We start from the raw sequence: 57,671 nt of genomic DNA, 5'->3' as shown, positions 1-57,671 counted from the left end.
TGCGGCCCATAGTGTCGTCGTCGACACCCTGCCCGTCAGGTCCTTTGTATGAAAATCCCCTGCCAGTCCTAAAACAGCGGATACCGGGCTCAGCGTCAGTGATGTAGGTGAGTGAGGCTCGATCGGCAGAGGCTTGCGACCCATTTTTCGGCGCCCCGTTCTTTGGTGCAACCTCCCTGGCAGCCGATTGGCCAGACGACGACCCGGATTTGTCCAGCATATCCTCTCCACGGAATTTTTCCCATAGATAAGCGCCGGACCGGCCGCTGGTTCCGCCATGGCTTTCACAAACATGTCAGGCTCACCGCATGAGAACCCGTCTTCCGTCTATGTTCAGCGTTTACAAATCGATGCGGCATCGCCTGCCGTCATGCTTTCTCGAGCACGACCGGAATGACGTCGACCGCTTGCTCGCCGACCTGCCCTCCGGTCGTCTTCAGGATGCCGACGATCGGCGCGACATCCGAGTAGTCGCGGCCGTGGCCGACGGTGATGTGGTCGTTGCTTGCCCGCATGCCGTTGGTCGGATCGAACTCCTGCCATCCGGTGTCGCGCCCGCACCACACCTTCACCCAGGCATGCATGGCGTCGGCCCCTTCCAGCCGCGGTTTTCCGCGCGGCGGAATGGTGCGCAGGAACCCGCTGACATAGCCGGCGGGGACACCCAGGCCGCGCAGGCCGGCGATCATGATATGCGAAAAGTCCTGGCAGACGCCCCGCTTCAGGTCGAAGGCATCGCTTGCCCGGGTCTGCACCGTAGTCGCCTCGCCATCATAGGTGAAATCGCGGTAGATACGGCTGCACAGGTCCATGGCCGTGCTGACAGCGGAGTTGCCGGCACTGCTCCGCGCGTAACCCGTGATATCAGCATCGATGCCGGCATGGTCGCTGGCGGCCAGAAAATGATGCGGTGTATCAGGCGACAGCGACCGCACCGCGTCGAGTTCCTCCCTCAGCCGGCGAATGTCGGGCGACACGTCAAGCCCGGGTTCCGGCCGCGAAACCGCGACGCGCGCGCTCATCCTGATGTCGAGCGCATCGTGAACGTCGCGAAAGGCAATCGACGTGACATTGTTGCCAAAGAAATCAGAAAAATCCGAGCGTTCGCTCGGCGCCGGCACGAAGGACAGCGAAGCGGCGATCACGCGCTGCACGCCCGATATCGTCGGCGGCAGCACACGCACCTGATGGCGGCCGCCGCCGGCTGCAGCATCGTAATCGTAACGCAGATTGAGCCTGATGTCGTAGAGCATGCCCGCCTTATCCGAACCCGTCCCTACCCGAAATAGGCTTTGGCGAGGCTGTTGTAGAGGCCGCCGATCTCGTTGGCGAGATCGGCCAGGGCCTGCGCCGTCATGTCCGACGGCTCCTTGATGGCGATTGCCGTGTTGAGCTGCAGGATCTTTTTCGCCGCCGGCGACATATGCACCTCCCCGCCGACAGCAGGCAACAGCGCGATTTCGGCCTTCAGCCGCTCGAGCTGGAACAGGATGGAGCGCGGGTTGAGCGGATCGAGCACCAGGAGGTCGATCACCGTGCGCCGGCCGGCCTGCACCGGATACTGCCGCCGGTGGGTCATGACGCTGTCGCCGATCTCCAGCATCATGTCGAGCGCGCCGTCCGGCGCCGCAGTCCTGGTCAACCGGGCCAGCGTGCGGGCGATCTGGATGCCGCGTTCCAACCGCCGGCCGATCTCCAGGAAGCGCCAGCCGGTGAAGCGGTACATATTCTCATGCAGCAGGCCGGAAAACCCGGCGAGCTTGCGCAGGATGACCGTCATCGCCCGCGTCGCATCATCGCCCGGCGCCACCGTTGTCGCGAATTGATGAATGGTCTTCGACAGATCCTTCAGCGCCAGCCAGCCATCGGGCGAGAAGCGGTCGCGAATCTGTCCGGCGCTGTAGACGGCGCTGTCCAAGGTGCCGATCAGCCCCGGCGGGATCGCGGTTTCGACGTCTATGCCGAACGGTTCGAGATAGTCTCTGATATCGGCAAGCAGCGGCATATCCGGGTCGGAGGCCTCGGCCAGCCGCACGTGATAGGCGCGCAGGATGCGCACCGTGTCTTCCGATCGCTCGATATAGCGGCCGAGCCATGTCAGGTTTTCCGCCGCGCGGCTAGGCAGGCTGCCCGGTAATGTACGGGTGAAGCTGTCATGCTCTTGCGGCAGCAGCGTCTCGCGCTCCACCGGTCTGTCGCTGACCACCCAAACATCCGCCGCCTGGCCGCCGCGCTGCATGGCGATGGCCGTCGGGTCGAGCGAAAAGCCGACGCGGGCAAAACCGCCGGGCATCACCGTCCAGCCTTCCGGCGTTCGCGCCAGATAGACGCGCAGGGCTGCTGGCCGCGGCTCTAGCCAGCCGCCGACATAGACCGGCGTGGTCGAAAGCGTCACCGCTTCCTGTCCGACAAAGTCGCCGCCGTTCTGTTCGATCAGGGCTATCAGTTCGGCCCGCTCCCCGGCAACCAGCGCCGAGCCAAGCCTCGTGCAATCGTCGTCCTCGAAGGCAAGCCGTGTCGACAGCGCCGGACCGATCACCATGCGGTCGAGATTGGCCAGCACATGGTCGCGTTCCGTGTCCCGCCCGCACCACCACGTCGCGACGCTCGGCAAGAGAAGCTCCTCGTTGCGCAATTCGCGCGAAATCTTCGGCAGGAAGGCGAACATCGCCCGCGTTTCCATCAGCCCGGAGCCGAGCGCGTTGACGGCTGAAACGGCCCCCCGGCGAATCGCCTCGACCAGCCCTGGCGTGCCGATCTGAGAATCCGGCCGCAACTCCAGCGGATCGGCGAAGGCGGCGTCGAGCCGTCGCCAGAGCACGCTGACCGGCATCAACCCTGAAACGGTGCGCACCATAAGCCGGCCGCCGGAGACGGTCAGATCCTCGCCTTCAAGCAGCATGATGCCGAGATAGCGGGCGATATAGGCATGCTCGTAATAGGTTTCGTTGAGCGGCCCCGGCGTCAGGATGGCGACACGGCCGCCTGATACCTTGGCCATGCCGTTCAGCGCGTCGCGAAAGCGACGGAAGAAGCCGGCAAGACGGTGCACATGCATCTCGCCATAGATGTCGGACAGCGCGCGCGTGGTGGCGACGCGGTTTTCCAGCGCAAAGCCGGCACCCGACGGCGCCTGCGTGCGATCACCCAGCACCCACCAGCGGCCGTCCGGTCCACGGCCGAGCTCGAAAGCGCAGAAATGCAGGAAATGGCCGCTGGCCGGTCTGGTGCCGACGACCGGCCGCAAATATTCCGGGCTGGCCGCGATCAGCCCCGCCGGCAGGATGCCATTCTCGACCAGGCGGTTCGGCCCGTAGATATCGGCGATCGTTTCCTCGAACAGCTCGGCCCGCTGAACCAGGCCAGCACTGATCGCGGCCCATTCCTGCTCCTCGATCAGCAGCGGTACATGCGCCAGCGGCCATTCGCGCTCATTGGCGCCAGCCTTGTCGTAGACGCGGTAATAGACGCCGGCGTCGCGCAGATACTGGTCGGCGCGGGCGAAGCGCTGGGCGAGCTTTTCGGGCCCCAGTTCTTCGAGTGCCTCGATGAACTCCTTCCAGACCGGACGGGGATTGCCTGATGCATCGACCATCTCGTCGACGACGCCGTCGATCGGCTGGTAGTGCTCCAACAGGTTGTGCGGCCTGCCGCGTATTTTCTTGTGATTCCCCTTTGCCATGGCTGATCAGAGTCTTGCAGGCCGCCGCAGGTCAAGGGTCATCGGGAAATCCTCAGAGGCTTGTTCGTCGCGCAGCACGTAGCCGGACGGCGTATGGCCGCGCGGCTCGAAGCGGGCGAGCCGTCGCGCCTCCGCTTCGTTGCCGTTGACCGGGAAGGTGTCGTAGCTGCGCCCGCCGGGATGCGCGACATGGTAGATGCAGCCGCCGATGGCCCGGCCCGACCAGCGATCGTAGATGTCGAAGACCAGCGGCGTGTTGACCGGCAGCGCGGGATGCAGCCCCGATGCCGGCTGCCAGGCTTTGAAGCGGACCCCTGCCACCGCGATCTCTCTGGTGTCGGTCACCTTCATCGGCACGATGCGGCCGTTGCAGACGACGGCGTGACGCTCCGGGTTGAGCCCTTCCGTCTTCACCTGCAGCCGCTCGACCGAGGAATCGACGAAGCGCACGGTTCCGCCGATGGCGCCCTGCTCGCCCATGACATGCCACGGCTCCAGCGCCTGCCGCAGTTCCAGCTTGATGCCGGCATGCTGGACCTCGCCGCAGAACGGGAAGCGGAATTCGAGCTGCGCGTCGAACCATTCGGGACGGAATTCAAAGCCGTTCAGCTTGAGGTCGTCCAGCACGTCGAGAAAGTCAGCCCAGACATAGTGCGGCAGCATGAAACGGTCATGCAGCGACGTGCCCCAGCGCACGAAGCGGCCATCGAGCGGGTTCTTCCAGGCGCGGGCGATAATGGCGCGCACCAGCAATTGCTGCGCGAGGCTCATGCGCGCATTGGGCGGCATTTCGAAGCCGCGGAACTCGACCAGCCCCAACCGGCCGGTCGGCCCGTCCGGCGAAAACAGCTTGTCGATGCAGATTTCCGAGCGGTGGGTATTCCCTGTCACGTCGGTCAGAAGATTTCGGAACAGCCGGTCGACCAACCACGGCAGCGGGGCCCGACCCTTGTCCGGATGCGGCACCTGCGCCATGGCGATCTCGAGCTCGTAGAGCGAATCGTGGCGCGCCTCGTCGAACCGCGGCGCCTGGCTGGTCGGGCCGATGAACAGGCCTGAGAACAGATAGGACAGCGACGGACGGCGCTGCCATTGCAGCACCAGGCTCTTCAGCAAGTCGGGGCGGCGCAGGAACGGACTGTCGTTAGGCGTCGCGCCGCCGACGACGACATGGTTGCCGCCACCGGTGCCGGTATGGCGGCCGTCGATCATGAACTTGTCGGCGCCGAGCCGCGTCTGCCGCGCCTCCTCGTAGATCGCTGCGGTCGTCGCCACGCAGTCCTGCCAGTTGGCAGCCGGATGGATGTTCACTTCGATGACGCCGGGATCCGGAGCCACGCGGATGACGTTGAGACGCGGATCATGCGGCGGGCCGTAGCCCTCGATATGCACCGGCAGGCCGATAGCCTTTGCCGCGTTCTCGGCCGCCGCGACCAGTTCGAGATAGTCTTCCAGCGCCTCGACCGGCGGCATGAACACACAAAGCCGTCCATCGCGCGGCTCGACCGACAGCGCGGTGCGCACCGCGCCGCCGATCTCGGTGATCTCCTGTTCGACACGGTCCTGCTGGCCGGTCGCGGCGGTGAAGGACGCCGCCTGCTGGCGGCGCGCCATTTCGTCGGCGCCTTCCAATTCGGCTGCAGTGGCCCCGGGCAAAGGAGCGGCTTCAGGCACAATAGCCTCGCGCGCCGGCAATGGCCCGCGCGGCAGGGAAGGATCGACCGGCACGATGTAGGGGAACTGCGCCGGCGGCACATAGGGAAGCGTGCCCAGCGGCAGTCGGTAGCCGACCGGTGAATCGCCCGGCACCAGAAACAGCCTGCCGCGCCGCGTCTTCCATCTCTCCGAACGCCAGCGCGGTCCCGACGCCTGGCTGTTCCAGCGCTGGACAGGCAGTACATAGCCCGACGGCTTGGTCAGGCCGCGCTCGAACACCCGCGCCATGCGGCTGCGCTCCTCGGGGTCCTCCAGCTTCGAATTGGACGGATCGACATTGTCGGGCAGCTTGCCTTCCTTGAGCAGCCACTCGGCCGGGTCCTCATAGGCTTCGCTGACCATGGTCTTGTCGATGCCGAGTTCAGCGGCAATCGCCGTCAGCAGGCCTTCAGCCTGCTTCGGCCCGACATCTGCTTCGCCTGCTTCATCTGCTTCGCTGTTTTCCCGTGCGATCAGCGACGGGTCGCTCCACACCGGCTCGCCGTCGGCGCGCCAGTACAGCGAGAAGGTCCAGCGCGGCAGGCTTTCGCCCGGATACCACTTGCCCTGCCCGTAGTGCAGGAAGCCGCCGGGCGCGAAACGCTCACGCAGCCGGCGGATCAGCGCATCGGCCTTTTCGCGTTTTGTCGGGCCGACCGCGGCGGTGTTCCACTCCTCCGCCTCGAAATCGTCGATCGACACGAAGGTCGGCTCGCCACCCATGGTCAGCCGCACGTCCCCTGCATCGAGCGCGGCGTCAACCTGGTTGCCCAGCGCGTCAAGCGCCTGCCAGCTTTCGTCGGAGAATGGCTTGGTGATGCGTGGATGCTCGGCGATGCGATCGACCCGCATGTCGAAGCCGAACTCGACATTGGCGAAGCTCGCCATGCCGGAAATAGGCGCGGCGTTGCGGAAATGCGGCGTTGCGGCGAGAGGCACATGGCTTTCGCCGGTGAGCAAGCCGGAGGTTGGGTCGAAGCCGATCCAGCCGGCCCCCGGCAGGTAAACCTCGCACCAGGCATGGAGATCGGTGAAGTCGACGGCAGTGCCGGGCGGTCCGTCAAGCGCGACGAGGTCGGGCTTCAGCTGGATCAGGTAGCCGGAAACGAAGCGCGCGGCGATGCCGAGGTTCCTCAGGATCTGCACCAGCAGCCAGCTCGTATCGCGGCATGAGCCTTTCTTGGCGGCCAGCGTTTCCTCCGGCGAAAAGACGCCGGTTTCCATGCGCACGATATAGGCGATCTCGCGCTGCAGGCGCGCATTGAGGTCGACAACGAAATTGACCGTGTTGGTTGTGTGGCGATCGATGGTTTGCAGGAACGCCGACAGCAGCGGTCCGGCCGGTTCCGGCGTCCGGTAGATGGCGAGATCGGCGCTGATCTCTTCCGGGTACTCGAACGGAAAGATTTCGGCCGACGGCTCGACGAAGAAATCGAACGGATTGTAGACCGTCATATCGGCGACGAGGTCGACCTCGATCTTCAGCTCCGTCACCGGTTCCGGAAACACGAAGCGGGCGAGGAAGTTGCCGTAGGGATCCTGCTGCAGATTGACGAAGTGGTTCGCCGGCTCGACCTTCAGCGAATGGCTGAGCACCTTGGTGCGGGAATGCGGCGCCGGCTGCAGCCTGATGACCTGGGGACCAAGCACCACCGGCCGGTCATATTTGTAATGGGTCAGGTGATAGACGGCTGCCAGAATTGCCATGTGGCCTCGAAAGTCGGCGTTTCAAACGAATTCGCCGAACCCTGACACAAATGCTGGCCATTCTCCAAGCAGAGATGTTGCGCTGCACCTAATTTAAGCAGCGTTGCCGGCCTAGGGGTCGCTTAGAAAAACGCCTGCAATCCCGTCTGCGCCCTCCCGAGGATCAACGCATGCACGTCATGCGTGCCCTCATAAGTGTTGACCGTCTCCAGGTTCTGCGCGTGGCGCATGACATGATAGCCGATCTGGATGCCGTTACCGCCATGCATGTCACGGGCCTGGCGGGCAATGTCGAGCGCCTTGCCGCAATTGTTGCGCTTGACGATCGAGATCATCTCCGGCGCCATCTTGCCCTCATCCATCAGCCGCCCGACCCGCAAGCTGCCCTGCAACCCAAGCGCGATCTCGGTCTGCATGTCGGCGAGCTTCTTCTGGAACAGCTGCGTGCCGGCCAGCGGCTTTCCGAACTGCTTGCGGTCGAGGCCATATTGGCGGGCCCGGTGCCAGCAATCCTCCGCCGCGCCCATTGCCCCCCAGGAAATGCCGTAGCGCGCCCGGTTGAGGCAGCCGAAAGGCCCCCTCAAGCCCGACACATTCGGCAGCAGCGCGTCCTCGCCGACCTCGACGCCTTCCATCACCACTTCGCCGGTGATCGACGCGCGAAGACTGAGTTTTCCGCCGATCTTCGGCGCCGACAGGCCTTTCATGCCTTTTTCCAGCACGAAGCCGCGAATCTCGTTGTCATGCGCGGCCGATTTCGCCCAGACGACAAACACGTCGGCGATCGGCGCATTGGAAATCCACATTTTCGAGCCGGAGATCTTGTAGCCGTTCGCGGTCTTTTCGGCCCGCGTCTTCATGCCGCCGGGGTCGGAACCGGCATCCGGCTCGGTCAGGCCGAAGCAGCCGATCCATTCGCCTGACGCCAGCTTCGGCAGGTATTTTTTGCGCTGCGCGTCCGAGCCATAGGCATGGATCGGATACATCACCAGCGACGACTGCACGCTCATCATCGAGCGATAGCCCGAGTCGATGCGCTCGACTTCCCGCGCCACCAGCCCATAGGTGACGTAGTTGGCGCCGAGCCCGCCATATTCTTCCGGGATGGTGAGGCCAAGCAGACCCGCCTCGCCCATCTCGCGAAAGATCCCAGCATCGGTCTTTTCCTCGAGATAGGCTTCCTCGATTCTGGGGGCGAGCTTGTCGGCGGCGAATGCCGCTGCACCGTCGCGCACCATCCGTTCGTCTTCCGAAAGCTGGTCCTCGATCAGGAAAGGATCATCCCAGACGAATGCATTCTTGTCGGCGGCCATAGCCTCGGTCTCCCAAACTCTTGCATGTCGCCCAAAAGCCTGCACTCGGGCCTGACCCGAGGGCGTTCGGCGGATTTGAGATAATGACATGCATAAACAAAAATCATGAAGTGCGCGGCTTATCGGCTTCCAGCTCGAAAAAATCAAACGAAATTGCTTCGGCGATCAATGAGCGATAGTAATGGATCATGAACGTGCAGCGCCGCCTCTTGCCCGGTATCAGCGCCCTTGCCGCCTTCGAGGCGGTGGCCCGGTTGGGCAGCTTCACCGCCGCCGCGCAGGAGCTCGATCTGACCCAGGGCGCCGTCAGCCGGCAGATCAAGCTTCTGGAGGCCCAGTTCGGCCGCCGGCTGTTCGATCGCGACAGCCGCAATGTCAGACTGTCCGTGGCAGGTGAGATCTATGCCGAAGCGGTGCGCGCCGCCCTTGGGCAGCTGCGCGATGCAGCCCTGGGATTGATGAGCAATCGGCATAGTGGCATCTTGAACCTTGCCATCCTGCCGACCTTCGGCACGCGCTGGCTGATGCCGCTCATCCCGGATTTCGTCGAAAACAACCCCGACATCACAATCAATTTCGTCACTCGCATCGGCCGCTTCGACTTCGCCCGCGAGAGGCTCGACGCCGCTATCCATTTCGGCCTGCCCGACTGGCCGGACGCCGACTCGACGCTGCTGGTGCGCGAGACGGTGGTGCCTGTCGTGTCGCCCGAATTTCTGGCCGGCCGCGCCATTGCCACGCCTGCCGATATCGGCCGTCTGCCGCTGCTGCACATGGCGACGCGGCCCGGCGCATGGATCGAGTGGTTCGAGCATCAGGGTTTGAGCGCACCGACCGGACCGGGCATGCAGTTCGAGCAATTCGGCACCGCCGCCCAAGCCTGCATGGCCGGGCTCGGCGTGGCGCTGCTGCCGCAGGTGCTCATCTCAGGCGAATTGCAGCGCGGACAGCTTGTGCCGGCTCCGGGCCGGCCGATGCAAAGCCGCAGCGCCTATTACCTCGTCGTGCCGCACGACAAACGCGGCAATCCGCCGGTCGCCAGTTTTCGCGACTGGCTGCTGGGCCATGTGCCGCCGGAGAAATAGCTACTTACGCTTCAACGCATCGGCCAACGCGGCGCCGAATGCGCCCTGCCCTGCCGGCCGCTCCGGCTGGCGCTGCGGCGCCGGCGCGCGCGGCACCGGTCTGTTGCCATTGTCGCGCGGCTTCGGTGTACCGCCGTCACCATCCCTACGCATCGAAAGGCCGATGCGCTTGCGCTTGATGTCGACCTCGATGACGCGCACCTTGACCACGTCGCCGGCTTTCACCACCTCATGCGCGTCCTTGACGAAACGGTCGGCCAGTTGCGACACGTGCACAAGTCCATCCTGGTGCACGCCGATATCGACGAAGGCGCCGAACGCGGCGACATTGGTGACGGTGCCTTCCAGCAGCATCCCCGCTTTCAAATCCTTGATGTCTTCGACGCCGTCGGCAAAGGTCGCGGTCTTGAATCCGGGGCGCGGGTCGCGGCCGGGCTTTTCCAGTTCCGCCAGGATATCGCGCACCGTCGGCAGGCCGAATCGCTCGTCGACGAAGACGCGCGGATCAAGCGCCTTGAGAGCGGCACTGTCGCCCATCAGCGAGCGGAGGTCACGTCCGCAGGCCGAAACAATCTTTTTCGCCACGCCATAGGCTTCCGGATGCACGGCCGAGGCATCGAGCGGTTCGGTGCCGTTGGGAATGCGCAGGAAGCCGGCGCATTGCTCGAACGCGCGGGGTCCAAGGCGAGAGACCTTCAACAGGTCACGGCGGCTGGCGAAGGGGCCCGCCGCGTCACGGTGCGCAATGATCGCCTCGGCCAGCGATGCGCCAAGACCCGAAACCCGCGCCAGAAGCGGCGCCGAGGCGGTGTTGAGGTCGACGCCGACGGCATTGACCGCGTCCTCGACCACCGCTTCCAGCGAGCGGCCGAGCCGATACTGGTCGACGTCATGCTGATACTGGCCGACGCCAATCGACTTCGGCTCGATCTTGACCAGTTCGGCGAGCGGATCCTGCAGCCGCCGCGCGATCGACACCGCGCCGCGCAGCGACACGTCGAGGCCGGGAAATTCCGCCGCTGCCGTTGCCGAGGCGGAATAGACCGAAGCACCCGCCTCGCTGACGATCACCTTGAGCGGCTTCGGCCCAGAATCCGACGGCATGTCCGACAGCATGTCGGTCACCAGCCTTTCCGTCTCGCGGCTGCCGGTGCCGTTGCCGATGGAAATCAACTCGACCTTGTGCAGGCGGATGAGCTTTGCGAGTTCGGCTTGCGTGCCGCGCACATCGTTCCTCGGCGGAAACGGATAGACCGTCGTCGTCGCCAGCAGCTTGCCGGTGCCGTCCACAACCGCCACCTTGACGCCGGTGCGGATGCCGGGGTCGAGCCCCATCGTGGCGCGCGAGCCGGCCGGGGCAGCGAGCAGCAAATCCTTCAGATTGCGGGCGAAGACATGGATCGCCTCTTCTTCGGCTCGCTCGCGCAGATCGCGCATCAGATCGAGTGTCAGATGCAGCGACAGCTTTATGCGCCAGGTCCAGCCCGCCACCTCCATCAGCCAGCGATCGCCCGGCACCTGGCGGCCGATGGCGTAGGCGTCGGCAATCATCCGTTCGACCGGCTTCACCGGAGACGCGTCGTCGGCATCGACCTCGATGTCGAGCGACAGCACCTCTTCGTTGCGGCCGCGCAGCATCGCCAGCGCGCGATGGCTGGGCACATTGGCCCAGCGCTCGACATGGTCGAAATAGTCGGAAAACTTCGCGCCGGCTTCCTGCTTGCCCTCGACGACGCGTGACCGCATGAAGGCGCGTTCCTTCATGTAGCTCCGCAGTCTGCCGACCAGATCGGCATTCTCGGCGAACTGCTCGGACAGGATGTCGCGCGCGCCCTCGAGCGCCGCCTTGGCATCGGCCACCTCTTCGCTGATGTAGGCCAGCGCCAGTTCGGCGGGCACCGCCGCGCGGTCGGCGAGGATAGCCTCGGCCAGCGGTCCCAAGCCACGCTCTCGCGCGATCTCGGCCTTAGTCCGGCGCTTCGGCTTGTAGGGCAAATAGATGTCTTTGAGTTCCGCCTTGGTGGCGGCGCCCGCGATCTTGGTTTCAAGCTCTTCGGTCAGCTTGCCCTGCTCGCGGATCGAACCGAGAATGGTGCCGCGGCGCGCGTCGAGCTCGCGCAGATAGGCGAGCCGCTCGGCAAGCAGGCGCAGCTGCGTGTCGTCCAGGCCGCCGGTGACTTCCTTGCGGTAGCGCGCCACGAACGGCACCGTCGCACCTTCGTCCAGCAGCCCGATCGCCGCCGCGGCCTGTTCGGGCCGGGCAGCGATCTCGGCTGCGATGATTGCTGCGATGAGCTTGATGTCGGATGCCATGTCGTTCCTGCTGTCCTGTCGAAAAGAGCGGCGACCATAAGCTCGGAGCGTCGCCCCGCCAACCGCGGCGTCTTCAACCGCCCAATAGCTCCACAGGAAAGCTGCCATCGCGGTCGGCCTGGATCGGCTCAGACCATCCGGGTCAATGCCTCGAAGAAAGCAATCATGTCGAGATCGAGCGGCTCGTCGACCGGCCCCGGCTGCGACGACATCTTGGCGATGACGACCTCCGCCTTGGGATCGACGTAGAGCCACTGGCCGTGGATGCCGATGCCGCAGAAGGCGCCGCTTGCCGCGCCGGTCTGGTACCATTTGTTGCGGTAGCGGCCTTGTGGAAAAAGGAACGCCATCGCGCCACGCTGCCAGGCCTCGCTGTCTCCGCCTGTGCTGACAGTGTCGCGCACCCAGGCTTCCGGCACGATGCGGCGGCCATTGGCCGCGCCGCCCTGCCGCATCATCTCACCGACCCGCGCCAGGTCGCGCGGCGTCACCGAAATGCCGCCGGCCGTGCGCGCAGTGCCGGCCATGTCGACTGTCACCGTGGCTTCGCTCATTGCACCAAGCGGCAGCCACAATTTCTCGCGCATCAGTTCGGCGAAGCGCTGGCCGGACGCTCGTTCGAGCAGGATGCCGAGCAGGTCGGAATTGGGCGAGCGGTAGCGGAACGTCCGGCCATGCGGCTCGGCAAGGCGCTGCAGCGTCAGGATGAAGTCGGTCAGGCTTTCCGTGCCGCCCGGATTCCACAGCGTCGCGCGACGATAGCGGGCAAAGGCGCTCTCCGGATCGAGATAGGCTTCTTCGAAGTCAAGACTGACGGTCATGTCGAGCACATGCCGCACACTGGCATCGCCATAGGCCGAGTCGGCAGCTTCCGGCAGATAGCGGGTCACCGGAGCCTGTGGATCAAAAATCCCCTCGCCTTCCAATATGCCGGCCAGAATGGCGGTCAGCGACTTGCTGATCGAGAAGATGATGTGGCGGGCGCCGAACTCCATATGCGGTGCAAACCAGTCGCCGACGATATTGCCGGCTTTCATGATCGTCAGCGCGTCGGCATCGGAACGCGTGAGAAAGGCCGCAACGGTCTCCGGGCCGCCGGCCAGAGCGACCTTTTCGTCAAGCAGCCCACCGAAATCCTGAACCGGTATTTCGGCATTGCCCGGCACAGCTGCGACGCGTGCGCTCGGCACCAACTCGCCGACATTCTGGAACGACCACCGGCTGAACGGGCTTTCGCGCCAGTTGCCGAGCAGCACTTGATTGCGGGCAAAGCCATATCTGGTTTCGAACGCGGTCTTGCCGGTCATGGTGTTTCCTCTCGATTTTTTTAGGAAGTTAGAGACTGTTTCGAAATTCGCTCTGGCGAGTCATATGGTGGTGGTTTCGAGAACCGGCGCGCAGCGGACATTTGGGTCCGTGAGCACCGGAAGCGCAGAAAACGCCATCAGATGGCCGCCAGAGTAGAGTTTCCAAACGGTCTCTTAGGCCAGCGCGGCAGCGATCGCGTGGACGGCTTTCATCGTCGCCACCGAATAGGCGATGTTGGTGAAATCCGGGTAGCTCGAAAGCTTCACCACGACCATTCTCGTGTTCCAGTCGATATGGATCAGCTGCCCGAACACGCCCCGGCACATCAGCGCGCGTGAGCGCGGATCCTCGATCCAGAACTGGTTGCGGTAGCTGCCTTCCGGCAGGCTGGGATTGAAGTCGGGGCCATGCCTGCCGGTGCGCGTTGCCTCGATCCAGTCGGCCGGCACGACGCCGCCGCCATTGTCGAGGATCAGCTGGCCTAAGCGGCCATAGTCGCGCAGCGTGGCGTTGAAACCGCCATCGGCGATGGCGTAGCCGGCGCTGTCGACGGTGAAACAAGCACTTTCATCCGCCCCAAGCTTTTGCCAAAGTTCCTCCGAAACCAGCTGCGCCAGCCGCTTGCCGGTTACCCGTTCCAGGATGAAGGCGAGCACGTCGGTCTCGATCGAACGGTATTCGAACGCAGCGCCATGCGGCCGGCTTGTCTCCGTGAGCCGCAGGATCAATTCGAACATATGCGACGGCCACTCGAAGGCCGGATCGCTGGCCGGCGGCACCGGTTTCCAGCCGCTGGCGACATCGACCTGGCCGATGTCGGAATAGCGGTCGGTGTATTCCTCGGAAAAGCGCACGCCGGTCGTCATGTCGAGCACATGCTGCACGCTGGCGCCCGCCCAACCGGTAGCTTCCAGCTCCGGCAGATAGGTCGTCACCGGCATGGCGGGATCGATCAGACCGCGCCCGGCCAGTATGCCGAATACCGAGCCCGTGACCGATTTCGCCATCGACTGCGACAAATGCAGCGTGCGGTCGGTCATGCCGTTGAAATAGCGCTCATAGGCGATCTTGCCGTCCTTGAGCACCAGAAACCCGTCCGCATAGGTTTCGTCCAGCAGCCCGGCCAGCGTCGTCGGCTGACCCGTGCTGTCGCTCACCGGCAGCGCGTCGAGATCGACCTCGGTCCGCTCGAACCGGCGGCGATGGCCGTTGCCGCGCCAGACTTCGACGGTCGGCAGAATTTCGCGGATATGCTGGAACGCCCAGCGATTCCAGGGTCCCCGGTCCCAGTCGAGCTTCGGCGTCACCATCCTGGGCGGCGAGCCCCGCATGATCGGCGGCGCCGGTTCACTGTTGCGATAGGAGGTCATGAGATGCGTCCCGGCAATATGAAAACGGACCCGGCGGCGCGCGCCGCCGGGTCCGTCAACGATGCGATCACTTCTGCAGTTCGGTCCAGATCCTGGTGTAGAGTGCCTGCACGTCGGGCGCGCAGGTCAGCATGAACGTGCCCTTGCTGGCGAACTCGGCGGGGATGTTGACCTCCGGCGCCGTTTTCATGTCCTTAGGCATGAAGGCCTCCGATCCCTTGATGCCGTTGGCGTAGCGCGCGAAAGACGAGATCATCGCGGCGTTTTCGGGGTCCATGACGAAGTTCTGGAACAGCTTGGCGTTTTCAACGTTCTTGGCGTCCTTCAGCACCGCAAGATTGTCCATAAAGATTGGATAGCCCTCCTTCGGATAGCCATAGACGATATCCTTGTTCTGCAGGCGGGAGCGGAACGACGCGCCGTTCCAGTCGACGCTGGCGGCAAAGTCGCCCTTGGCGAACTTCTCGACCGTGCCGTAGTCCATGGAGATCCATTTCGGCTTGGCCGCCACCAGCACATCGCGCACCTTCTTCAGCACCTCCTTGTCGCCGGTGCACGGCTCGCCGCCGACATATCTGATGGCGAGATGCATGACGTCGGCCATTTCGGGAACGACGTTGATCTTGCCGACCAGTTCCGGCGGCGGATCCAAGAAGATGGCCGAGGTGTTGGGATCGCCCTTGTAGACCGAGGTGTTGACCGTGACGCCGGTCGTGCCCCACTGCCACGGCACGGTGTATTTGCGGCCCGGATCGAAGGGAACATCGACCCATTTCGGATCCATGTTCTTGAAGTTCTCCATCTTGTTCGGCTCTGTCTCCAGGAGCAGCCCTTCCTGGATCCAGATCGGCACGAAGCTCGCCGAGGGCACCACGACATCGAAGCCGCTGCCGCCCTGCCTGATCTTGGCCAGCGCCGTGTCGTTGGAATCGTAGTCGGTGACTGTCACCTTGACCTTGTATGTCTCCTCGAATTTCTTGACGAGCTCGGGGCTGGTGTAGTTGCCCCAATTGTAGATGTTGAGTTCGCCGTCGGCGCGGGCGAGACCCACCGAGGCGAACAGCGCGGCGCTGAGTGCCGTCGCAGTCAGTTTCCACTTCATCGTATCTCTCCTGTCACTCGTGATCCTTTTTCCTGCTGATGAAAAAGAAGACGGTGACGATCAATATCGAGATCAGCAGGAACACCGTCGAAATTGCGTTGATTTCCGGCGTGATAAAGCGCCGGAACTGGCCGAGCATGTAGGTCGGCAACGTGTCCTGGCCGCCGGACTTGACGAACTCGGTGATGACGACGTCGTCCAGCGAGATGACGAAGGCCAGCATCAGCCCGGCAAGGATGCCTGGCCACAGCAGCGGAAAGGTGACGCGCCGGAAAGCGTTCCAGGGTGTCGCGTAGAGGTCGGCCGCCGCGGTCTCCAACGACAGATCCATGTTTTCGAGCCGCGCCCGGATCGGCAGATAGGCAAAGGGAATACAAAAGGCGGTGTGCGCCGCCATCAGGTAGCCCAGCCCCGAATAGCCGGTCCAGATCTTGATGCGCGAGAAGAAGATTAGCAGCGCCACCGCGGTGACGATCTCCGGCACCATCAGCGGCTGGTTGATGAAGGCATATTTGAAGCCGAGGCCGGGATAGGGTTTGGTTCGGGTCGTGGCGAGTGCAGCCATGGTGGCGACGATGGTGGCAACAGTCGCGGCAACCAAAGCGATCTGCAGCGACCGGATGGCGGCATCGACGACCTGATCGTTGTTCCAGGCCTGGTAGAACCAGCGCAGCGACACGCCTTCCCAGATCGCGATCGAATTGCCGGCGTTGAAGGCATAGACGACAAGCGTGACGATCGGCAGGTACAGCGCGACGAAGCAGATCATTGCGATGGTCGTGAAGCCGGTCTGCCGGCGGATGTCGAAGCGGCTAGCCATGCGCGCCACCCCGGCGCCCGACGGAGCGGACATATAGGAGCAGCGCGACCATCACGATCGCCATCAGCGACAGCGACAGCGCCGAGCCGAGCGGCCAGTTACGGCCTTGCCCGAACTGCAGCTCGATCACATTGCCGAGCATCATATTCTTCGACCCGCCGAGCACGCGCGGGGTGACATAGGCGCCCAGCGCCGGGATGAAGACCAGGATCGAGCCGGCGACGATGCCGGGCTTGACCAGCGGGATGATGACCCGCCTCAGCACCTGGAACCGGTTGGCGTAGAGGTCGTAACCCGCCTCGACCAGCCGGAAGTCGATCTTTTCCATACTGGCATAGAGCGGCAGCACCATCAGCGGCAGATAGACATAGGTCATGCCGACCATCAGCGCGAAATCGGTGAACATCATCTGGATCGGCTGGCTGATGATGCCGAGCTTGATCAGCGCCGTGTTGACGAGGCCCTCGTTGCGGATCACCTCCTGGATGGCGAAGGTGCGGATCAAGAGATTGGTCCAGAACGGGATGGTGATCAGGAACAACCAGATATCGCGCTGGCGCGCCGGCCGTGTGGCGATGAAATAGGCGGTCGGGAAGCCAAACAGCAGCGTCAGGATCGTTGTCAAAAACGACAGCTTGGCCGAGCGCCAGAAGATCGACAGATGCGCGTCGGCGAAGGCCAGCGTATCGTCGAAGATGTCACGCTGCATCAGCACCGACAGCCAACCGTCGGTTGAGAATTTCCACACCACGTCGCCATACGGCCCAGGCGTCAGGAAGGAATAGATCACGACGATCAGCAGCGGGCCGGACGCCGCGAGAAAGATGATGATCAGTGCCGGCGCCGACAGCAGCCAGCGATCGCGGATTTCACGGCGTTCGGCGTCCTCGGCGCCTTGTTCCGCGCTCGCCATCAATCCCTCAGCACTTGCGCGGCGTCGTTGCCGATCGAAATGCCGACCTTGTCGCCCCGCTCGAAACCGCAGCCGGCGCTGCGCGTGTTCTGCTGGCGCACGGTGAAGGCTTCGCTGCTGTCCAGGCGAACATGTATATGCGTGTCGGTGCCGAAATAGACGATGTTTTCGACCGTGCCTGACAGGTCGCCCTTACCGCTGGTCAGCTTGGCATGTTCCGGCCTGACCACCACGGTGGCATTGTCCTTCGGCTGAAAGCCCTCAGCCACGGTCGCGTCGATCGTCGCGCCGGATTTGAGCGTTGCGCGTGCCTTGCCGTTGCCCATTCCGGTGATCGCCGCGGTGAGGAAATTGGTTTCGCCGATGAAGTCGGCGACGAAGCGCTCCGCTGGCTTGTCATAGATATCCCAAGGCGTTCCGACCTGCAGGATCTTGCCCGATGACATCACCGCGATGCGGTCCGACATGGTCAGCGCTTCTTCCTGGTCGTGGGTGACGAAGATGAAGGTGATGCCGGTCTCGTGCTGCAGCCGCTTCAGCTCGATCTGCATCTCCTTGCGCAGCTTGAAGTCGAGCGCCGACAGCGGCTCGTCGAGCAGCAGCACTTTTGGCTGCGGCGCCAGAGCACGCGCCAGCGCCACGCGCTGTTGCTGGCCGCCGGAAATCTGGCTGGTGCGGCGGTTGCTGAGCGCCTCCATCTTGACCAGCTTCAGCATCTCGGCGACCCGCGCCTTCACTTCGGTCTCGGGCTTGCCGAGCATTTCGAGGCCGAAGCCGATGTTCTCGGCCACCGTCATATGCGGGAACAGCGCATAGTTCTGGAACACGGTATTGACCGGCCGCCTGAACGGCGGCAGCGGCGCGATGTCCTGGCCATGCAGCAGGATCTCGCCGGCGCTCGGGAAATCGAAGCCGGCGATCAGCCGCAAAAGCGTCGTCTTCCCGCAGCCGGACGGACCAAGCAGCGTGAAGAACTCATTTTCGCGGATCGACACCGAAACCGTGTCGAGGGCGGCGACCTGTGACTCCCCGGTACCGAATACCTTGCGGACGCCACGAACTTCAATTGCACTTTTACCCGGTTGTTCCGGCACGATTACCCCATTCTTGTGTCCGCTCTTCAGGGCGAATCCAGTTCCCACTCGATTGTCAGCACACGGCGTGTGGCTTGGCAACCACACATCTGAATGTCGATCCAGAACGCAATTCCCGTGCCACCGTCAGGCCTGAAAGGTGATCTTGCCGCCGCAGATCGTCGTCGCCGGCCGCACCGTATGCAGCGCTTCCGGCGCGGTCGCCTCGATGTCGCCTGAGAGCACCACAAGATCGGCCATAAAGCCTGGCTTGAGGCGGCCCTTGCGGTGCTCCATGAACTCGGCATAGGCGCCTTCCACCGTATAGCCCGCAAGCGATTCATGCAGCGAGAAGCTCTGGTCGGGATCGCTGTCTGCCCATGGTTTGCGCAGCACTGCCGCCTGAATGCCCCGGATCGGATCGATCGGCGACACCGGCCAATCGGAGGCGAAGACGACGCGCGAGCCGGCATTCTTCAGCGTCCGCCACGCATAGCTCAGCGGCCAGCGGGCGGGCCCGATGCGCGACACCGTTGGTTCCAGCGGCAAGCCCATGCTGCCCGGCGGATGCGGCGGCTGCATCGAGGCAATGACGCCAAGCTTCGCGAAACGCGGTATGTCGGCGGCGGTGACCACCTCGATATGCTCGACCCGATGCCGGCTGTCGCGCCTGCCATTCGCCTTTTGCGCTTCGTCGTAGCCGTCGAGCACGGCGCGCACGGCGCCGTCGCCAATCGAGTGCACCGCCATCTGCAGCCCGCGCCTGTCGACGGCCACGGCAAGATCGATGAATTGCTGCGGCGTGAACAGCGGCTCGCCCAGCCAATCCGGACGATCCGCATAGGGCTCGACCATCACCGCCGTCCATGAATCGAGCACGCCGTCGTAGAACACCTTGACCATGCCCGACGACAGCCATTCGCCATCGTAGCGCTCAGCCATCACTGAGGCTTTGTCGAGCATGTCGAGCGTCATGAAGTTCTTGTAGTGGAACGGCACCTGCACCCGGCACAGCAAGCCGCCCTCGGCCTCGATCTCGGACAGGAGTTCGAGCTGGTGCAAATTGCCGTCCATGTTCTGGATCGACGTGATGCCGTGCCTGGCACACCATTCCAAACCGCGGCGCATGATCGCCCGGTCGGAGGCCTGCTCCGCCGGCGTCGGCTTCGGGTCCGGCTCGCCGCCGGTGGCCAGGCCGAGCCGCACGCGATCCTCGCCGGCCAGCGCCATCAGCGGCCCAAAGGCCTCGCCCTCGCGCAATTCGCCACTGGCCAGCCCGTCGTCGCCCATGACGATCTCGTTGCCGGGACCAAGCCGCTTGCCTCTCAGCAGGCCGGCCAGCTCCAACGCCTTGGTGTTCGCCCACATTGTGTGGTGGTCTGGCGCCGCCATGACGAAGGGCCGGTCCGGCAGGATCCGGTCGAGGTGATGGCGGCTGACCCGCTCCGTCGCCGACAGGATGGTATAGTCGGCGCCTTGCGCCTGCAGAATGGGCAGGTCCGGCCGCTTTGTGGCATAGTTGCGCACAGCGTCGCAGAGCGCATCGAAACCGTGGACGCCCATCAGTTGGAGGTGATCGAGTTCGGCCGCGCCGGCGAAAAGATGCATATGCGCTTCGATGAAGCCGGGGACCACGGAACCGCGCTCGGCGTCGATGACGCGCGTGCCGGGTCCCTTGTGCTCCAGAACGGTCGCGTGATCTGCGATCGCAATGATTTCGCCGCCCTTGATGGCTATGGCTTCGGCGCGGGGTGTATCGGGATCCATCGTCAATATGCTGGCGTTCTCGACGATCAGATCGGCCGATGGCGGCATAAGTTTCTCCCGTTTGAGCTAAGGCTAGCAGAGTCTTGGCGTCTGGCAAGCCGTCCGCTGCCACTCGCAAAGACGGTCTGGAATGCCTCTTGGCGGCGCTGGAACTCTCTGCCACAAAGCTGTCCGTCAATGACAGATGCGCAACTCGAAGAGCGAGCCGGCCGCCCAAATGAAGACTGTTTTCTCCCCTCTCCACGCCGGTCATGCCGGCAATTTCGAACTGATTTCAGGCGCCATTGTGCCGGCCTTCGAGAAGCCCTCGCGCGCCGAGTTCATCAAGGCGAGGGTGGAGGGCGAAAAGCTCGGCCCGATCCTGCCACCCGAAACCCACGACCTCGCAGCCGCCAGGAAGGTGCATAACAGCGACTACATCGATTTCCTGCCGACCGTATGGCCGCTCTGGGAAGCGTCGGGCCGAACAGGTTCGGCCATCCCCTTCACCTGGCCGACGCGCGCCTTGCGCGGCGATGTGCGCCCCCAAACCATCGACGCGCTGCTTGGCTTTTACTCCTTCGACGGCGGCGCCAGCTTCGTCAAAGGCACCTGGGAGGCGATCAAGTCATCCTATGACGTGGCGCTGACTGCGGCCGCTCTGGTCAAGGGCGGCGAGACGTCAGCCTTCGCGCTCTGCCGCCCGCCCGGACATCATGCCGGTGCTGCGTTCATGGGCGGCTATTGCTACATCAACAACGCCGCCGTTGCCGCGCAATGGTTCCGCGACCACGGCGCCAGGCACGTCTCGATCCTCGATGTCGACTACCATCACGGCAACGGCACGCAGGAGATCTTCTACAGCCGCAGCGACGTGCAAGTGCTGAACCTGCATGGCGACCCGATGACCGAATATCCGTTCTTCCTTGGCCATGCCGACGAGCGCGGCTCCGGGCCTGGCGAAGGCTTCAATGTCAACTATCCCCTGCCGTTCGGCACCGCATGGGATGCCTGGAATGCTTCACTGGAAGACGCCTGCGCGAAACTTGCGGCTTACGCTCCCGATGTCGTTGTCGTCTCGCTCGGCGTCGACACGTTCGAGAGGGACCCGATCAGCAAGTTCAAGCTGAAAAGCGCCGACTATCCCAGGATTGGCCGTCGCATCGCCAAGCTCGGCCTGCCGACACTGTTCGTCATGGAAGGCGGTTATGCCGTCGAGGAAATCGGCATCAACGCCGTCGGCGTGCTGACCGGATTCGAAGATCGGTAATGCACGTCGCCCAAAGGGCTGCCCCGGGCGTTCGACCCGAGAGAGCGCAGCGGTTTTGGGCAACGACACTTGTAGAAATCCAGGCTGTAGACTCATAGCGCGGAGCCAAAGCCGCATTGAGTTCTCGCCGTCGTGCGCAGCCGTGATACTCTCCATCAGTCGGCCCCACACGCCTGCCTTCCGCCATCGCACGAAGCGGCTGTAGAGGTGGTGCGCGGGCCATAACGCTCAGGTCGCGCCAAGGCGCACCCAGATCGCAGCACCCAGAATATGCCGTTCAGCACGCGCCGCAATGCGCGTGGTCGGGCTGTTGGCAGCCTATGACCGAGGAAGCACATCCTGCCATTCCGGATGACGGTCGATCTGCGCTTTTGCGAACGGACAAAGCGGAATGATATTGACCCCTTCGCGTCGTGCATCCTCGACCGCCTGGCGCACCATTTGCTCGCCGACCTTGCGGCCCCGCAAGGCTGCTGGAACTTCTGTATGGTCGATGATGATCAGTCCCTCGCCGGCGCGGCTATAAGTCATCTCGGCTTCGACGCCATCGATGACCATCCGGTAGCGTCCTTTGGATGCGCCATCCTCCCGTTCAACCTTTTCGTCGGTCGATAATGTGGCCTTCTTCGGCAGCTCGGCGTGTGGCGGCCGCACCTGACCCGGCCGCCCTTGCATGCACTCCAGCAGATCGCGGTCCCATCCCCCGAGATCGGCAGCGGCCTCGTAGGTCGAGACGAGAAACGCCAATAGGGTCTCGTCGCCATCGGCCGCCGACTGCACGGCATCGTAGGGCAGAATGAATTCCGACAGGCCATCGTGCCAAAACGCGGCATCCGGCCTGACCGATGCGCCTCGAAAGCCGTTCGGCGTGGGATAGGCGTAAGCGTAGAAGGCGGGATAATCGATGCCACCGCCGCCCGGCCAGAAGCCTGCCGAGGAGACCTCGCGGTCGTAGGCCTCCTGCGTCACTTCGTCCGGCAATGCCGGAATGCCGCCCGGATGGAGAGGAGCACGCCTCCCTGAGAAGCGCGTGACGGCCAGATCGAGAGCGCCCCAGAACAGGTGAACGGGGCTGGATTTGCCGAGAAAGGAGGTCCGGAACGTTTTGAAGACCCTGTCCACCGCAATCGACGCGTGATGGAAGCGTTGAACGGCGTCGCGATCATAGGGCCGGTCGCGATGATCTTCGGCGAAGGGTACCGGGTTCGGCACTTCGTTCGGTTGGCCGTTGAAGGTCGGTGTGCCGCCGAGTTCGGAAACCAGCCGGACGAAACTGGCGTGGAACGCTGCGACCGTAGTCGGCCCGAGCGCAAAGGACGCCTTGCGGCCGTCGCCGCTCGCGCCCATCACCATGTGGTCTCGAAGGTCGAACAGGATATCGATGCCAGGGCCGTCGGGGATCGGCGAGGATGTCAGGCCACGAGGCGTGACGTAGAAAGTCGCGTTCCAGGAATGGTTGAGCCACGGGGTATGAGCCAGCCGATACTTGCCGGCGATCTGCAAGTATAGATGCAGTGCGGAACACGTCTCGCGCCAACTGAGGTAGTCGAGGTGGGGCCACTTGTTGCTCATTTTCGCTGTCTCCATCCTGCATTCAATCGGCACGCGAGATCGTTCTTGTCGTCCTCGACCGCCCGAGCAGCGTCCGCGCGATCACCTTATCAGCGCCGGTCAGTCCCGAAGAGAAATATGCGGTCATCGATCGGGAGATCGAAGCGTCCCATGCCCCAGTTCTCAGCGCGCCATTCGACCTTGGCCTCTTCGATTCGCTCCCGGGACGAGGCGACGAAGTTCCACCAGATATAGCGCGGTCCGCTGAGCGTTGCGCCGAGGATTATCAGTTGCGCGCCTTGGCGGCCGGCCGCGACCGTGATCCTGTCGCCCGGGCGAAGACCATCATCTGAGGTGCCTCGTAATCCTGGCCGGCGATCGGTATCGAGCCTTCGACGATGTAGATGCCTCGCCGAACCTCGAAACCGCCAAGGTCGCGGAAACGCGGAACGATGAGGGTTTCGATTCGCGTCGAGGCCAACCTCATCGGGGCAGCCCGGTTCGATTGCTGGGTTCCAACTCATGCGCGTCATCCTCCTGGGCTTCCGGGCGGCCTCGCCCCTCGCCGATGAGAAGGCGCATGCCCGGTCTCCGTCAATCTGCACAGCGTGAGCGGGTCGAGTGCTGCCCGCCCGACGACGGCCCGAACTAGCGAGCGGCCGTCTCCGCAGCTAGCCACGCAATGCGCCAAGCTGTGTCCCGGAAAGTGGAACGTGCAGGCAAAAATGTCGCCGAGGCCGGTGGCCCGCAGGCGAGCGCATCGTCTGCCAAGGATTCGCGGATGTCAGTGTTTTACCGGTCGAGACCCCAGAGGTGGGGATTTCGTTCGAAATGCTCGATCAGCATTTCGGTGACTGTGCGTATCTTGCGTGCCGGGTGCTGCCCCGGCGGTCGGATGACATATGCACCCGCCGGCGGTGGCGGATAGCGTGACATGATCGGAACGAGCGCGCCGGAGGCCACATAGTCATAGGTGATGCAATCGGGGAGCCAAGCGATGCCGAGTCCTGCTGCTGCGGCGGCGGCGAGCGCCGTAGCGTTGTCGGCCTTGAACCTGCCCTGCGGCTGAACCGTGACGATCTTGTCGCCATCCATGAGTTGCCAGGCTTCCGTTCCCTGCATGAGGGCCTGATGGGTAACCAGCTGCTCCGGTGTCTCGGGGGCGCCATGCAGTTTGATATAATCCGGGCTTGCGACGAGCTTTCCATAGATTGGTCCGATGCGCTTCGCGATCAGGTTGGAGTCCTGAAGGTAGCCGACCCGGATCGCGCAGTCGAAACCCTCTGCGATGAGATCGACGAAGCGATCGCTGTAGGAGGTATGAATGTGGAGCTGCGGGTGCTGGCGCGCCATGTCGGCGAGCACCGGGGCGAAGTGGGTTGGGCCGAAAGTAAGCGGCATGGCAACCCTCAGGCGGCCGCGCAGCTCACCTGTCGGGAGGATCGTTTCCCAGGCTGTGTCGATCTCGGCGCTGGCTCGGGCCGCATGGTCCCTGAACGTGATCCCCGCTTCCGTAAGCGCTGCCCCGCGTGTCGTTCGTGCAAGCAGTTGGACGCCAAGCTCCGCTTCGACCCGAAAGAGTCGCCGGCTGACGATTGACTTGGAGACGCCGAGCCGGCGCGCGGCGGCCGATACGCCCCCTGCATCGGCCACTGCGACGAATGTTTGTAGATCTTCGATGTCCAATTCGGCGTTCCTCGTCTCGCGACACAGCTTGCCCGACTATGGCACTACCGCATCGCCAAAAGGAACAGCAAATTGCGTCCAGGCAACGTCGCCCGCTGGCGCATGTCTCCCGTGAACCCATTGCCGTCCATAGCGGCAGAGAAAGGAAGTTTTGATGACCCCTCGTAACGGCCTCGATTCGCTTCTTCGTCCCGAAGATTCGGTCCTCGTTCTGATCGATCACCAACCTTATCAACTCGCGAACCTGAACAGCCACGATCCGCATATGGTGGTCAACAACACGACCGCGCTGGCGAAGCTAGCAAAAGCCTTCAATGTTCCGACCATTCTCACCAGCGTGATCGCGGCGCGCGGTGGACTTCTCTTTAAGCAGATCACCGACGTATTTCCGGACCAGGAAGTCATCGATCGCACCTGGGTGAACACCTGGCAGGACGAGAATGTGGTGAACGTCGTCAAGGCGACCGGCCGCAAGCAACTGATCATCGCCGGCCTGTGGACCGAGGTCTGCGTCGCAATGCCTGTCATCCAGGCCGCCGGCGAAGGCTGGGACGTGACCGTGATCACCGACGCGTCGGGCGGGATTTCGAAGGAGTCTCACGAAGTTGCCATCCAGCGCATGGCCGCGGCCGGCGCGAACGTGATGACCGTGATGGCGCTCGCTGGCGAATGGCAACGCGACTGGGCGCGCACCGAGCATGTCGAGGAGCTGACCGAGATTCTCATCCAGCACTTCGGCGGCAGCGGCATCGCGTATCTTTGGGAGCAGCAGCTTCTCAACACGCCGGTGCCGAGCGCCGCGAGCTAATCTGAATAGGGATGAAGAGCATTCAGAACGATGCGTCGCAAGGAAGTTGAACACGCATCGTGCCTCGTCATCCCACGGCACTTGCCATTCAGATATAGAAGCGATGAACGGAAAAGCTGCACCCGCTGGGCCCGGCTGGCCTGAAATCATCGTTTGCCCCGTCTGCCTGACCGTACTGGCTATCGGCGGGGGTGACGGCCTGGTTCGGCTGGATCTTGACCCGGTGGTGCTCGGCTTGATTCTGACGGCGCTTTCAGGCGTTGGCGGCATGGCTGGTTTTTTTCGCGGCCTTCCTGCTGCGCATCCGGTCCTGGACGGCCTTCGGCGTGCGTCGCACGACCTAGCGCTGGATCGTGATCGGTGCCGGGGTCGGCGTCGTCGCCTTCTTCGCGAAACTGGCTCTCATGGTCCTTACAAGTGCGGCCACATGATCAAGTTCAGGATCATGGCGGAAAGTGCCTATCGGTTTGTTGAGTAGCAACGGCTGGATCACGCGCCATTCGAAGTCTGTCAGGTAATATCGGCTCATGGTGAGCCCTGAATCAGAATCCGGCGCGATGTGAAAGCAGCCAGTCGGCAACGCCCCCAATTCAGCTGTTCCGGGCTGGCCGCGCCAAACCCATAAGCGGTCAATCACAATTTAAGGTGATGGCAGCTACGCCCCTTGGCCGTCGATCGTCTGGAGCGCGCCGCTTCCCAGGACCTCCCATTTCGACAAGCCTAGTTGACGGGAAAGAGCGGATCGATCGTCATTGTCTGCTCTCCGGCGCGTAATGGAGGATGACAACACCTGACTTGAGCGTCTTCGTCTCCAGATGCTTCAGGGGTATCCGGTTCGGGCCGCCCTTGAAGAGCGGCGTGCCTCTCCCGAGAATGACGGGGTTGATCCCGAGGTGATACTCGTCGATCAGGCCGTGCTCCATCAGGGTCGCCGTGAGGTCGGCGCTGCCGAACACGAAGATGTCTCCGCCGTCCCTGGTCTTCAGCTTGGAGACTTCTTCCGCGACATTGCCGTTGAAGAGCTTCGTGTTGTTCCAGTCGGCGCTTTTCAGCGTGCGCGAGAAGACCACCTTCTCGATCTTGTTCATGAAGTCCGCGATCCAGCCTTGCTCGGACGGCCAATAGGCTGCCATGAGCTCGTAGGTCACGCGGCCGAAGATCAGCGTGTCGGCCTTTTCCTGGGTCTCACGAATGTAGTTCTCGAGTTCTTCTTCGAAGACGAACCAGCTGATGTCCCTGTCCGGACCTTCGAAGAAGCCGTCGACGGTCACCATGTCCCATATGATCAGTTTTCTCATAGAACCCTCCTCTTCGTGTATCCCTTTGTGAATTCTCGGCCCCATCCCGCCAAGCGGAAGCGCATGTTGGTGATCGGCCCCGCTTCCGAGACCTGGGTCTTCTCCAGCCTGACCGGCTCCATGCCGTTCTGACTGAAGAGGCGGATGCCGACGCCGATGAAGACGAGCGCGACATGGACGAGGACCTCGTCCACCCTAATTCGGGCCGACGGGAGACCGCAGCATTTCAGCGGGATTCGACGAAGCGTTCCAGTTTGCCCAGAGTTTGCAGTCCCAGTTCCACGGCACCGAAGCCCTTCGCCTCCTGGAACTCGGCAGTCGTGCTGAACACCATGCCCAGCGTTACCTTCGTTGCCCCGTCCTGATCCTCGAACGAGGCCCAGGCGTCGGCATGTTTCGGCCCGTTCTCGCCCCAATGCAGCGTATAGCCGATCCTCTCCTCGGGCCGGACCTCGTTATAGAGATGGTGGTTCGGCAAGACCGTGCCATCAGGCGCGATCATGTCGAATACCCATTCCCCGCCCGTGCGCAGATCGATCCTTTTCGTGCGACAGGAGAAGCCTTCCGGCCCCCACCATTGCGGCAGCGTTTCAGAGTTCATCCAGGCGCCCCACACAATGGATCGCGGCGCCTGAATCACCCGCTGCAACACCATGGTTCGTTCAGCCGCGCCCGCGAGGTTGTCCAGCCCGGCACCGAAGCCTGCCCGGTAGCCTGCCTCCATGTCCTCCGCCAGCGAGGAAAGTTGCACCGTCACGACCAACCGGCTGCGCTCGTGCGTTCCCGAGATATCCGCCGTCACCAGCGCGACCGATTGCGTCACGCCTTCGGATGAGATCACCTCGTAGTTCACGCTGCACAGCGCCGGCTGCAACGCCAGCCAGCCGCACTCGCAGCGGATGTCCGGATGGCCCTCTACCTTGCAGAGCGAGATCTCGCGTCCACCCACCCTGGTGTCGGCCTCCAAGAACTCCACGGTGACCGAGGGTGATGGCGCAGCCCAGATCGCCCGCGCGGCCGGCGCCGTCCATGCCTCCCACAGCACGGCCAATGGCGCGGCCACATCCCGTTCGAAGGTGAGCGTCGCAAAGCGGCCTTTCCTATCATCAGGCGCAGCACTGATCGTGCTGTCTGTAGCCAGGTTCTGAGTCATTCTTCGCGTTCCTTCATCACATTCATCACAAATGCATCCAACCGGTCGAGCCGAGCCTCCCAGATGGCGCGCTGTTCATCGAGCCATGTCCGCACCGGATCCAGAGCCTCGGGTACGATGGCGCAGGTGCGTATCCGCCCGTCCTTGGACGTGGTGATCAACCCTGCCTCCTCCAGCACGGAAAGGTGCCGCATCACCGTGGGCAGCCGTAGTCCCGTGGGGCCAGCCAAATCCGTCACCCGCGCAGGTGTTTCGGCGAGCCGGGTCAGGATCGACCGGCGGGTCGGATCAGCGAGCGCATGGAAGAGCAGCGAGAGAGCAGGATCATGCTTAGCCATGTCGCTAACTATCGCCCAATTTGCCGATAGCGCAAGCGAAAACTTCGTCAAGTCGCTAAGTATTTTTTGCCCAACGCGCCGAGTTCTTGGAGCAGGCGGATTCCGTTGCCGAGTCCGCTGAGAAGTTGCTCGCAGCGATGCGAGCGCAGGCCGATGCCTGCAATCGAAGACAAATTCCCTGAAGCCGCCAGTCCGCTCCCACCAATCTCAGCCGTTCGCGTTTTATGGGCTCACGGCAGAAGGCAGCGGGCGCGGCGGGCAGAAAGTCGGCCACCTCACCGAAGCGCTTCACGCGGCCTGCAAGAATGGCCGCTGACCTGTTCCAGCCACCGCTATCTTATTGTTGGACCATGATCTTCTTTGAAAAGGCGTTCGCCCTTTGCGAAGTCATGCTCTACTTTGAAGGGACGGCATGAGGGCACCGATTCTGGAAGAACGCAGCATTTGAAGTCGGGGAAGCATCTATGATCGACGACGAGCCGGACGGCGAACGCGTCTCGGCGCTGGCGCCGTTCCGGCACGGCATTTTCCGCGCCGTATGGTCCGCCAGTCTGGTTTCGAATTTCGGTGGCTTGATCCAGGGCGTCGGCGCCGCCTGGATGATGACCACGATCGCCACCTCGTCCTATCAGGTTGCGCTGGTCCAGGCCTCAACCACCTTGCCGATCATGCTGTTTGCGCTCGTTGCCGGTGCCATCGCCGACAGCTTCAACCGGCGCAAGGTCATGCTGATTGCCCAGATCTTCATGCTGGTCGTCTCGGTTCTGCTGACCGTGTTCACCTATCTTGGATTGATGACGCCGTGGACGCTTCTCGCCTTCGCCTTCCTGATCAACAGCGGCACGGCCCTTTACAACCCGTCATGGCAGGCTTCTGTCGGCGACATGGTGCCGCGCGCCAAGCTGCCTGCGGCCGTCGCGCTCAACTCCTTGGGCTTCAACCTGACGCGCAGCGTCGGCCCGGCGATCGGCGGCATCATCGTTGCCGCCGCAGGTGCTGCAGCGGCTTTTGCCGCCAACGCTTTGAGTTATGTCGGGCTCCTCATCGTGCTTGCCCGCTGGAAGCCGGACCTGCCGGCCTCGACACTGCCGCGCGAGACGCTGGGGGCGGCGATGGGCGCCGGCCTGCGCTACGTCGCCATGTCGCCCAATATCGGCAAGGTGCTGGTCAGGGGTGCGGCTTTCGGCTTCAGCGCCGGCGCGGTTCTGGCGCTGCTGCCGCTGGTGGCGCGCGATGTCGTCAAGGGCGATGCCTTGACCTACGGCATCATGCTCGGTGCTTTCGGTATCGGCGCCGTCGGCGGCGCGCTGATCAGCGTCCGGCTGAGGCAGATCCTGTCCAGCGAGGCGATGGTGCGCATGGCATTCGCCGGCTTCGCGCTCTGCGCCTTCAATGCCGCCGTCAGCGACCACGCCTGGCAGACGTCGCTCGGGCTGTTCATCGGCGGCGCCTGCTGGGTGATCGCGCTGTCGCATTTCAACGTCACCGTGCAGATGTCGACGCCGCGCTGGGTGGTCGGCCGGGTGCTCTCGGTCTATCAGACCGCGACATTCGGCGGCATCGCGCTCGGCAGCTGGATTTGGGGTGTCATCGCCGATGCGCATGGCGCCGAATTCGCGCTGGTCGCGGCGGCGGTTGCGATGCTGGCGGGCGGCGCGATCGGCCTCTTGTTGCCGTTGCCGCAGCAGGCGGTGCTCAACCTCGATCCCACCAACCGTTTCAAGGAGCCGCATCTTGCGCTCGACCTAAAACTGCGCAGCGGCCCCATCGCCATCATGATCGAGTACATCATCCGCGAGGAGGACGTGCCGGAATTCCTAGCCACCATGGCCGAACGCGGCCGCATTCGCCGCCGTGACGGCGCCCGCAACTGGACGCTGGCGCGCGATCTCGAAAATCCCGCAATATGGATCGAGCACTATCACACGCCGACATGGCTCGAGTACATCCGACACAACAAGCGGGCCACCCATGCCGACGCTGTTGTCGGCGAGCGCGTACGGGCGCTGCACAGCGGCGACGAGCCGCCGCGCGTCCGCCGCATGATCGAGCGTCCGACAACCGCCGGCACCACGATCGTCATGCCGAAAGGACCGATCGAGCATTAGGCCGTGCCGGTGTTTTCAGCTGGATGAGCACATGACACTCCAATCCATGCGCCAAGCTGATGGGTAACACCGTACACTAGTCGGCGCAGCCCCCACCCGCGCCTTAGGATGCAGCGCGCAGGCTCGTACGGACGCGCCGCCTGCTTGTGGCGCGGGCCTTCTCCGCCACGACACCGGTGATCTCGACCACGCCGTTCTCATGCGGTTTGGCGTTTGTGACCTTGTGGAGACGCTCATAGGGCAACAGTTCCTTGACCCGAGCATCGAGCAACGCGACTTCGGCTCGCAGATCCTCGCATTCCTGCCTCTGGACATCGAGCTGTATCTGTTCGGATGCCTGCTGCAGGGAAAGCTGCGAAAAATTCGCGCTCACCGTCGAGAGGTGCATCTTGTCGTTTTCGTTCTCCTTTCTGAGAGCGGACAACCTTTCCTCCGCAATTTGCTTTTCGGCCACAGCGTCGCTCCATTGAGCCTTGAGATTGGCGATCTCGCTGGCGGCTTGACTGTTCTCGTTCGAGGCAACTTCCAATCGTGACTGGAGGTTGCGAATTTCAGAGCGCAGGCCGCCGATCTCCGTGAGACTACGCGCACGCTCGGCTTCCCTGTCACCTTCCATGATACGGGCCGCTTCCGTCATTTCCGACAGCTTCGCTTGCGCGATATCGAGCGATTTCTGCAGCCGCATCTCCTCTTTCTCGCTCTTGCCAAGCGCAGCCAGCAGTTCCGAAAGTCGCGTCGCATCACTGGCATGAACCGTCGAGAGTTCATCCAGCCTGTGCCGCGCCTCAGCTTCCCGTTTCAGCGCCTTGTCGAGGTCGATCGACAGGCTGACATGTTTTTCCCTTAGTATGTCGTTCTCGCGTGCGCATCTATTGGCCTCGGCCGTTCTGGCCGAAAGCGTTTTGACGAGGTCGCCGAACTCCGCTTCGCGTTCTGCGCTCGCATTGCCTGCCATGACGAGTTCCAGCCTTGCTGCAGCCAGCGCACCGCGAAGTGCCTCCTTGTCCTCGACCAGGCTTATCTCGCGCTGCTGCAGGGCTTCGACAGCGCTTTCACCTTCGCGCTGCTTTCTGGTCGCGTCGTGGAGCTGCTCCGACAGCACTCTTTGCTGTGTGGTCAGGCTGACATTTGCCAGTTCCAGCTCGTTGGCGCGAAGAATGTCCCCGTGAAGCAGCTTCAGGAATTCGCCTGTCAGATGATGCGAGGTCGCGATCTCCGACAGTTTCGTGTTGATCTCCTCCAGATACTCCCGTGCATCGTCAAAGAGCCCATCAACGGCATTTAACGCAGCCAGTCGGGTTTGTGTATGGGAAGTCAGCCGTAATGCGATCTCGGGAGTGTCCGCATCGTCCTCAGGCTGAGAGTTGTCATTCCTTGCCGCGAGATTCTCATCCGGGACGTCATTCAACGGCGATTGGTAGTCTAGGTTGAGACACTCATCGAATGCATCCGCCCTTGCCGCGAGATTCTCATCCGGGACGTCATTCAACGACGATTGGTAGTCTAGGTTGAGACACTCATCGAATGCATCCGCCAAATCGGCTTCGAGCTCCTTGAATGCTCTGTCCACCTTCTCGGCACGCTTGATCAGACTTTTGATTCTCATGACTGAACGTCCCCCCCTTCTAGCGCCACCACGGAGTCTTGATCCTCGCCTGCCGGATACGGGTTCATCCTACCTCCCCTGACACGGTCGCCGCGTGAGACGGCCGCTCTTGAACCTGCTGTCATGGTCCCGTTTTACGCCACCCTGAGCGCAAGAGGCCGAGTCCACGCTAGGGACAGGCTTGGCCACTGTCCTCGTCTGTTTGAATGATGCAAACTGTAACTGCCCTGATTGCCGCCGGCTTTCGGGCAAACAACCACCGTCGGAACGTCCGCCGGAGTTCAAGACCTTAGGTACCGACAGCTACTGACCGCACATCCGCGATCATCGTCGTGCCGCTATCGGGAGAGGACGCGAATGCGGCTCTGAAACTCACCCCGATCGACGTAGCATCCCCGCAGATATCTCAGCCCCGTGTTTGGGTTGAACGATTGGCGGCCGTGAAGCACCCGGCGATTGTCGAAGACCGCCATTTCGCCGGCCATGAGGCGGTAGGCTATTTGAAAACGCGAGCTGCGGATCATCATCATCAGCTTGCGATAAGCCGCATAGAAGGGAGTGCATATCTCGGAGGGAAGGTCGATGACATCGACAAGATGGGCGTTGAACCGCAACTCTGTCACGTCTCCATTGCGTCGAGTTACGATCACAGGAAACCGACCGCGCAGATCGTAGTTTTCGTCGTGAAAACGATAGGGGATATCGACCTCGCACAAGAGACGGTAGGCTTCCGGATCTTCCGCCTGTAATGCGGCCACGACCGCAAACCCGTCGGCAAAGACCGATCCACCGCCTTCAGCTTCATTGGCGATACAATGCAGGAATTGATAGCCGGGCGGCACCTCCTGGTTGGCGAGATCGGTATGTAACGGCAGGGCGACCGGGGTGTAGGCCAAGTTGTTCGGGTTCGGCATCGACACGACTTCGAACATAGTGCCGAAATTTGTCTGGCGCAGGAAACCTATCCGCTCGGCCGCACGCCGCCCGGCGTCTGGATCATCGCCAAGCCCCTCGACGATGGACAGCCCGTATGCAGCCGTCGCCTTCAGCCAGGCAAGCAGACCGGCATCGCTTTGAAAGAAGTCCCGGGCTGAGTAACGCGGTATGGTTTCAAGATCGATCGAGCCGTCCCAGAGTTTCGGAGCGATCTCAGCCGGATCGTCCCGCCTTCTGCCTGGGCGGTTGGAGTCAAAGAAATGGCCCGGGATTTCCTCCTCAGCCTGGTCGTTCGGCCAGACAATGCTCACAGCGCCACGTCTGCCCTGCACGTTGAGGGGTCTGAGCGAGGCGTCTACGCTGGTCAGGTCGAATATTCGCTCTTCGGTCTGTGGGTGAAACGCCGATGGTGCATTATCCTTTAGCCAAAGCCAGGGATAGCAGACTGTTTCGCCTGACGAGAAAGTCACGGCAAGCGCGGTCTCCCGGGCTTCCACGGAAAGCATGGTATTCATGATTATGTCTCTCTGAACACGAAATTAAATTTTCAGCTTGGATCAGGCCCGCAGGCCATCAACCCAGCGGTGGTGGCCACCACAAGCTCGGCTTCCCATAACGATGGGATCCGGGATTTCTGTTCGGTTCTTCGAGCATTCGATCTCCAGGTGAAACCTGATTCAAGCGACATGGCGATGGTAGCGGTCATTTGCCGGCAGTGTCCAGCTAAATGCAATGGACCGCCATCCCCCTCTCGGCTGCCTCTCGTGACCAACTCAGCTTCGCTGCGGCGATAAAACCCATCTCATCTCGGGGAACCGCGTTGACGTAAACGTCAACCCAAAGCTATATGCCGCCAGCGATCGTGATCGCGAAATGCGCAAGACGGCGACTTCGGCCGGATCGAAGTGCCCAGACCGAAGTGCCAATGGGTGCGACAAACGCAACGAGACGAGGAGAACGGCCATGGGCGTTCAGGAAATTGCCGACAAGATCAGCGCGCGCGTGGCGAGTGCCGGGTTCGATCGTTCGGTGAAATTCGATACCGGCGGCGACGGTGTCATTGTCATCGACGGCGCTGATATCTCGACCACCGACGCGCCGGCCGACTGCACCATAAAGCTTTCGCTCGACGACCTGGAGTCGCTGATATCAGGCGATCTCAACCCGACCATGGCGTTCATGTCCGGCAAGATAAAGGTCGAAGGCGACATGAGCGTCGCCATGGCGCTGAGCCAGTTGATCGGCTGATCCAACCAATCGGGATGAAAACAAGCCGCCGCCCGATGGGCGGCGGCTTGTTTCCGATCTGTCAGGCCGCGAGCGGCAGTCGCTGTGACTTCAGCTTGCGCCCTGCCGCCTTCAGCGTGCCCTGCGCGCCGGCGAGTACGCCTTCCACCAGCTCCAGCGCCAGCAGGCGGTGCCGCTCATAAGGGCCTGGCATGGCAAGCGAGCCGGTCTTTTCCGCCGAGAACCCGAAGCGTTCGTAATAGGGCGCGTCGCCGACCAAAAGGATCGCGGCGTGACCGAGACGCGCGGCTTCAGTGATCGCATGGCGCATCAGCGCCGAGCCGATGCCGGCATTCTTGATTGTGGGATCGACGGCGAGCGGGCCGAGCAGAAGGGCTGCCCGACCGCCCTCGCCCAGCACGACATCCCAGAGCCGCACGGTGCCGGCGACGGCGCCTGACGCGTCGCGCGCGACAAAGGCCAGGCCTTCCGAAGGCCGGCGGCCGCGCCGCAACTTTTCCGACGATTTTTTCCGGCGCTTCGGCCCCATGGCGCGATCGAGCAAAGCCTCGCGCGCCGGGTCATCGGCAGCGGTTTCGGCGGCGATGACGAAGGCGCCGGCAATCTCCCCCCTCGAGGGGGAGATGTCGCCGAAGGCGACAGAGGGGGTCGCCGCGCGTGAAGCGCCGGCCCCACGCAGTCCGAGAGAGGTCGCGGCAGCCGAACCGACCCCCTCTGGCCGCTTTGCGGTCATCTCCCCCTCAAGGGGGGAGATTTGCCAGCCCACGGCGCCTTCAACGATGAAATCCACAATTTCCATTTCCGCGATCCTTCACGAGCGGATTGTTCCACAGGCGAACCGAGGCGGGCGATCTCGTCGTCCGCACCGGGTGATCTGACCGGCTCTTGCGAGCCGTCAGATCACGTAGGATCGGAGAGGCTCGAAGCCGTTGAAGGCGACCGAGGCGTAGGTCGTCGTGTAGGCGCCGGTGCCCTCGATCAGCACCTCGTCGCCGATGGTCAGCGACAGGGGCAGCGGATACGGCGTCTTCTCGTACATCACGTCGGCCGAATCGCAGGTCGGGCCGGCGAGCACGCACGGAGCGGTCTCGGTGCCGTCATGCGCGGTCACGATCGGATAGCGGATCGCCTCGTCCATCGTCTCGGCGAGACCGCCGAACTTGCCGATGTCGAGGAAGACCCAGCGCACATTGTCGTTGTCGGCCTTCTTCGAGATCAGCACGACTTCCGATTTGATGACGCCGGCATTGCCGACCATGCCACGGCCCGGTTCGATGATGGTTTCCGGGATGGCGTTGCCGAAATGCTTGCGCAGCGCCGAGAAGATCGCCTGGCCATAGGCCTGTGCCACCGGCACATCCCTGAGGTAACGGGTCGGAAAACCGCCGCCCATATTGACCATCTTGAGCACAATGCCTTCCTCGGCGAGCGTGACGGACACCTTTTTGGCGTCACCGAGGGCGCGGTCCCAAGCGGTCAGGTCGGTCTGCTGCGAGCCGACGTGGAACGACACGCCATAGGCGTCGAGACCAAGCGTCCTCGCATGGCGCAGCACGTCGACCGCCATCGCCGGCACGCAGCCGAACTTGCGCGACAGCGGCCATTCGGCGCCTTCGCCGTCGGTCAGCACGCGGCAGAACACACGGGCGCCGGGTGCAACGCGGGCGATCTTCTCGACCTCCTCGACGCAGTCCACCGCGAACAGCCGGATGCCGAGCTGATAGGCGCGCTGGATATCGCGCTCCTTCTTGATGGTGTTGCCGAAGGAGATGCGGTCCGCCGGCGCACCGGCGTCCATCGCCATCTCGACTTCGGCAACCGAAGCGGTGTCGAAGGACGAGCCCATCGCAGCAAGCAGGCGCAGGATTTCCGGCGCCGGATTTGCTTTCACCGCATAATAGATTTTCGAGTCAGGAAGCGCCTTCTCGAAGGCGCGGAAATTGTCGCGCACGACATCGAGGTCGACGACGAGGCATGGGCCGTTCGGACGTCGGGTGGCGAGGAAGTCAAGGATGCGCTGGGTAGCCATCGGGGTCTCTCCATCAGCGCCTTTCGGCGCGCACAAAGGCTGCAGGACGCGGGTCATCGACCTCGCGAACACGCGGTGGACAAAGGCGGGACGTCAAATCCATGGAACCAGCCGGTGGAGACCCCGGAACCATGAAGCGCCGTCTCGCGGCGGTGAACCTTGGCCTTGCCCGGCCTCGGTTCGCTTTGTCTGCCTTGGCTTGGATGGGAGACCCGTCCGCACTGCCGGCAATGAAGGTGTGCCTCTTCAGTAACCCCGGTCTTTGGACGACCGGCAGAACACCAGAAAGGCCCGCACCGTCGTTGCTTCAAGGTGTCCTCGGTTCGGCGGTTGGCCGCTAAACCGACTGGAGGGGTTAGCTCCAGTTACCTTACCGATATCCCTCACCATTTTGAGGATCGGCGGACACCCACAGGCACGTGCGACTTTGGGCAAGCGCGATATAAGAGCGAAGGGTTTCACAATCAATAAAAATCGTATGGCAGGTTGTAAAATTTCCGGCAGCGCACAATGTTGCACAGACTGTATCCGGATATCGAACGCATGACAGGCACACGCGGCCCGCTGAACGCTTTTCTCGACCTCGACGATATCCCGGTATCCAATGCGCAATCCGGCCTGCTTGCCGGTCTGCGGCTGGCCGTCAAGGATATTTACGACGTGGCCGGCTACCGCACCGGCTGCGGCAATCCGCAGAAATACCAGGAGGCTTCCCCCGCCTTGGCGACAGCGCCGGCCGTCCAGGCGCTGCTTGATTCGGGCGCGCGCTTCGTCGGCAAGACCCAGACCGACGAGCTGGCCTTCTCCCTGATGGGGCTGAACGCGCATTTTCCGTCGCCGGTCAATCCGGCAGCGCCGGACCGCATCACCGGCGGCTCGTCCTCCGGTTCCGCCGCCGCGGTCGCCGGCGGGCTGGCCGACATCGCTATCGGATCCGACACCGGCGGCTCGATCCGCGCGCCGGCAAGCTTCTGCGGCCTGATCGGCCTCAGGGTCACGCATGGCCGCATCTCGCTCGATGGCACCATGCCGCTGGCTCCCTCCCTCGATGCGTTCGGGTGGTTTGCCAAGGATATGGCGACCTATGACAAGGTCGGCGCGGTGCTGCTCGGCGACGATCTCCATCGCCACGAATTGCAGCGTCCGCTCGCCCTGGATGTGCTGGACGGGCTCGTGCTCGGCCCGCGGGAAGCCGATGAATACCGCGGCATGGTCCGCCATGTCTCTTCGGTAATGGGCGCGCCGCGGGTCATTGCGCCGCTCTCGCATTCCACCGACGATCTCTACTGGTGCTTCCGGACGCTGCAGGGGTACGAGGCGTGGCAAAATCATGGTGCCTGGATCTCGCAGGGTGACCGGATGCTCGGCCCCGGCGTCAAGGAGCGTTTCGAGCATGGGGCGACCATCGACGCGGCAGCCGCACAGCGTGAAACGGAACGTCGCGTTTCGTTTCGTCTTAAACTTGCCGAGCGTCTTGGCGAGGACGGCGTCCTTGTGCTGCCGACCGTTCCGGGTGCCGCCCCGCTCAAGGCTGATTCCTTCGACGATTTGCAGACCTATCGCGAACGCGCGCTGAGACTGCTGTGTCTTTCCGGCCTGTCGGGCTTTCCGCAGATCACCCTGCCGCTGGGCCATCTCGACGGCGCCCCTTTCGGCCTCTCGCTGCTCGGACCTGAGAACAGCGACCGGCAGTTGATGGCGCTTGCCGCGCGCATCCTTTCAGCCCACCAAAGGAGCGCATGACATGGATACGCTGACCCGCATGCGCGCCTTCATCGACGTGGTCGAGGCCGAAGGTTTTTCGGCAGCAGCGCGCAAGATCGGCCGCTCCAAGGCGCTGCTGTCGAAATATGTGCGCGAGTTGGAGGACGAGCTTGGCGCGCTACTGCTCAACCGTACCACCAGGCAGTTCTCGCTGACCGAGGCCGGCCACACCTATTACCGCCGCGCCTCGGAAATCGTCCGCGAGGTCGACAGCCTGGCCGATGCGGTCCGCGAATCCTCCGGCGACGTTCGCGGCAGGATCAAGCTGTCGGCGCCACGCACGTTTGCTGACGCACCGATCGGCCAATCGCTGATCGACTTCGCCAAGCAGCATCCCGACATCGTGCTCGACATTCATCTCGACGACCGCTTCGTCGATCTGGTCGAGGAAGGTTTCGATCTCGCTGTGCGCATTTCGCGGCTGGAAAGCTCCTCGCTGATCGCCAGGCGTCTGGCGCCGTTTTCGGTGCGGCTCTGCGCATCGCCCGAACTGATCGCAAAGCACGGCATGCCGGTACGGCCGCAGGACCTTGGCCGCGTGCCCTGCATCATCGACACCAATGGCCGCTGGCTGACCAACTGGCCGTTCAAGGGCGACAGCGGCGACACGGTAACCGTTTCGGTCTCCGGTCCGATTGAGGTCAACAGCCCGATGGCGGCAAGGGCCGCCGCCGTGGCGGGATTGGGATTTTCCATCCTGCCGGATTTCATCGCCGCGCCCGATATCGAAAGTGGCCGGCTGGTGCCCGCGCTGGATGACCGCATCCTGCCGGGTGGCGGCATCTTTGCGGTCTATCCGCACCGACGCTATTTGCCTGCGAAAGTTCGCGTCTTTGTCGATTTCCTGGTGCAGTGGTTCAAGACGATTGACAATGCATGAGCTTTTAGCCGCCGGGGGGTCCCATTTTCGCCCCCTTTCTGGTAACTCTCGGCGGTCTCCGAAGTTGATGGAATCACCACCCAGAATGCACCTGAAACGGCAAGCAATCATGATGGCTTCGGCCATGGCGGCGACATTTGCCACGGTCGGGCCAGCAAATGTGCATCCCCACGTCTTCGCCGAGGCTCGCCTCGAAGTGATCCTCAGCCCGGATCACCAAAGTGTGAAGGCCTTGCGCCATGTCTGGCGCTTCGACGATTTGTTTTCGAGTACGGTGATGATGGAATTCGACAAGAATTCCGATCTGAAGCTCGACGACAAGGAGCTGAAGGAAGTCGCCGACACCGTCCACGCTTCGCTGGCGGAGTTCAATTACTTCCAGCTCGTCACCGTCGACGGCAAGGACGAGGCGATGAACCCGCCGCCGCAGCTGATGGCAAATTTCGACAACGACCAGCTCATCATCCTGTTCGAATCCGAACCGAAGGCGCCGACCAGGCTGGCCGGCAAGATCGATATCGGTGTCTATGACCCGACCTTCTACACGGCGATCGATTTCACCGAGGACGCCAATCTGCAGGTCGCCGGCTTGCCGTCGACATGCACGAGCAAGGTCGTTCGTCCCAACCCCGACGAGGCGCTCGCCGAGAACCAGAAGACCCTGACGGACGCCTTCTTCAACGATCCGACAGGCACCGATATGAGCAAGATCTTTGCGACCAAGCTTGAACTGAACTGTCGGCCAGAAGGATAATCCGGTGACGAAACCGTCCCTGCGTTTGGCTTTCGGCCTTTTGGCCGCCGCCCTTGTGATGACGCACCTCCTCGGCTCCGCCCACGCACAGAGCTCGCTCGGCATCGGCACCAATGACGGGATAGCTCCCACCACCGGCCCGTTCGCCCAAATCCTGATGTGGATCAATCTGCGTCAGCAGGAATTCTACCGCGCGCTTGCCGGCGCGATGAAGGCAATGCGCGAGGATGGCAGCAAGCTGTGGTTGCTGATCGGCCTGTCCTTCGCCTACGGCATTTTCCATGCCGCCGGCCCCGGTCACGGCAAGGCGGTGATCTCGTCCTACATGGTGGCGAACGAAGTCGCGCTCAAGCGCGGCATCATGCTGTCCTTCGTCTCGGCCCTGCTGCAGGCGCTGACGGCGATCCTCGTGATGATGCTCGCCTACTTCGTCCTGCGCGGCACCACCATATCGATGACCGACGCGGCTTGGTTCCTCGAAGTCATGAGTTTTGTCTTCGTCACCCTGTTCGGCGCCTGGCTTTTGTGGCGCAAGGCCGGCCCCGCTATCCTTCGCCTGTTCGGCGCGAACCCTGCCTACAGCCTGTCGGCGGCCCATGCCGGCCATTCGCATTCCGCACATGCTCCGGCACATTCCCATGCGCTTCACGCACACGGCCATGATGGCCACGACCATGATCATGGCGCACACGACCATCACCATGACCATGGCGGGCACGATCATCATCATCACCATGCGGCGGGGGAGGTCTGCGAGACGTGCGGACATTCACACGCGCCCGACCCGGCGCTGCTTTCCGGTGACCGCTTCGACTGGCGCACCGCCTGGTCGGCGGTGGCGGCGGTCGGTATCCGCCCCTGCTCGGGCGCGCTGATCGTGCTGAGCTTTGCCATGCTCAACGGGCTGTGGTTCGGCGGCATCCTGTCGGTGCTGGCGATGGCGCTCGGCACCGCGATCACGGTCTCGATCTTGGCGACGCTGGCGGTGACGGCCAAGAACTGGGCGGTCTATTTCGCCGGTGACGGCCGCATGGGCAACCGCATCCATTCGATCGTCGAGATCGGCGGCGCAGCCTTCGTCTTCCTGTTCGGGCTGCTGCTGCTTTCGGCGAGCCTGACTGGCGGATGACGTCTTGATTGGACGCGCAGCCTCCAAGTAATGACCCAGGAATTGTCGACCTCGCCCCTCATCGCCCTGCCGGGCACTTCTCCCGTACAGTGACGGGGAGAGAAGGGGCTGACCGCAACGACGGCGCTGTTTCTGCAGCGCTGGTGATTGGCGAAACCGTCGATGAGAGCGCCCCTCGCCCGTTTACGGGGAGAGGATGCCGGCAGGCAGGTGAGGGGCAGCGCCGAGGTCGACAATTGGCGTAGTACCGGAAAGCGGCAGCCCACCGTGACCTGAATATCAACGCAAGTTAGAGCTTCCCATCCAGCTCGTCCTCGATATGGGCGCGGATGATGTCGTCGAAGCTGGTTTCGGCGGCAAAGCCAAGCTCCCTCGACCGCCGCGCCTCAAACCGTGTCGGCCAGCCCTTGACGATCGCCCAGATCGTATCGTCGGGCTCCTCGCGGATCAGGTTCACCGCCTTGGAGCCGGCAATGCGTTCCAGGGCCTCGATCTGCTCGCCGACCGTGACGGCGACCCCGGGCATCGTCAGATTGCGGCGCGGCCCGACGGCACTGCCGTCGATCCCTGCTGCGTGGATCAAAAAATTCACCGCCGAGCGTGGACTGGCGTGGGTGTGCACGACAGAGCGCGGCACCGGCAATATTGCTTCCTGGCCGCTCAACGGCTCGCGGATGATGCCAGAGAAAAAGCCCGAAGCCGCCTTATTGGGCTTGCCCGGCCTGACGCAGATGGTCGGCAGCCTGATGCCGATGCCGTCGAAGAAGCCGCGCCGCGTATAATCGGCGAGCAATGCTTCGCCCATTAGCTTCTGCGTGCCGTAGGAGGTCAACGGCGTCGGGTGGAATTCGTCGGGGATGATGTCGGGAAACGGTGCGCCGAACACGGCGATCGACGAGGTGAAGACGACGCGCGGCGCAAATCCCGCCAGCCTTATGGCATCGAACAGCGCCCTTGTGCCGTCGAGGTTGACGCGATAGCCGAGATCGAAATTGGCTTCCGCCTCGCCCGACACGACGCCGGCGAGATGGAAGATTACGTCGGGGCGCGACGCGACCAGCCGTTCCATCGCGCTCGCCGCGGCGAGATCGCCTGTATGGATGGTGACGCCGACCCCTTCCAGTGTCGGCGCCTGCGGCGGCACGATATCATGAAGGTCGAGCGCGGCGATCTTCCGGCCGCTGAGCGTTCCGTCCTTCGCCAGCCGGGCGATGAGCTTGCGGCCGACCATGCCTGCGGCGCCGGTAATCAAAACACGCATATCAATGATCCTTTTTGCGCTGGCTGCGGCCACGCAGCCAAAACACGACGAAAATGGCCACCATGAAGACAGCGGCAATAACAGCGGCAAGAATGGTCGAGACACGGCCGACCGCCAGCATCACGGTTGGCAAATAGTAGGCGGCGATGCCGAACAGCAGCAGCACCCAGAGGGCGCCTATCGCCGCGTTGCGCGTGTCGCGATCCATCACGCGGCCCTGACGCGGCAGGAATTCATCAAGTTCGTTACCAATGCCATGGAACTCCCGGAGTCAGTGATAGTGGCCATGATGCGGAGCCGCATCGTGCGCATGGTCGTGCTCGCCATCGTGGCCGTCATGGCTGTCGGCGCAATGGCCGAATTCCGGTTCTACGGTGGCGTGGGCAATGCCATGCTCGGCGGCAAGCCGCTTCTTGATGGCGCTGACCGCCTTGTGGGCATCGACGCCATCGTTGAGGCAAGCATGCAAGGTCGCCATGTTGCTTGACCCGTCGAGCGACCAGACATGCATGTGATGCACCTCGCGCACGCCGCTGACTGTGCCCTCTATGTCCCTGGCGATCAGGTCGCGATCAAGGCTCGCCGGCACGCCTTCGAGCAGGACATGGGCTGCTTCGCGCATCAGCGACCAGGCCGTGGACAGGATCAGCAGCGAGACGAGGACGGACAGGATCGGATCGATAGGCGTCCAGCCCGTTGCCAGGATGACCAGCGCAGCTATGATCGCCGCCGCCGAGCCAAGCAGGTCGCCGAGCACGTGCAGGATGGCACCGCGCATGTTCAGGCTGTCGCGGTCGCCGCCATGCAGCACGAAGAACGAGCCGATATTGACCAGCAGACCGGCGATCGCGACGACCAGCATCGGCCCGCCGAGCACGGGCGCAGGCGTCATCAGGCGTTCCCAAGCCTCATAGATGATCCACAGCGCAATGGCGAAGATGGCGATGCCGTTGGTATAGGCGACCAGCGTTTTGACCCGGCCGAAACCATAGGTGAGGCTAACGGTGGCCGGCCGGCCGGCCAGATGAAAAGCATACCAGGCAAGGCCGAGCGCGATACAGTCGGCGAGCATGTGGCCGGCATCCGCCAGCAGCGCCAGCGATCCGGTGAAGAGACCGCCAAGCGCTTCCACGACCATGAAGCCGGCGGTCAGGCAGGCTGCGACCAACACCCGTTTCTTGTCGGTCGAGCCGTGCACATGACCGGCGCCGTGGCTGTGCTCATGCCCTTGCGAACCATGCGCCATCTGCAAACTCCTGCTAGAGCCTGATCCATCCCGGCAGAATCGGGATGGAGGCTCAATCTCGTTTGACCATGATCTTGCCCGAAAACCGGATTCCACTTTTCGGGATCATGGTCCTTCTCGTTTGACCGTGATCTTGCCCGAAAACCGGCCTCCATTTTTCGGGATCATGGTCAGGCGCCGAACTCGGCGCGGAAATCCTCGAGCCGTCGCTTCTGGCGACCGTCGCCATCGAAATTGGCCGGATCGAGCCATGCCTCATAGGCTCTGCGCAGTGCCGGCCACTCCTTGTCGATGATCGCGTACCACGCGGTATCGCGGTTTTCGCCCTTGACCACAAGATGCTGGCGGAAAATGCCCTCGAACTTGAAGCCGAAACGCTCCGCCGCGCGCTTCGACGGCTCGTTGCGGTTGTTGCATTTCCATTCGTAGCGGCGATAGCCAAGCTCATCGAAGATGTATTTCATGAACAGGAACTGCGCTTCCGTCGCCGCCGGCTTGCGCGAGATCAGCGGCCCCCAATAGATGTTGCCGATCTCGATCACGCCATGGGCCGGATCGATTCGCATCAGCGTCTGGCGTCCGGCGACCTTGCCGCTGGCCTTGTCGATGACCGCGAAGAACAGCGGGTCCTCGCTGGCTTCGGCCTTGTCCAGCCATGGCTGGAAGGCGGCGCGGGTCTGCGGTGGATAGTCGAACAGCCAGACGAAGCGGCCATCGACGTCAGGCACCGACGACGCCTCGAACAGGCCGTCGCCGTGCTTTTCGGCGTCGAGCGGTTCCAGCCTGGCATAGCGCCCCTCCAGGACTTTGCGTTCTGGCCGCGGGCGCGGTTGCCAATTCTTGAGGTTTTCCGACACGCAAAGCTCCAATCCGTTTGACTTTTGCGAAAGGACGCTCACAAAAACGCTCGCTCGGTGAAAGAACCACACGGACAGGAAAAATGCTCCACACGATTTCGGCCTTCGATCGTCTCGGCGAGGAAAACGCCTTCGCGGTGCTGGCTCGTGCCACCGCGCTCGCCCATCAGGGCCGCGATATCGTCAATCTCGGCATCGGCCAGCCCGACTTCAAGACGCCGCAGCACATCGTCGAGGCGGCGATCAAGGCGCTGCGCGACGGCCACCACGGCTACACGCCGGCCAACGGCCTGCTGGCGACACGCGAAGCGGTGGTGCGCCGCACGCTGACCACCACCGGCGTCGAGGTTTCGCCCGAGGCCGTGATGATCCTGCCCGGCGGCAAGCCGACCATGTTTGCCGCGATCCTGATGTTCGGTGAACCGGGCGCCGAGATCCTCTATCCCGATCCCGGCTTTCCCATCTATCGCTCAATGATCGAGTTCACCGGTGCTGCTCCGGTACCGGTGCCGATGCGCGAGGAGAACGGCTTTGCCTTCTCGGCGCAGGAGACGCTGGCGCTGATCACGCCGAAGACCAGGCTGCTGATCCTCAACTCGCCGGCTAACCCGACCGGCGGGGTCACCCCCCGCGCCGAGATTGAGAAGCTGGTCAAAGGGCTGGAAGCGCACCCTGACGTCGCCATCCTCTCCGACGAGATCTACGACGTGATGACCTACGACGGCGAGACCCATTGCTCGCTGCTGAGTTTCCCTGAGATCCGCGACAGGCTGATCGTACTCAACGGCTGGTCGAAGACCTGGGCGATGACCGGCTGGCGCATGGGGTGGTCGATCTGGCCGAACGGCGACAAGGGCGCCCACCTCTACGACAAGGTGCGCAAGCTGGCGGTCAATTGCTGGTCCTGCGTCAACGCGCCGAGCCAGTATGCCGGTATCGCGGCCATCGATGGTCCGCAGGACGACGTCGACAAGATGATGCGCGCCTTCGACCGCCGCAGGAAAGTCGTGGTCGAAGGGCTGAACGCCTTGCCGGGCGTTTCCTGCATCACACCGAAGGGCGCGTTCTATGCCTTCCCCAATGTCTCAAAAACCGGCTGGAAGGCCAAGAAGCTGGCGTCTGCCCTGCTTGAGGATGCCGGCGTGGCGCTGATCGGCGGACCCGATTTCGGCATTCTGGGCGAAGGCTATATCAGGCTGTCCTACGCCAATTCCGAAGAGAACATCCTGCGCGCGCTGGAGCGGATCGAGGCGTTTCTGGGCAAGTGAGAACAAGCGCATGACCCGAAATCGGAATCGATTTTCGCGGAGGCGCAAATCAAAGTGCTACGGCGTCCTTTGCGCCCGATAGGACGCGCGGCACTGTCTCAACAAGGAGATCGCTGTCGTCGGCGATAGAATTCACGACCGAAGAAAGGTGACGTCAGATGTTTTATGCCATCCTCGCCTATCACGTTGAGGAAGTGATCACTGCGCTGACTCCGGACGAGGATGCGGCGCTGATGACCGACCTGCTCCAGATAAACGAACGGCTATACCGCGAAGGCACCCTTGGCCCGGCGGCGCGGCTCGGGGCGACCCAAGACGCCTGTACCTTGCGCGGGCCGGGCGCCGGAATGGTCATTGACGGACCCTTCGCCGAGACCAAGGAACAATTGTTGGGGCTCTACGTCGTCGACTGCGCCACGCGCGATGCCGCGATCGCGATTGCGCGCGACCTTCGCCGCGTCAATCCGACCGCCGTCTACGAAATCCGCCCCATTTCGCTGTATCTTCCCGGCGTGCCGCTTTCGGTTATGCAGTCCTAGCCAAAATTGATCGCGGCCCGGCCGGGTCCCCGCTGCTGCGCAGCGTCCAGGCGTTCGCCGGCCTTCATCGTGCCACTGGCACGATGAATTCGCTTACGCGAACCAACCGCTCACCCTCGCCCGACATACGGCATCTTCGTCGCCATCACTGTCATGAACAGCACATTGGCGTCGAGCGGCAGGCTGGCCATATGGACGACGGCATCGGCGACCTGCTGGACATCCATCACCGCTTCGGCGGCGATAGAGCCATTGGCTTGAGGTACCCCGACCGTCATCGCCTGCGCCATGTCGGTCAAGGCGTTGCCGATGTCGATCTGGCCGCAGGCGATGTCATAAGGCCGGCCGTCCAGCGCCAGCGTCTTGGTCAGCCCGGTAATAGCGTGCTTGGTCGCGGTATAGGGCACCGAGCCCGGACGCGGCGCGTAGGCAGACACCGAGCCGTTGTTGATGATGCGGCCACCCATCGGCTGTTGCCTGCGCATAGCGCCGAAGGCGGCGCGGGCGCACAGGAACGAGCCGGTGAGATTGACCCCGACAACTTCGTTCCACACCTCGACGGGGATTTCGTCGATCAATGTCGACTTGTAGCTTGTGCCGGCATTGTTGAAGAGCAGGTCGACACGGCCGAAGGCCGCCGCCACCGTCTCGAACATCTCGTCGACCTGATCGGCCTTGCTGATGTCGCAGGCGACCGCCAGCGCCTTGGCTTGTGTAGATCCGGCATCAGCGATCGCCTTGTTCAGCACCGGCTTGCGGCGTCCGCAGAACACCGTATTCCAGCCGGCCATGAGCAGCGCCGTAGCGACGGCTTTGCCGATGCCGGTGCCGGCGCCGGTGACGATGGCTGTTTTGTAGTCTGTCATAACTGTCCTCCTACAGCGCCGCGTGTCCGCAAAGGACGCCATAGCACCTTGATATCGAGCAATTTGATTTGTGCATGATCGCTTCCAAAAATCGATTCCGATTTCGGCTCATGCGCTAACTGGCTTTGACAAAAGGGCGGCCATTGGCGGCCGCCCTGATCTGAACCGGCTTGGGAGGAGGAAAGCCGATCCGACTAGCTAAAATCATGCGCTTCCTAGGTAAACGAGACATTAACGCGAGAGGGCGCCCGGATTCCCGCTCTCCGCGGCCCGGAACCCTACCAGCGCGAACCGGCGGTTGCCTTGCCCGACGTCGGCACCCCTGACTCCGGCACCTCTGGCGCCGGTACCTTTGCCGCCGACACCGTCGCCTCGACATGGTCGACCAGTGCGTCCGGCAGCCCGAGGCGGCCGGCGAGCAGATCGAGATAGCCGCGTTCGGCACGCGTATCCGGATCGATGGTGAGGCGCGAGGCGGTGTAGAGTTCGAGCTTCTGCGCGTCGGTTTGGGCGCCGGCGACCAGCGTATCCAGGTCGAGCGGCGTTTCCAGCTCAGACATCAGGAATTTCTCAGCGTCGGAGCCGATGCCCGCGAGGCTGAGCTTGCCGGCGATCTTTTGCCGTTCGTCGTCGTCGATATGGCCGTCGGCCTTCGCCGCCGAAATCATCGCCCGCACCAGCGTCAGCGTGAATTCGTCCTCGCCTTGCGGCGCTTGCGAGGGATGGAAGCTGGTGTCGGCGGGCGGCGGCAGCAATTCCGGCGAGCCGGCTGCGGCCGTCTCCGCAGGCGCCTTGCCGTTCTTGTAGTTCTGGTAGGCCTTGTAGGCGAGGCCGCCGATCACGGCCAGGCCGCCGAGCTTCACCGCAGTGCCGGTGACCTGACGGCCAGCGCCGGTTCCGAGCAGCACCGCGGCCAGCGCGCCGGCCGCCAGCGGATTGTCCTTGGCCATCTGCATCGCCTGACCCCCTTTGTCGCGGACGGTCGACCCCGTTCCGGGAATTTGCGAGCCGAGCAGATCGTCGAGGAGCTTCTTGGGATCGAACATCAATGCCTCCAGAATTGGCCCGGCCGAACGTGGACGGGCAGGTTTTCGGACGTTGAAGAGGTAGGCCCCGCATATTGGCATTACAATGACGGATGAGCGCTTTGCCAATGATGGCGAAAACAAGATGATGTCAGGATCTGCAGTGTCGGCCCGAAAATCGGAATCCATTTTCGGAAAGCACGATGCGTAGATTCAAAGTGTTAGAGCGTACTTTGTGCGTCCAAGTGCGTCCAAGCGGACGCACGTCGTTCTAACGTCCGACGTGCGGAGCCCTGCCTTGCGCTTCTGCAAGCTCAACCTGGCGCTGACGCTCGGCGTAGCGCGCGCGATCCTCGTCGGAACGGGCATCGAAGCAATGCGGACATGAGATGCCGGCGGCGTATTTCGGCGATAACAGGTCCTGCCCGATCAGCGGATGCCGGCAGGCGCGGCACAGTTCCGCCTCACCCTCGACCAGCCCGTGCGACACCGAGACGCGCTCGTCGAAGACGAAGCACTCGCCCTGCCAGAGGCTCTGTTCGGCGGGCACCTCTTCGAGATATTTCAGGATACCGCCCTTGAGATGGAACACATCCTCGAAGCCGAGCGACTTCACATAGGCCGTTGCCTTCTCGCAGCGTATGCCGCCGGTGCAGAACATGGCCACCTTCCGGCCGACGAGCTCGGCTTGGTGCTGCTCGACCCAGGCCGGGAATTCGCGAAAGCTCGCCGTAGCGGGATCGACCGCGCCCTTGAAGGTGCCGATCGATACCTCGTAGGCATTGCGCGTGTCGATGACGATCGTGTCCGCATCCGAGATCAACGCGTTCCAGTCGGCCGGTGCGACATAGGTGCCGGCGCTTGCCGTCGGATCGATATCCCTAACGCCCATGGTGACGATCTCGCGCTTCAGCCGCACCTTCATGCGGTGGAACGGCATCTGCGTGGCGCTGCTGTACTTGACCTCGAGACCGGCGAGACCTTCGATGGATTCGAGATGATCGATGAGCGCGGCGATGTCAGCTTCGCTGCCGGCGACCGTGCCGTTGATGCCCTCATGCGCCAGAAGCAGCGTGCCCTTGATACCGCGTCCGCAGCAGAAGGCGGCGAGCGGCGCGCGCAATGCCTCGAAGTCGTCGAGACGGGCAAACCTATAGAGCGCGGCAACGCGGAAAGGTTGATTGGGCAGTGTCATCGCCGAAGCCACTAAACGCTCATGAACGCCGATTCAAGGCTGACGCGTGGAACCGCCTCTTCTTGTTGCTTTGACGGCCGGGCTGTCGGAATTGCCGGCAGTGCGTGACATCGCGACACGCTTCGTTTCGTGGACAGAAAAACGGCCTTCTGCTAACCGGTTGAACGGATCAATACCGGAGAGACGACAAATGCCCAGCAAGACCGAAAAGCTCCTGTCGCTCCTCAACGGCCAACCGGTTATCCCGGTGCTGAAGATCGCCAACGTTGCCGATGCCGTGCCGCTGGCGCGTGCCCTGGCACGCGGCGGCCTGCCGGCGATCGAGATCACGCTGCGGACAGCTGACGCGCTGGAGGCGATCCGGCTTGTGGCAAGCGAGGTCGAGGACGCCATCGTCGGCGCCGGCACCATTCTGGACGCCCGCCAGTTCGGCGAGGCGGCAGCAGCCGGCTCCAAGTTCATCGTCAGCCCCGGCATCACCCGCGAGCTTTTGGCGGCGGCGAAGGACAGCGACGTTCCGTTGCTGCCCGGCGCCATCACGCCGGGTGAGATCATGGCCGCCCGCGAGGCAGGCTTGCGTTTCCTGAAATTCTTCCCGGCGGAACAGTCGGGCGGCATCGCCTCGCTCAAGGCATTCGCCTCGCCGCTCGCCGATGTCAAATTCTGCCCGACCGGCGGCATCACCGACAGGAACGCCGGCGACTATCTGAGCCTGCCCAACGTCATCTGCGTCGGCGGCTCCTGGGTGGCGCCGGACGATTTGGTCAAGGCCGGCAGGTGGGACGAAATCGAGGCTTTGGCGCGCGCGGCGAGCAAGCTCGGGCGGTAGAGAAACTCTCACCCCCAAGTGGACTGGCAGCATCGCGGCGTTTTTGTTTGCGAACAGCAAAAAGCCGCGCGGGTTGCCCGGCGCGGCTTGTATTGCTGGTCGATCCGCTACTTGGTCTGGAAGCGGGCGACCGACAGGAACTTGACGGCATTGCCGGTGAACCGGTTGGCGTCGGCCAGTTGATCGTTCGACTGGAAGCCGGCGGTGTAGACCTCGGTCGGCGGCGTGTGCACGATATTGTAGGCATAGCGCGGTGCCGTCGTCGCGCTGGAGACGGTGGCGACATTCTCGCCGCTGTTCAATGCCCAGCGCGCGGCCTTCGGCTCGGCGGCGACCACCACTGACTTGGGACCAGGCTTCAGGTCACGGGCGGTTGCCCTGGCTGCCTTGCGGGTGGTCTTTACACCCGCACCGATCGCCGCGGCCGGATCCGAGCCGGCCGGACGGGCAAAGACAGCCTCGCGCGGCGATGCGGCATTGACGCTCGCCGGATTGCTGAGAACCGAGCTCGGCTGGGAGAGCGAAGCGACCTGGTATTCGTCGGTTGCGCTGACCCGCTCCAGGACGGCCTTGACCGCGTCGGATTGGACGTGGTCCGTCTGGGCCAAGTCGGGCCGCTCCAAGTCGGGCTGAGCTAAGTCGGGCCGAGCCGACGGCAGCACCGAGAACGCATCGGTAGCGGTCTTGCCGTGTCCGGCCGTATCCGCGAGCGCCAAAAGCACATCCTTGTCCTGCGGCGCAAGGTCGGCCGCTGCAAGGTCGGCCGGCAGCGAGTGATCGGGACGCCAGGTCGGCAACGGAATGTTGTTGGCTGCAACCTGCGCCGCATCGGCGACAGCAGACGGCTCGGCCATGCCGAAGGGAGCGCTTGCCGGCGCTTGCGCGCTCGCCACCGCTTGTTCGGTGGTGGCGGTGGCATCCGCCACGCCGAACGGAACGTTTTCGGGCGGCTGAGCGCCGACATCGGTCTTCGGACGCGGGGCGAAATCAGGCAGCGGCACGCTGCGCGCCGGCAGCGCCGCAATGATCGTTTCCGGCGCGTCCTCCTCCGGTTCCGGAGCAGGCGCATCGGCGATTTGCGGAATCTCGGCGCGTTTCGCATCCTGAGGCGACACGATGGCAATGCCCGGAAGCTTGCTGCTCTTGGCGGCCGGCGCCGGCTTCGCGTTCGCCAGCTTCACGTTCGCCGGCTTCACGTTGGTTGACTTCGGCGTTGGCGCGGCTGCGACATCGGCGCTGTCATCCGCCTCGTCCTCACCGCCGCCGAAGAAAGCCGCCAGCAGACCACCGGATCTTTTGGAACCGCCACCTGCGCTGGCCAGTTCGATGGCGGGAGCGCCGGCGCCCTTGCGCGCCTTGTAGGAGGCGAGCGCCTGTGAATAGCCGGGCAGCGGCTTGCCGTCGCTCGGCACGTGCAGCGTCTTGCCATTGGGGAACACACGCGCCAATTCGTGGCGGCTGATGCCCGGCCAGTGGCGCACATTGCCGACATCCATGTGGACAAAGGGCGAGCCGGATCTCGGATAATAGCCGACGCCGCCGCCCTGCATCCGCAGACCGATGTCGCGAAGTTTCTTCAGCGGCACGCCGGGAATGTAGAAGTCCATGGCCTTGCCGAGCATATGCTGGCTTTTCTTGGCGACGCCCCTGCTGCGGCTGCGCAGCATCGAGTTGGTGGACGACGAGCGATACCCACACACGACCTGGATATAGTCGGTGGCGCCGCTCTGCCGGTAAGCCTCCCAGACCAGGTCCAGCAAGCGCGGATCCATCTTGGTCGGCTCGTTGCGGCGCCAGTCGCGCAGGATGACGTTGATCTTTTTCAGACCCGCCTGGTCGTAGCGGCCGCCGCGCTTGAAGACGATCTCCGCCTTCTCTTTGGTGTGGAGGTTATAGAGTTTCAGCGAACGCGTCTGGGCGCTGGCGCCGGTCGCAGCCGCTGTAAGGAAGCCAAAGGCGAGGATCACCGCTGCCAGCCATCTCGGCCAGACGCTCATGTGATAATGCCGCCCGTTTGTGTGTCGTTCGACTTTGTTCAAATCAAAAGGCCTTGCAGGCTGCCGTTTGTCCCCGGATTTGACCAACGGATGCGGTGGTGCTCGCATCCGAATATCGATCCTAATGGTTAATCATCGCTTATTGAAGCCGAAATGCGGTAACACCGTGGCGATATCCCGTCAAAAATATGCGCAGGGTTTCTTGGTAAACTGCTGGTTTAGATCATGTTTCGGCCTTTGCCATGAACACGATCTGTTACCGGCCGCCTCAATGCGTGAACACCGCCGCAAGCGCGTCGCCCGACGCTCGTCACGCCCGATCGATGACTGTCGATTTGTCCTGATGCCAGGCTGACAAGCTGGTCCGCACTTGCTTTGTCAGGAAGCAAGCCGGTCGATACGGCCTGTTTCCGGATCGATGCCGTATTCCTTGAGCTTCCTGTAGAGCGTGGAGCGGCCGATGCCGAGGCGGCGGGCAACTTCGCTCATCTGGCCGTTGTAATGGTCGATGGCGAGCTTGATCATTTCGAGTTCGACATCGGCCAGCGCCCGCACATTGCCGCGTTCGTCGAGCGCCCGCAGCGTGCCGAAGCGGGGCTGCGGCCAGGCCGGCGGATCGCGCTCGGTCGCAGCGATGCCGTTATCGGCCGGGGCGTTCTCGCCAGGCGGCTCGATGACCAAGGGCGAGGCGGGCAACGAGCCATCCGCATCGAGGTTGACGGTGCCCTCGACCTGCGCCCGGATCTGCGGAAACTCCTCTTCGGTCAGCACATCGCCTTCACAAAGCACTGAGGCCCGGAAGACGGCGTTTTCCAGCTGCCGGATGTTTCCCGGCCAGTCGTAGGCCTGCAGCATGGCGAGCGCCGCAGCCGAAATGCCGTGCAGGCGGTGACGTGGATCGGTGGGCGCAACCTTCTCCAGGAAGTGCTCGACCAAATACGGGATGTCGTCGCGACGATCGCGCAGCGGCGGCACGAAGATCGGATAGACATTCAAGCGATAGAACAGATCCTCGCGGAACTTGCCGTCCTTGACCTGCTGCAAAAGATTGCGGTGTGTCGCCGAGATCAGCCTGATGTCGACCCTGACGGTCGAACGTCCGCCGACCGGATCGACCTCACCGTCCTGAACGGCGCGCAGCAGCTTGACCTGCACGTCGAGCGGCAGGTCGCCGATCTCGTCGAGGAAGAGCGTGCCCGAATGCGCCTCGACGAACTTGCCAGTGTGTTTTTCGGTGGCGCCGGTGAACGAGCCCTTCTCGTGACCGAACAGGATCGATTCGACCAGATTGTCGGGGATGGCGCCGCAATTGACGGTAACGAAGGGCTTTGAGCGGCGATCGCCGCTGCCCTGGATGGCGCGCGCCACCAGCTCCTTGCCGACACCGGATTCGCCCTCGATAAGGATCGGGATGTTGGACGCGGCCGCCTTCTGGCCGAGACGGATCACCCGATCCATCGCCGGGCTGTGCGTGATCATGTCCTTGAAGGTCAGATGGCCGCCGCGCCGCCGCGACGTGCGCTTCACTTCACCCTCGACCGCTTCGACCTTGAGCGCATTGCCGATCGATGCCTGCAGCCTGTCGGGAGAGGCCGGCTTGACGACGAAATCGAAAGCACCATGACGCATGGCCGAAACGACGGTCTCGATGCCGCCCTGGGCGGTTTGTACGATGACCGGAACTTGGATGCCGCGCTCACGCATCGCCTTCAGCACGCCGATGCCGTCGAGGCCCGGCATGACGAGGTCGAGGATGACCACCGACACGTCGCGCGAATTGGGCCCGTCGAGGGCGTCGAGACCGGCCTCGCCGCCATCCGTGATGATCGCGCTGTGGCCGAATTTCGTCACGGCCGCCTCGAGCAGCCTGCGCTGCACGGGATCGTCATCGACTATGAGTATGGAACCTGTCATGACTGGTTCAACGATGCTCGCCCAATATGCCCACCCAAGGGCAATCCACCCTATGGATCATCTTGGCACAGGGTTCTAAATAAGGTTTCAAAAAACCCGGTGAACGAATTCCTTAGGATTTGACCGGCTTTCTAATCCCCCTCTTGAATCTTTGAGTCTGGCCGCTTGGGTCCTGCAATCTGGAAAGTATCGGCAATGCGCATGGTTTTTGGTCGGCAGCTTGCGGCGGCGGCATCCGGTCAGGGCGCGGCGGAGCTTGGCAATCTGCCGGAATGGGATCTCGCCGATCTCTATTCTGGCATGGACGCCCCCGAGCTGAAGCGCGACATCGCCAGGGCGGCGGCCGATGCCATCAGCTTCGAGAGCCGCTGGAAAGGCACGCTCGCCGCCGAGGCGGAGCGTGCCGACAGCGGCAGGCTGGGCGAGGCGCTTGCCGCCTATGAGGCGCTGGAGGAACTGATCGGCCGGATCGTCTCCTATGCCGGACTGATCTATGCCGGCAACACCGCGGATCCGCAGCGCGCCAAGCTCTATGGTGACATTCAGGAGAAGATGACCGACGCCAGCGCGCATCTTCTGTTTTTCGCGCTCGAACTGAATCTCATCGATGATGCCGCGATCGAAACCGCGCTCGCTGCCGATCCCGCCTTCGCTCACTACCGGCCGTGGGTGCTCGATCTGCGCATGGACAAGCCCTATCAGCTCGAGGATCGGGTCGAGCAGCTTTTCCACGAGAAGTCGATTACCGGACGCGGCGCCTGGAACCGCCTGTTCGACGAGACGATGACTGATCTGCGCTTCGACATCGATGGCGAGGAGCTTACCCTGGAGCCGGCGCTGAACCGCCTCCAGCACGCCGATGGCGAGGTGCGCCGCCGGGCCTCTGAAGCGCTGGCCGCAACCTTCCGCAAGAATCTGCGCACGTTCACGCTGGTCACCAACACACTGGCCAAGGACAAGGAGATTTCCGACCGCTGGCGCGGCTTCGAGGACATCGCCGATTCGCGCCATCTCGCCAACCGCGTCGAGCGCAGCGTGGTGGATGCGCTGGCCTCAGCCGTTCGCGACGCCTATCCGCGCCTGTCGCACCGCTACTACGCGATGAAGGCGCGCTGGCTCGGCATGGAGATGATGAACCACTGGGATCGCAACGCGCCGTTGCCAGAGACCCCGCAAGCGATCATCGGCTGGGACGAGGCCAAGAACACCGTGCTTTCCGCCTATCAGCGCTTTTCACCTGACATGGCGGAGATCGCCCGGGTTTTCTTCGACCGCAACTGGATCGACGCGCCGGTCAGGCCGGGCAAGTCGCCGGGCGCCTTCGCGCATCCGACCGTGCCGTCGGCGCATCCCTATGTTCTGCTCAACTACATGGGCAAGCCGCGCGACGTGATGACGCTGGCGCATGAGCTTGGCCATGGCGTGCATCAGGTGCTGGCCGCAGGCCAGGGCGCGCTGATGGCTTCGACGCCGCTGACGCTGGCCGAGACGGCATCCGTGTTCGGCGAGATGCTGACCTTCCGCTCGCTGCTGGACCAGACCACGGACAAGCGCGAGCGCAAGGCCATGCTCGCCCAGAAGGTCGAGGACATGATCAACACGGTCGTGCGCCAGATCGCTTTCTACGAGTTCGAGCGCAAGGTGCATGCCGAGCGCAAGAACGGCGAACTGACATCCGACAGGCTCGGCCAGTTCTGGCTGGAAGTGCAGGCGGAAAGCCTCGGGCCGGCGATCAAGCTGCGCGATGGTTACGAGGTCTTCTGGACCTATATTCCACACTTCATCCATTCGCCCTTCTACGTCTACGCCTATGCTTTCGGCGACTGCCTGGTGAATTCGCTCTATGCGGTCTATCAAAATGCGGAGCGTGGCTTTCAGGAGAAATATTTTGCCATGCTGCGCGCCGGCGGCACCAAGCATCATTCCGAGCTCCTGGCACCCTTCGGTCTTGACGCCACCGACCCTGCCTTCTGGCAGATCGGACTTGGCGTGATCGGCGGGCTGATCGACGAGCTCGAAGCTTTGGACAATTGACGCACAGCGCTGACCATCCGGGGCTGACAGAACAGTTTAGCCGCAATGCATATTGAGGCCGTTCTATTCTTGCTCTAAATATCTGTTCTTAAATAACTCTCCGTGGAATTTTTCCGGTAGCTTTCCGGAAGCTGTATGATAGCGTCCCGCCTCAAGCTCAGTCGGGCGCGGGGCTCAGGCCAGGAAAAAATCTTCCGCCGGTCACGGCGCTTCGGCGAGTGCGACAGCGGCCGTTGGCCATGGCAGGAAAAGCCGGTCGCCGACAGCTCGATCTAAGCCGGCTGTTCCGCGAACAGCGGAGCCACCATTGAATGGTCCTTGTGCCAAGGTCACCACTCCAGGCCGTGGCAGATGGATCGGACTGGAGAGAGAGACAATGGGCACTTTTTTCTACATGCTCCTGGCGTTCCTGGTAGGTGTGTTGGTTGGCTGGTTCATCTGGGGACGCCTGCGTGGCGAGCTCGACAGCCTGCGCGGTGACATGGACCGCACGCGCAGCGAGCGCGACAGGCTGCGCGCCGACGCCGACCGCCTGACCGGCGAGCTGGAAGTATGCCGCGGCGCCCGCGCCGACCTGGAGCGCCAGTTGGCCGAGGCACAAGGCGCCAAGACCGGCGCGACAAAGGCAGCAATCCCGGCACCGTCGGCATTGATGTCGACATCCGCGCCGGCCAAGCCCACGCCGGCCAAGTCCGCGCCAGCAAAGACCGCGCCGGCCAAGACCGCGTCCAAGAAACCGGCGGCCGCCAAGGCGGCAGCCGCGCCAAAAGCCAGTGCGTCGAAAGCGGCCGCGTCGGAAACGAGCGCCACAGCCAGGAAGGCTGCGCCGGCGGCAAAGAAGGCTACCGCCGGCACGGCAACAGCGGCGGCAGCAGCTGATAAGACCGACAGTCTGCGTCGCTTGATCGGCATCGGCCCGGTCAACGAGCGGAAGCTGCACGGCCTGGGGGTTAGAACCTACGCTCAGATCGCCGCCTGGACGGCGGCGGATATCAAGCGGATCGAAGACGTTCTCCAGTTCGACGGCCGCATCGAGCGTGAGCGCTGGATCGAGCAGGCGAAACTGCTTGCCGCCGGCGACGAGAAGGAATTCGCGCGCCGCTTCCCGACCGCGGGGACCGCGAGCAACACCTGAATTGCCTGCCAGCATCGAGCACTGGCGGCGCCTTGAGGTGCCGCCAGTTTGCTTTTGCACCAAGGCTGCCTTTGCGTCCTGAGACGCCGCGCTCTCGATTGCGCGCGATCGAGCCCCCATATAGAGCGATAGCTGGCGTCATCGACCGCAGCATCCGAGTCCCATGTCCCTGCCCTCTGCAATTTTCCGGAATGACGAGCGCGCCCATCAGCTCGTTTTCGACGGCCCGGCCGGCATCATCGTGGCGCACGAGGCGGAGGATTTCCTGCCGGCGCTGGAAATTGCGCAGGCCGCGCATGACGCCGGCAAATGGCTGGCCGGCTATTTCTCCTACGAGGCCGGCTACCTGCTCGAACCGAAGCTCGTTCCGCTGCTGCCGGGCGGACGCCGCGCCCCGCTTGTCTGCCTGGGGGTCTTCGACGCGCCTGTCGAACAGGCGGTCGTGCCCAGCAACGCGCCAGCGACCAACGGTCCGATCTTCGACGCGAGGGCTGCCTGGTCTTCAGAAGACTACGCAAAACGCTTTGCGCGGCTCCACAATCACATTCGAAAGGGCGATTGCTACCAGGGCAATCTGACCTTTCCGGTGCATGCGCAGTGGTCGGGCGATCCGCTGGCCGCCTTCGACGCGCTGACCGAGCGCCAGCCGGTAAAATACGGCGCGCTGATCGCGCTCGGCGATCCGGTTGTTTTGTCGCGTTCGCCGGAACTGTTCTTCGAGGTCGACGCCGAAGGCATCATCGAAACCCATCCGATGAAAGGCACCGCCCCGCGCGGCGCGACCAAGGCGGAGGACAAGCGGCTGAAGGCGTTCTTGCTC

General features: G+C 63.1%; 48 protein-coding genes and 3 pseudogenes (2 of these 51 cut by a window edge). 16 read left to right on the top strand and 35 right to left on the bottom strand.

Annotated elements, in window-relative coordinates:
• The 5 genes from AC0L3N_RS21205 to AC0L3N_RS21185 form a co-directional block, all read right to left on the bottom strand.
• Nucleotides 1-220 carry the beginning of a DNA topoisomerase IB gene (locus AC0L3N_RS21205; RefSeq protein WP_473549367.1) on the bottom strand. It extends 887 nt beyond the left edge of the window, so only the first 220 of its 1,107 coding nucleotides appear in the window; the start codon lies at nt 218-220; its stop codon lies beyond the left edge, outside the window.
• A gap of 148 nt (nt 221-368) precedes the next feature.
• Complete coding sequence (locus AC0L3N_RS21200) at nt 369-1,253, bottom strand: transglutaminase family protein (RefSeq protein ID WP_473549366.1); 885 nt, start codon at nt 1,251-1,253, stop codon at nt 369-371.
• Nucleotides 1,254-1,276: 23 nt separating this feature from the next.
• Nucleotides 1,277-3,682: a circularly permuted type 2 ATP-grasp protein gene (locus AC0L3N_RS21195; protein WP_473549365.1), complete on the bottom strand. Its 2,406-nt coding sequence runs from the start codon at nt 3,680-3,682 to the stop codon at nt 1,277-1,279.
• Nucleotides 3,683-3,688: 6 nt separating this feature from the next.
• Entirely contained in the window at nt 3,689-7,084 is a 3,396-nt protein-coding gene (locus tag AC0L3N_RS21190) for a transglutaminase family protein (protein ID WP_473549364.1), read from the bottom strand.
• A 122-nt stretch (nt 7,085-7,206) separates the two neighbouring features.
• Nucleotides 7,207-8,397, bottom strand: a complete 1,191-nt coding sequence (locus tag AC0L3N_RS21185) for an acyl-CoA dehydrogenase (RefSeq protein ID WP_473549363.1) — start codon at nt 8,395-8,397, stop codon at nt 7,207-7,209.
• Between the two features lie 188 nt (nt 8,398-8,585).
• Here AC0L3N_RS21185 and AC0L3N_RS21180 point away from each other — a divergent pair, with 188 nt between their 5' ends.
• A complete protein-coding gene (locus tag AC0L3N_RS21180; RefSeq protein ID WP_473549362.1) occupies nt 8,586-9,482 on the top strand; it encodes a LysR family transcriptional regulator in 897 nt (298 codons plus the stop codon).
• Here AC0L3N_RS21180 and AC0L3N_RS21175 read toward each other — a convergent pair whose 3' ends face one another.
• The 8 genes from AC0L3N_RS21175 to AC0L3N_RS21140 form a co-directional block, all read right to left on the bottom strand.
• Nucleotides 9,483-11,795, bottom strand: coding sequence for a Tex family protein (locus AC0L3N_RS21175; RefSeq protein ID WP_473549361.1), 2,313 nt, complete (start codon nt 11,793-11,795; stop codon nt 9,483-9,485). It abuts the gene before it with no gap.
• A gap of 128 nt (nt 11,796-11,923) precedes the next feature.
• On the bottom strand, nt 11,924-13,102 hold the full coding sequence (locus tag AC0L3N_RS21170) for a serine hydrolase domain-containing protein (protein ID WP_473549360.1): 1,179 nt from the start codon (nt 13,100-13,102) through the stop codon (nt 11,924-11,926).
• A gap of 174 nt (nt 13,103-13,276) precedes the next feature.
• Nucleotides 13,277-14,473, bottom strand: coding sequence for a serine hydrolase domain-containing protein (locus AC0L3N_RS21165; RefSeq protein ID WP_473549359.1), 1,197 nt, complete (start codon nt 14,471-14,473; stop codon nt 13,277-13,279).
• 67 nt (nt 14,474-14,540) lie between these two features.
• Nucleotides 14,541-15,575 carry an ABC transporter substrate-binding protein gene (locus AC0L3N_RS21160; protein ID WP_473549358.1) on the bottom strand — a complete coding sequence of 345 codons (1,035 nt, stop codon included), beginning with the start codon at nt 15,573-15,575 and terminating at the stop codon, nt 14,541-14,543.
• Nucleotides 15,576-15,588: 13 nt separating this feature from the next.
• Nucleotides 15,589-16,395 carry an ABC transporter permease gene (locus tag AC0L3N_RS21155; RefSeq protein WP_473549357.1) on the bottom strand — a complete coding sequence of 269 codons (807 nt, stop codon included), beginning with the start codon at nt 16,393-16,395 and terminating at the stop codon, nt 15,589-15,591.
• Nucleotides 16,388-17,308 carry an ABC transporter permease gene (locus AC0L3N_RS21150; protein ID WP_473549356.1) on the bottom strand — a complete coding sequence of 307 codons (921 nt, stop codon included), beginning with the start codon at nt 17,306-17,308 and terminating at the stop codon, nt 16,388-16,390. The genes AC0L3N_RS21155 and AC0L3N_RS21150 overlap by 8 nt, the downstream gene beginning before the upstream one ends.
• On the bottom strand, nt 17,308-18,402 hold the full coding sequence (locus AC0L3N_RS21145) for an ABC transporter ATP-binding protein (RefSeq protein ID WP_473549355.1): 1,095 nt from the start codon (nt 18,400-18,402) through the stop codon (nt 17,308-17,310). The genes AC0L3N_RS21150 and AC0L3N_RS21145 overlap by 1 nt, the downstream gene beginning before the upstream one ends.
• A 126-nt stretch (nt 18,403-18,528) precedes the next feature.
• Nucleotides 18,529-20,196: an amidohydrolase gene (locus tag AC0L3N_RS21140; RefSeq protein WP_473549354.1), complete on the bottom strand. Its 1,668-nt coding sequence runs from the start codon at nt 20,194-20,196 to the stop codon at nt 18,529-18,531.
• 169 nt (nt 20,197-20,365) lie between these two features.
• Here AC0L3N_RS21140 and AC0L3N_RS21135 point away from each other — a divergent pair, with 169 nt between their 5' ends.
• On the top strand, nt 20,366-21,397 hold the full coding sequence (locus AC0L3N_RS21135) for a histone deacetylase family protein (protein WP_473549353.1): 1,032 nt from the start codon (nt 20,366-20,368) through the stop codon (nt 21,395-21,397).
• A 123-nt stretch (nt 21,398-21,520) separates the two neighbouring features.
• Here AC0L3N_RS21135 and AC0L3N_RS21130 read toward each other — a convergent pair.
• The 4 genes and pseudogenes from AC0L3N_RS21130 to AC0L3N_RS21115 all read right to left on the bottom strand — a co-directional run.
• Nucleotides 21,521-21,687: pseudogene (locus tag AC0L3N_RS21130) on the bottom strand (transposase); the annotation flags it as partial.
• 28 nt (nt 21,688-21,715) lie between these two features.
• Nucleotides 21,716-22,969, bottom strand: a complete 1,254-nt coding sequence (locus AC0L3N_RS21125) for a DUF5996 family protein (RefSeq protein WP_473549352.1) — start codon at nt 22,967-22,969, stop codon at nt 21,716-21,718.
• A gap of 89 nt (nt 22,970-23,058) precedes the next feature.
• Nucleotides 23,059-23,360 (bottom strand): annotated as a pseudogene (locus AC0L3N_RS21120) (pirin-like C-terminal cupin domain-containing protein); the annotation flags it as partial.
• 380 nt (nt 23,361-23,740) lie between these two features.
• Nucleotides 23,741-24,634, bottom strand: a complete 894-nt coding sequence (locus AC0L3N_RS21115) for a LysR family transcriptional regulator (protein ID WP_473549351.1) — start codon at nt 24,632-24,634, stop codon at nt 23,741-23,743.
• Nucleotides 24,635-24,788: 154 nt separating this feature from the next.
• On the opposite strand from AC0L3N_RS21115, the gene AC0L3N_RS21110 reads away from it, so the two are divergent.
• Nucleotides 24,789-25,442 carry a hydrolase gene (locus AC0L3N_RS21110; RefSeq protein WP_473549350.1) on the top strand — a complete coding sequence of 218 codons (654 nt, stop codon included), beginning with the start codon at nt 24,789-24,791 and terminating at the stop codon, nt 25,440-25,442.
• A gap of 103 nt (nt 25,443-25,545) precedes the next feature.
• A complete protein-coding gene (locus AC0L3N_RS21105) occupies nt 25,546-25,920 on the top strand; it encodes a hypothetical protein (protein ID WP_473549396.1) in 375 nt (124 codons plus the stop codon).
• Here AC0L3N_RS21105 and AC0L3N_RS21100 read toward each other — a convergent pair.
• The 5 genes and pseudogenes from AC0L3N_RS21100 to AC0L3N_RS21080 form a co-directional block, all read right to left on the bottom strand.
• Nucleotides 25,885-25,971 (bottom strand): annotated as a pseudogene (locus AC0L3N_RS21100) (IS5/IS1182 family transposase); the annotation flags it as partial. The gene AC0L3N_RS21105 and the pseudogene AC0L3N_RS21100 overlap by 36 nt on opposite strands.
• Before the next feature lie 220 nt (nt 25,972-26,191).
• The gene (locus tag AC0L3N_RS21095; RefSeq protein WP_095492706.1) at nt 26,192-26,740 is read right to left on the bottom strand and encodes a dihydrofolate reductase family protein; all 549 of its coding nucleotides are present in this window, start codon (nt 26,738-26,740) and stop codon (nt 26,192-26,194) included.
• Nucleotides 26,737-26,934: a hypothetical protein gene (locus tag AC0L3N_RS21090; protein WP_473549349.1), complete on the bottom strand. Its 198-nt coding sequence runs from the start codon at nt 26,932-26,934 to the stop codon at nt 26,737-26,739. The genes AC0L3N_RS21095 and AC0L3N_RS21090 overlap by 4 nt, the downstream gene beginning before the upstream one ends.
• A gap of 32 nt (nt 26,935-26,966) precedes the next feature.
• Nucleotides 26,967-27,893 (bottom strand): SRPBCC family protein, encoded by a 927-nt coding sequence (locus tag AC0L3N_RS21085; protein WP_473549348.1) that lies wholly within the window; start codon nt 27,891-27,893, stop codon nt 26,967-26,969.
• Nucleotides 27,890-28,231, bottom strand: coding sequence for an ArsR/SmtB family transcription factor (locus AC0L3N_RS21080; RefSeq protein WP_473549347.1), 342 nt, complete (start codon nt 28,229-28,231; stop codon nt 27,890-27,892). The genes AC0L3N_RS21085 and AC0L3N_RS21080 overlap by 4 nt, the downstream gene beginning before the upstream one ends.
• A 464-nt stretch (nt 28,232-28,695) precedes the next feature.
• Between AC0L3N_RS21080 and AC0L3N_RS21075 the strand changes: the two genes are divergently transcribed.
• A complete protein-coding gene (locus tag AC0L3N_RS21075) occupies nt 28,696-30,339 on the top strand; it encodes an MFS transporter (protein WP_473549346.1) in 1,644 nt (547 codons plus the stop codon).
• Between the two features lie 103 nt (nt 30,340-30,442).
• Here AC0L3N_RS21075 and AC0L3N_RS21070 read toward each other — a convergent pair whose 3' ends face one another.
• Both AC0L3N_RS21070 and AC0L3N_RS21065 read right to left on the bottom strand, forming a co-directional pair.
• Entirely contained in the window at nt 30,443-31,945 is a 1,503-nt protein-coding gene (locus tag AC0L3N_RS21070) for a coiled-coil domain-containing protein (protein ID WP_473549345.1), read from the bottom strand.
• 338 nt (nt 31,946-32,283) lie between these two features.
• Nucleotides 32,284-33,396 (bottom strand): TauD/TfdA family dioxygenase, encoded by a 1,113-nt coding sequence (locus tag AC0L3N_RS21065; RefSeq protein ID WP_473549344.1) that lies wholly within the window; start codon nt 33,394-33,396, stop codon nt 32,284-32,286.
• A gap of 448 nt (nt 33,397-33,844) precedes the next feature.
• Between AC0L3N_RS21065 and AC0L3N_RS21060 the strand changes: the two genes are divergently transcribed.
• Entirely contained in the window at nt 33,845-34,129 is a 285-nt protein-coding gene (locus AC0L3N_RS21060; RefSeq protein ID WP_473549343.1) for an SCP2 sterol-binding domain-containing protein, read from the top strand.
• A gap of 61 nt (nt 34,130-34,190) precedes the next feature.
• Here the strand turns inward: AC0L3N_RS21060 and AC0L3N_RS21055 are convergent, their stop codons facing one another.
• On the bottom strand, nt 34,191-34,754 hold the full coding sequence (locus tag AC0L3N_RS21055) for a GNAT family N-acetyltransferase (protein WP_473549394.1): 564 nt from the start codon (nt 34,752-34,754) through the stop codon (nt 34,191-34,193).
• A 270-nt stretch (nt 34,755-35,024) separates the two neighbouring features.
• Nucleotides 35,025-36,158, bottom strand: a complete 1,134-nt coding sequence (gene odc2, locus AC0L3N_RS21050) for an ornithine/lysine decarboxylase (protein WP_473549342.1) — start codon at nt 36,156-36,158, stop codon at nt 35,025-35,027.
• 543 nt (nt 36,159-36,701) lie between these two features.
• Between odc2 and AC0L3N_RS21045 the strand changes: the two genes are divergently transcribed.
• The 4 genes from AC0L3N_RS21045 to AC0L3N_RS21030 all read left to right on the top strand — a co-directional run bounded on the left by AC0L3N_RS21045 (nt 36,702) and on the right by AC0L3N_RS21030 (nt 40,685).
• Nucleotides 36,702-37,901, top strand: a complete 1,200-nt coding sequence (locus AC0L3N_RS21045; protein WP_473549393.1) for an amidase — start codon at nt 36,702-36,704, stop codon at nt 37,899-37,901.
• Between the two features lies 1 nt (nt 37,902).
• The gene (locus tag AC0L3N_RS21040) at nt 37,903-38,802 is read left to right on the top strand and encodes a LysR family transcriptional regulator (protein WP_473549341.1); all 900 of its coding nucleotides are present in this window, start codon (nt 37,903-37,905) and stop codon (nt 38,800-38,802) included.
• A gap of 85 nt (nt 38,803-38,887) precedes the next feature.
• Complete coding sequence (locus tag AC0L3N_RS21035; protein ID WP_473549340.1) at nt 38,888-39,556, top strand: DUF1007 family protein; 669 nt, start codon at nt 38,888-38,890, stop codon at nt 39,554-39,556.
• Between the two features lie 4 nt (nt 39,557-39,560).
• Entirely contained in the window at nt 39,561-40,685 is a 1,125-nt protein-coding gene (locus tag AC0L3N_RS21030) for a nickel/cobalt transporter (protein ID WP_473549339.1), read from the top strand.
• 289 nt (nt 40,686-40,974) lie between these two features.
• Here AC0L3N_RS21030 and denD read toward each other — a convergent pair whose 3' ends face one another.
• The 4 genes from denD to AC0L3N_RS21010 all read right to left on the bottom strand — a co-directional run bounded on the left by denD (nt 40,975) and on the right by AC0L3N_RS21010 (nt 44,049).
• Entirely contained in the window at nt 40,975-41,946 is a 972-nt protein-coding gene (gene denD, locus AC0L3N_RS21025) for a D-erythronate dehydrogenase (RefSeq protein ID WP_473549338.1), read from the bottom strand.
• A gap of 1 nt (nt 41,947) precedes the next feature.
• On the bottom strand, nt 41,948-42,154 hold the full coding sequence (locus AC0L3N_RS21020; protein WP_029349698.1) for a hypothetical protein: 207 nt from the start codon (nt 42,152-42,154) through the stop codon (nt 41,948-41,950).
• Nucleotides 42,155-42,217: 63 nt separating this feature from the next.
• Nucleotides 42,218-43,192 (bottom strand): cation diffusion facilitator family transporter, encoded by a 975-nt coding sequence (locus AC0L3N_RS21015; RefSeq protein WP_473549337.1) that lies wholly within the window; start codon nt 43,190-43,192, stop codon nt 42,218-42,220.
• A 170-nt stretch (nt 43,193-43,362) separates the two neighbouring features.
• The gene (locus AC0L3N_RS21010) at nt 43,363-44,049 is read right to left on the bottom strand and encodes a GNAT family N-acetyltransferase (protein WP_473549336.1); all 687 of its coding nucleotides are present in this window, start codon (nt 44,047-44,049) and stop codon (nt 43,363-43,365) included.
• Nucleotides 44,050-44,132: 83 nt separating this feature from the next.
• On the opposite strand from AC0L3N_RS21010, the gene AC0L3N_RS21005 reads away from it, so the two are divergent.
• Nucleotides 44,133-45,317, top strand: coding sequence for a pyridoxal phosphate-dependent aminotransferase (locus AC0L3N_RS21005; RefSeq protein ID WP_123149643.1), 1,185 nt, complete (start codon nt 44,133-44,135; stop codon nt 45,315-45,317).
• Nucleotides 45,318-45,475: 158 nt separating this feature from the next.
• A complete protein-coding gene (locus tag AC0L3N_RS21000) occupies nt 45,476-45,856 on the top strand; it encodes a YciI family protein (RefSeq protein WP_473486439.1) in 381 nt (126 codons plus the stop codon).
• Between the two features lie 110 nt (nt 45,857-45,966).
• Here AC0L3N_RS21000 and AC0L3N_RS20995 read toward each other — a convergent pair whose 3' ends face one another.
• From AC0L3N_RS20995 to trhO, 3 genes are all read right to left on the bottom strand, one after another.
• On the bottom strand, nt 45,967-46,722 hold the full coding sequence (locus AC0L3N_RS20995) for an SDR family oxidoreductase (protein ID WP_473549335.1): 756 nt from the start codon (nt 46,720-46,722) through the stop codon (nt 45,967-45,969).
• 278 nt (nt 46,723-47,000) lie between these two features.
• Nucleotides 47,001-47,768, bottom strand: coding sequence for a tellurite resistance TerB family protein (locus tag AC0L3N_RS20990; RefSeq protein WP_473549334.1), 768 nt, complete (start codon nt 47,766-47,768; stop codon nt 47,001-47,003).
• A 250-nt stretch (nt 47,769-48,018) separates the two neighbouring features.
• Nucleotides 48,019-48,942, bottom strand: coding sequence for an oxygen-dependent tRNA uridine(34) hydroxylase TrhO (gene trhO, locus AC0L3N_RS20985; protein WP_473549333.1), 924 nt, complete (start codon nt 48,940-48,942; stop codon nt 48,019-48,021).
• Nucleotides 48,943-49,132: 190 nt separating this feature from the next.
• Between trhO and AC0L3N_RS20980 the strand changes: the two genes are divergently transcribed.
• Nucleotides 49,133-49,771, top strand: a complete 639-nt coding sequence (locus AC0L3N_RS20980; protein WP_473549332.1) for a 2-dehydro-3-deoxy-phosphogluconate aldolase — start codon at nt 49,133-49,135, stop codon at nt 49,769-49,771.
• A 107-nt stretch (nt 49,772-49,878) separates the two neighbouring features.
• On the opposite strand, the gene mepK is transcribed toward AC0L3N_RS20980, so the two are convergent.
• Together mepK and AC0L3N_RS20970 are read right to left on the bottom strand one after the other, a co-directional pair.
• Nucleotides 49,879-51,768, bottom strand: a complete 1,890-nt coding sequence (gene mepK / locus AC0L3N_RS20975) for a peptidoglycan L,D-endopeptidase MepK (RefSeq protein ID WP_473549331.1) — start codon at nt 51,766-51,768, stop codon at nt 49,879-49,881.
• A gap of 378 nt (nt 51,769-52,146) precedes the next feature.
• Nucleotides 52,147-53,682, bottom strand: a complete 1,536-nt coding sequence (locus AC0L3N_RS20970; protein WP_473549330.1) for a sigma-54-dependent transcriptional regulator — start codon at nt 53,680-53,682, stop codon at nt 52,147-52,149.
• A 195-nt stretch (nt 53,683-53,877) separates the two neighbouring features.
• Here AC0L3N_RS20970 and AC0L3N_RS20965 point away from each other — a divergent pair, with 195 nt between their 5' ends.
• The 3 genes from AC0L3N_RS20965 to AC0L3N_RS20955 all read left to right on the top strand — a co-directional run.
• On the top strand, nt 53,878-55,716 hold the full coding sequence (locus AC0L3N_RS20965) for a M3 family oligoendopeptidase (RefSeq protein ID WP_473549329.1): 1,839 nt from the start codon (nt 53,878-53,880) through the stop codon (nt 55,714-55,716).
• A gap of 376 nt (nt 55,717-56,092) precedes the next feature.
• A complete protein-coding gene (locus AC0L3N_RS20960; RefSeq protein WP_473549328.1) occupies nt 56,093-56,851 on the top strand; it encodes a proton-conducting membrane transporter in 759 nt (252 codons plus the stop codon).
• Nucleotides 56,852-57,014: 163 nt separating this feature from the next.
• A protein-coding gene (locus AC0L3N_RS20955; protein WP_473549327.1) for an aminodeoxychorismate synthase component I crosses the window boundary here: on the top strand, nt 57,015-57,671 show its 5' portion. It continues 489 nt past the right edge of the window; only the first 657 of its 1,146 coding nucleotides appear in the window; it begins with the start codon at nt 57,015-57,017; the stop codon falls past the right edge of the window.

This window comes from Mesorhizobium sp. WSM4807 (genome assembly GCF_055811615.1).
The sequence above is the reverse complement of the archived record's forward strand: the minus strand, read 5'-3'. Positions and strand labels throughout refer to the sequence as shown.

Bases quoted from the DNA above. Each gene is read 5' to 3' on its own strand.
- AC0L3N_RS21200 (WP_473549366.1), bottom strand. From the start codon at position 1,253: ATGCTCTACGACATCAGGCTCAATCTGCGTTACGATTACGATGCTGCA.
- AC0L3N_RS21195 (WP_473549365.1), bottom strand. From the start codon at position 3,682: ATGGCAAAGGGGAATCACAAGAAAATACGCGGCAGGCCGCACAACCTG.
- AC0L3N_RS21190 (WP_473549364.1), bottom strand. From the start codon at position 7,084: ATGGCAATTCTGGCAGCCGTCTATCACCTGACCCATTACAAATATGAC.
- AC0L3N_RS21185 (WP_473549363.1), bottom strand. From the start codon at position 8,397: ATGGCCGCCGACAAGAATGCATTCGTCTGGGATGATCCTTTCCTGATC.
- AC0L3N_RS21180 (WP_473549362.1), top strand. From the start codon at position 8,586: ATGAACGTGCAGCGCCGCCTCTTGCCCGGTATCAGCGCCCTTGCCGCC.
- AC0L3N_RS21175 (WP_473549361.1), bottom strand. From the start codon at position 11,795: ATGGCATCCGACATCAAGCTCATCGCAGCAATCATCGCAGCCGAGATC.
- AC0L3N_RS21170 (WP_473549360.1), bottom strand. From the start codon at position 13,102: ATGACCGGCAAGACCGCGTTCGAAACCAGATATGGCTTTGCCCGCAAT.
- AC0L3N_RS21165 (WP_473549359.1), bottom strand. From the start codon at position 14,473: ATGACCTCCTATCGCAACAGTGAACCGGCGCCGCCGATCATGCGGGGC.
- AC0L3N_RS21160 (WP_473549358.1), bottom strand. From the start codon at position 15,575: ATGAAGTGGAAACTGACTGCGACGGCACTCAGCGCCGCGCTGTTCGCC.
- AC0L3N_RS21155 (WP_473549357.1), bottom strand. From the start codon at position 16,395: ATGGCTAGCCGCTTCGACATCCGCCGGCAGACCGGCTTCACGACCATC.
- AC0L3N_RS21150 (WP_473549356.1), bottom strand. From the start codon at position 17,308: ATGGCGAGCGCGGAACAAGGCGCCGAGGACGCCGAACGCCGTGAAATC.
- AC0L3N_RS21140 (WP_473549354.1), bottom strand. From the start codon at position 20,196: ATGCCGCCATCGGCCGATCTGATCGTCGAGAACGCCAGCATATTGACG.
- AC0L3N_RS21135 (WP_473549353.1), top strand. From the start codon at position 20,366: ATGAAGACTGTTTTCTCCCCTCTCCACGCCGGTCATGCCGGCAATTTC.
- AC0L3N_RS21125 (WP_473549352.1), bottom strand. From the start codon at position 22,969: ATGAGCAACAAGTGGCCCCACCTCGACTACCTCAGTTGGCGCGAGACG.
- AC0L3N_RS21110 (WP_473549350.1), top strand. From the start codon at position 24,789: ATGACCCCTCGTAACGGCCTCGATTCGCTTCTTCGTCCCGAAGATTCG.
- AC0L3N_RS21105 (WP_473549396.1), top strand. From the start codon at position 25,546: ATGAACGGAAAAGCTGCACCCGCTGGGCCCGGCTGGCCTGAAATCATC.
- AC0L3N_RS21095 (WP_095492706.1), bottom strand. From the start codon at position 26,740: ATGAGAAAACTGATCATATGGGACATGGTGACCGTCGACGGCTTCTTC.
- AC0L3N_RS21085 (WP_473549348.1), bottom strand. From the start codon at position 27,893: ATGACTCAGAACCTGGCTACAGACAGCACGATCAGTGCTGCGCCTGAT.
- AC0L3N_RS21080 (WP_473549347.1), bottom strand. From the start codon at position 28,231: ATGGCTAAGCATGATCCTGCTCTCTCGCTGCTCTTCCATGCGCTCGCT.
- AC0L3N_RS21075 (WP_473549346.1), top strand. From the start codon at position 28,696: ATGATCGACGACGAGCCGGACGGCGAACGCGTCTCGGCGCTGGCGCCG.
- AC0L3N_RS21070 (WP_473549345.1), bottom strand. From the start codon at position 31,945: ATGAGAATCAAAAGTCTGATCAAGCGTGCCGAGAAGGTGGACAGAGCA.
- AC0L3N_RS21065 (WP_473549344.1), bottom strand. From the start codon at position 33,396: ATGAATACCATGCTTTCCGTGGAAGCCCGGGAGACCGCGCTTGCCGTG.
- AC0L3N_RS21060 (WP_473549343.1), top strand. From the start codon at position 33,845: ATGGGCGTTCAGGAAATTGCCGACAAGATCAGCGCGCGCGTGGCGAGT.
- odc2 (WP_473549342.1), bottom strand. From the start codon at position 36,158: ATGGCTACCCAGCGCATCCTTGACTTCCTCGCCACCCGACGTCCGAAC.
- AC0L3N_RS21045 (WP_473549393.1), top strand. From the start codon at position 36,702: ATGACAGGCACACGCGGCCCGCTGAACGCTTTTCTCGACCTCGACGAT.
- AC0L3N_RS21040 (WP_473549341.1), top strand. From the start codon at position 37,903: ATGGATACGCTGACCCGCATGCGCGCCTTCATCGACGTGGTCGAGGCC.
- AC0L3N_RS21035 (WP_473549340.1), top strand. From the start codon at position 38,888: ATGCACCTGAAACGGCAAGCAATCATGATGGCTTCGGCCATGGCGGCG.
- denD (WP_473549338.1), bottom strand. From the start codon at position 41,946: ATGCGTGTTTTGATTACCGGCGCCGCAGGCATGGTCGGCCGCAAGCTC.
- AC0L3N_RS21020 (WP_029349698.1), bottom strand. From the start codon at position 42,154: ATGGATCGCGACACGCGCAACGCGGCGATAGGCGCCCTCTGGGTGCTG.
- AC0L3N_RS21015 (WP_473549337.1), bottom strand. From the start codon at position 43,192: ATGGCGCATGGTTCGCAAGGGCATGAGCACAGCCACGGCGCCGGTCAT.
- AC0L3N_RS21005 (WP_123149643.1), top strand. From the start codon at position 44,133: ATGCTCCACACGATTTCGGCCTTCGATCGTCTCGGCGAGGAAAACGCC.
- AC0L3N_RS21000 (WP_473486439.1), top strand. From the start codon at position 45,476: ATGTTTTATGCCATCCTCGCCTATCACGTTGAGGAAGTGATCACTGCG.
- AC0L3N_RS20995 (WP_473549335.1), bottom strand. From the start codon at position 46,722: ATGACAGACTACAAAACAGCCATCGTCACCGGCGCCGGCACCGGCATC.
- AC0L3N_RS20990 (WP_473549334.1), bottom strand. From the start codon at position 47,768: ATGTTCGATCCCAAGAAGCTCCTCGACGATCTGCTCGGCTCGCAAATT.
- trhO (WP_473549333.1), bottom strand. From the start codon at position 48,942: ATGACACTGCCCAATCAACCTTTCCGCGTTGCCGCGCTCTATAGGTTT.
- AC0L3N_RS20980 (WP_473549332.1), top strand. From the start codon at position 49,133: ATGCCCAGCAAGACCGAAAAGCTCCTGTCGCTCCTCAACGGCCAACCG.
- mepK (WP_473549331.1), bottom strand. From the start codon at position 51,768: ATGAGCGTCTGGCCGAGATGGCTGGCAGCGGTGATCCTCGCCTTTGGC.
- AC0L3N_RS20970 (WP_473549330.1), bottom strand. From the start codon at position 53,682: ATGACAGGTTCCATACTCATAGTCGATGACGATCCCGTGCAGCGCAGG.
- AC0L3N_RS20965 (WP_473549329.1), top strand. From the start codon at position 53,878: ATGCGCATGGTTTTTGGTCGGCAGCTTGCGGCGGCGGCATCCGGTCAG.
- AC0L3N_RS20960 (WP_473549328.1), top strand. From the start codon at position 56,093: ATGGGCACTTTTTTCTACATGCTCCTGGCGTTCCTGGTAGGTGTGTTG.